At 58.9% G+C, this 57,671-nt stretch carries 47 protein-coding genes and 4 tRNA genes (1 of these 51 cut by a window edge); 41 read left to right on the top strand and 10 right to left on the bottom strand.

Features of this window, described 5'->3' with window-relative positions; genetic code table 11:
* Together RYB09_RS02370 and RYB09_RS02365 are read right to left on the bottom strand one after the other, a co-directional pair.
* Nucleotides 1-1,078: the 5' portion of a MacB family efflux pump subunit gene (locus RYB09_RS02370; protein WP_005779970.1), read on the bottom strand. 893 nt of this gene lie to the left of the window's left edge; only the first 1,078 of its 1,971 coding nucleotides appear in the window; its start codon is at nt 1,076-1,078; its stop codon lies off the left edge, out of view.
* Complete coding sequence (locus tag RYB09_RS02365; protein WP_058402425.1) at nt 1,079-2,251, bottom strand: efflux RND transporter periplasmic adaptor subunit; 1,173 nt, start codon at nt 2,249-2,251, stop codon at nt 1,079-1,081.
* Nucleotides 2,252-2,454: 203 nt separating this feature from the next.
* On the opposite strand from RYB09_RS02365, the gene RYB09_RS02360 reads away from it, so the two are divergent.
* The gene (locus tag RYB09_RS02360) at nt 2,455-4,794 is read left to right on the top strand and encodes an acylase (RefSeq protein WP_316887324.1); all 2,340 of its coding nucleotides are present in this window, start codon (nt 2,455-2,457) and stop codon (nt 4,792-4,794) included.
* Between the two features lie 55 nt (nt 4,795-4,849).
* On the opposite strand, the gene RYB09_RS02355 is transcribed toward RYB09_RS02360, so the two are convergent.
* Both RYB09_RS02355 and RYB09_RS02350 read right to left on the bottom strand, forming a co-directional pair.
* Entirely contained in the window at nt 4,850-5,185 is a 336-nt protein-coding gene (locus RYB09_RS02355) for a hypothetical protein (protein ID WP_058402427.1), read from the bottom strand.
* A 235-nt stretch (nt 5,186-5,420) separates the two neighbouring features.
* Nucleotides 5,421-6,617, bottom strand: coding sequence for an amino acid aminotransferase (locus RYB09_RS02350; RefSeq protein ID WP_230018196.1), 1,197 nt, complete (start codon nt 6,615-6,617; stop codon nt 5,421-5,423).
* Nucleotides 6,618-6,995: 378 nt separating this feature from the next.
* Here RYB09_RS02350 and uvrB point away from each other — a divergent pair, with 378 nt between their 5' ends.
* From uvrB to RYB09_RS02305, 9 genes are all read left to right on the top strand, one after another.
* Nucleotides 6,996-9,011 carry an excinuclease ABC subunit UvrB gene (uvrB, locus tag RYB09_RS02345; RefSeq protein ID WP_058402429.1) on the top strand — a complete coding sequence of 672 codons (2,016 nt, stop codon included), beginning with the start codon at nt 6,996-6,998 and terminating at the stop codon, nt 9,009-9,011.
* Between the two features lie 618 nt (nt 9,012-9,629).
* Nucleotides 9,630-11,111, top strand: a complete 1,482-nt coding sequence (gene gltX / locus RYB09_RS02340) for a glutamate--tRNA ligase (protein ID WP_005734390.1) — start codon at nt 9,630-9,632, stop codon at nt 11,109-11,111.
* A 148-nt stretch (nt 11,112-11,259) separates the two neighbouring features.
* Nucleotides 11,260-11,335: transfer RNA gene (locus tag RYB09_RS02335), tRNA-Ala, on the top strand.
* An 88-nt stretch (nt 11,336-11,423) separates the two neighbouring features.
* Nucleotides 11,424-11,499: transfer RNA gene (locus tag RYB09_RS02330), tRNA-Glu, on the top strand.
* Nucleotides 11,500-11,551: 52 nt separating this feature from the next.
* Nucleotides 11,552-11,627 (top strand) — tRNA-Ala (locus RYB09_RS02325).
* A gap of 46 nt (nt 11,628-11,673) precedes the next feature.
* Nucleotides 11,674-11,749 (top strand) — tRNA-Glu (locus RYB09_RS02320).
* Between the two features lie 418 nt (nt 11,750-12,167).
* On the top strand, nt 12,168-12,629 hold the full coding sequence (locus RYB09_RS02315; protein ID WP_054076471.1) for an acyl-CoA thioesterase: 462 nt from the start codon (nt 12,168-12,170) through the stop codon (nt 12,627-12,629).
* A 29-nt stretch (nt 12,630-12,658) separates the two neighbouring features.
* Nucleotides 12,659-13,624: a tRNA-dihydrouridine synthase family protein gene (locus RYB09_RS02310; protein WP_316887320.1), complete on the top strand. Its 966-nt coding sequence runs from the start codon at nt 12,659-12,661 to the stop codon at nt 13,622-13,624.
* A 130-nt stretch (nt 13,625-13,754) separates the two neighbouring features.
* A complete protein-coding gene (locus RYB09_RS02305; protein WP_058400450.1) occupies nt 13,755-14,198 on the top strand; it encodes an Hsp20 family protein in 444 nt (147 codons plus the stop codon).
* Between the two features lie 45 nt (nt 14,199-14,243).
* Here the strand turns inward: RYB09_RS02305 and RYB09_RS02300 are convergent, their stop codons facing one another.
* Together RYB09_RS02300 and RYB09_RS02295 are read right to left on the bottom strand one after the other, a co-directional pair.
* Nucleotides 14,244-16,436 carry a putative bifunctional diguanylate cyclase/phosphodiesterase gene (locus RYB09_RS02300; protein WP_058409245.1) on the bottom strand — a complete coding sequence of 731 codons (2,193 nt, stop codon included), beginning with the start codon at nt 16,434-16,436 and terminating at the stop codon, nt 14,244-14,246.
* A 70-nt stretch (nt 16,437-16,506) separates the two neighbouring features.
* The gene (locus RYB09_RS02295) at nt 16,507-17,376 is read right to left on the bottom strand and encodes a LysR family transcriptional regulator (RefSeq protein ID WP_002552953.1); all 870 of its coding nucleotides are present in this window, start codon (nt 17,374-17,376) and stop codon (nt 16,507-16,509) included.
* A gap of 145 nt (nt 17,377-17,521) precedes the next feature.
* Between RYB09_RS02295 and leuC the strand changes: the two genes are divergently transcribed.
* The 9 genes from leuC (at nt 17,522) to RYB09_RS02250 (ending at nt 27,464) form a co-directional block, all read left to right on the top strand.
* Nucleotides 17,522-18,946 (top strand): 3-isopropylmalate dehydratase large subunit, encoded by a 1,425-nt coding sequence (gene leuC / locus RYB09_RS02290; RefSeq protein ID WP_002552954.1) that lies wholly within the window; start codon nt 17,522-17,524, stop codon nt 18,944-18,946.
* A gap of 10 nt (nt 18,947-18,956) precedes the next feature.
* Nucleotides 18,957-19,598, top strand: a complete 642-nt coding sequence (gene leuD / locus RYB09_RS02285) for a 3-isopropylmalate dehydratase small subunit (protein WP_005732380.1) — start codon at nt 18,957-18,959, stop codon at nt 19,596-19,598.
* Between the two features lie 147 nt (nt 19,599-19,745).
* Complete coding sequence (leuB, locus tag RYB09_RS02280) at nt 19,746-20,828, top strand: 3-isopropylmalate dehydrogenase (RefSeq protein ID WP_004658980.1); 1,083 nt, start codon at nt 19,746-19,748, stop codon at nt 20,826-20,828.
* A 70-nt stretch (nt 20,829-20,898) separates the two neighbouring features.
* Nucleotides 20,899-22,011 carry an aspartate-semialdehyde dehydrogenase gene (gene asd / locus RYB09_RS02275; RefSeq protein ID WP_002552957.1) on the top strand — a complete coding sequence of 371 codons (1,113 nt, stop codon included), beginning with the start codon at nt 20,899-20,901 and terminating at the stop codon, nt 22,009-22,011.
* A 180-nt stretch (nt 22,012-22,191) separates the two neighbouring features.
* Nucleotides 22,192-23,196 (top strand): 2-dehydro-3-deoxygalactonokinase, encoded by a 1,005-nt coding sequence (locus RYB09_RS02270; RefSeq protein WP_316887316.1) that lies wholly within the window; start codon nt 22,192-22,194, stop codon nt 23,194-23,196.
* A 1-nt stretch (nt 23,197) separates the two neighbouring features.
* A complete protein-coding gene (locus RYB09_RS02265; protein WP_058409243.1) occupies nt 23,198-23,833 on the top strand; it encodes a 2-dehydro-3-deoxy-6-phosphogalactonate aldolase in 636 nt (211 codons plus the stop codon).
* Between the two features lie 23 nt (nt 23,834-23,856).
* Nucleotides 23,857-25,035, top strand: a complete 1,179-nt coding sequence (gene dgoD, locus RYB09_RS02260; protein WP_255872618.1) for a galactonate dehydratase — start codon at nt 23,857-23,859, stop codon at nt 25,033-25,035.
* Between the two features lie 232 nt (nt 25,036-25,267).
* Nucleotides 25,268-26,578, top strand: a complete 1,311-nt coding sequence (locus RYB09_RS02255; RefSeq protein WP_002552961.1) for an MFS transporter — start codon at nt 25,268-25,270, stop codon at nt 26,576-26,578.
* A gap of 76 nt (nt 26,579-26,654) precedes the next feature.
* On the top strand, nt 26,655-27,464 hold the full coding sequence (locus RYB09_RS02250) for an IclR family transcriptional regulator (protein ID WP_316887314.1): 810 nt from the start codon (nt 26,655-26,657) through the stop codon (nt 27,462-27,464).
* An 11-nt stretch (nt 27,465-27,475) separates the two neighbouring features.
* On the opposite strand, the gene RYB09_RS02245 is transcribed toward RYB09_RS02250, so the two are convergent.
* On the bottom strand, nt 27,476-28,528 hold the full coding sequence (locus RYB09_RS02245; RefSeq protein ID WP_031594913.1) for an NAD(P)-dependent alcohol dehydrogenase: 1,053 nt from the start codon (nt 28,526-28,528) through the stop codon (nt 27,476-27,478).
* 179 nt (nt 28,529-28,707) lie between these two features.
* Between RYB09_RS02245 and RYB09_RS02240 the strand changes: the two genes are divergently transcribed.
* Nucleotides 28,708-29,601 (top strand): AraC family transcriptional regulator, encoded by an 894-nt coding sequence (locus RYB09_RS02240; RefSeq protein WP_058400453.1) that lies wholly within the window; start codon nt 28,708-28,710, stop codon nt 29,599-29,601.
* Nucleotides 29,602-29,648: 47 nt separating this feature from the next.
* Here RYB09_RS02240 and RYB09_RS02235 read toward each other — a convergent pair whose 3' ends face one another.
* The gene (locus tag RYB09_RS02235; protein WP_316887311.1) at nt 29,649-31,304 is read right to left on the bottom strand and encodes an electron transfer flavoprotein-ubiquinone oxidoreductase; all 1,656 of its coding nucleotides are present in this window, start codon (nt 31,302-31,304) and stop codon (nt 29,649-29,651) included.
* Nucleotides 31,305-31,823: 519 nt separating this feature from the next.
* Here RYB09_RS02235 and RYB09_RS02230 point away from each other — a divergent pair.
* The 9 genes from RYB09_RS02230 (at nt 31,824) to RYB09_RS02190 (ending at nt 39,062) form a co-directional block, all read left to right on the top strand.
* Nucleotides 31,824-32,573, top strand: a complete 750-nt coding sequence (locus RYB09_RS02230; protein WP_005617248.1) for an electron transfer flavoprotein subunit beta/FixA family protein — start codon at nt 31,824-31,826, stop codon at nt 32,571-32,573.
* On the top strand, nt 32,574-33,503 hold the full coding sequence (locus RYB09_RS02225; RefSeq protein ID WP_316887310.1) for an electron transfer flavoprotein subunit alpha/FixB family protein: 930 nt from the start codon (nt 32,574-32,576) through the stop codon (nt 33,501-33,503).
* A gap of 119 nt (nt 33,504-33,622) precedes the next feature.
* A complete protein-coding gene (locus RYB09_RS02220; protein ID WP_031594912.1) occupies nt 33,623-34,450 on the top strand; it encodes a substrate-binding periplasmic protein in 828 nt (275 codons plus the stop codon).
* 10 nt (nt 34,451-34,460) lie between these two features.
* Nucleotides 34,461-34,814, top strand: a complete 354-nt coding sequence (locus tag RYB09_RS02215) for a DUF4398 domain-containing protein (RefSeq protein ID WP_004658957.1) — start codon at nt 34,461-34,463, stop codon at nt 34,812-34,814.
* Complete coding sequence (locus RYB09_RS02210) at nt 34,811-35,626, top strand: OmpA family protein (protein WP_011168312.1); 816 nt, start codon at nt 34,811-34,813, stop codon at nt 35,624-35,626. Before RYB09_RS02215 ends, RYB09_RS02210 begins: the two co-directional genes overlap by 4 nt.
* Before the next feature lie 217 nt (nt 35,627-35,843).
* On the top strand, nt 35,844-37,283 hold the full coding sequence (locus RYB09_RS02205) for a PLP-dependent aminotransferase family protein (RefSeq protein WP_058400459.1): 1,440 nt from the start codon (nt 35,844-35,846) through the stop codon (nt 37,281-37,283).
* A gap of 116 nt (nt 37,284-37,399) precedes the next feature.
* Nucleotides 37,400-38,041: a translation initiation factor 2 gene (locus RYB09_RS02200; RefSeq protein WP_316887309.1), complete on the top strand. Its 642-nt coding sequence runs from the start codon at nt 37,400-37,402 to the stop codon at nt 38,039-38,041.
* Nucleotides 38,042-38,135: 94 nt separating this feature from the next.
* A complete protein-coding gene (locus RYB09_RS02195) occupies nt 38,136-38,393 on the top strand; it encodes a YkgJ family cysteine cluster protein (protein WP_058400461.1) in 258 nt (85 codons plus the stop codon).
* Nucleotides 38,394-38,450: 57 nt separating this feature from the next.
* Nucleotides 38,451-39,062 (top strand): START domain-containing protein, encoded by a 612-nt coding sequence (locus RYB09_RS02190; protein ID WP_122258717.1) that lies wholly within the window; start codon nt 38,451-38,453, stop codon nt 39,060-39,062.
* Between the two features lie 67 nt (nt 39,063-39,129).
* Here RYB09_RS02190 and gltA read toward each other — a convergent pair whose 3' ends face one another.
* Entirely contained in the window at nt 39,130-40,419 is a 1,290-nt protein-coding gene (gene gltA / locus RYB09_RS02185) for a citrate synthase (RefSeq protein ID WP_002552974.1), read from the bottom strand.
* A gap of 362 nt (nt 40,420-40,781) precedes the next feature.
* Between gltA and sdhC the strand changes: the two genes are divergently transcribed.
* From sdhC to brnQ, 10 genes are all read left to right on the top strand, one after another.
* Nucleotides 40,782-41,156 carry a succinate dehydrogenase, cytochrome b556 subunit gene (sdhC, locus tag RYB09_RS02180; RefSeq protein ID WP_002552975.1) on the top strand — a complete coding sequence of 125 codons (375 nt, stop codon included), beginning with the start codon at nt 40,782-40,784 and terminating at the stop codon, nt 41,154-41,156.
* Complete coding sequence (gene sdhD, locus RYB09_RS02175) at nt 41,150-41,518, top strand: succinate dehydrogenase, hydrophobic membrane anchor protein (protein ID WP_003382006.1); 369 nt, start codon at nt 41,150-41,152, stop codon at nt 41,516-41,518. The genes sdhC and sdhD overlap by 7 nt, the downstream gene beginning before the upstream one ends.
* 3 nt (nt 41,519-41,521) lie before the next feature.
* Nucleotides 41,522-43,294 (top strand): succinate dehydrogenase flavoprotein subunit, encoded by a 1,773-nt coding sequence (gene sdhA / locus RYB09_RS02170; protein ID WP_002552976.1) that lies wholly within the window; start codon nt 41,522-41,524, stop codon nt 43,292-43,294.
* Between the two features lie 12 nt (nt 43,295-43,306).
* Nucleotides 43,307-44,011: a succinate dehydrogenase iron-sulfur subunit gene (locus tag RYB09_RS02165; protein WP_316887307.1), complete on the top strand. Its 705-nt coding sequence runs from the start codon at nt 43,307-43,309 to the stop codon at nt 44,009-44,011.
* Nucleotides 44,012-44,270: 259 nt separating this feature from the next.
* A complete protein-coding gene (locus tag RYB09_RS02160; protein WP_058400463.1) occupies nt 44,271-47,102 on the top strand; it encodes a 2-oxoglutarate dehydrogenase E1 component in 2,832 nt (943 codons plus the stop codon).
* Between the two features lie 41 nt (nt 47,103-47,143).
* Nucleotides 47,144-48,364, top strand: a complete 1,221-nt coding sequence (odhB, locus tag RYB09_RS02155) for a 2-oxoglutarate dehydrogenase complex dihydrolipoyllysine-residue succinyltransferase (protein WP_044323471.1) — start codon at nt 47,144-47,146, stop codon at nt 48,362-48,364.
* Nucleotides 48,365-48,534: 170 nt separating this feature from the next.
* Nucleotides 48,535-49,971 (top strand): dihydrolipoyl dehydrogenase, encoded by a 1,437-nt coding sequence (gene lpdA / locus RYB09_RS02150; protein WP_316887304.1) that lies wholly within the window; start codon nt 48,535-48,537, stop codon nt 49,969-49,971.
* A gap of 208 nt (nt 49,972-50,179) precedes the next feature.
* Nucleotides 50,180-51,346: an ADP-forming succinate--CoA ligase subunit beta gene (sucC, locus tag RYB09_RS02145; RefSeq protein ID WP_003316561.1), complete on the top strand. Its 1,167-nt coding sequence runs from the start codon at nt 50,180-50,182 to the stop codon at nt 51,344-51,346.
* Nucleotides 51,346-52,227, top strand: a complete 882-nt coding sequence (sucD, locus tag RYB09_RS02140; RefSeq protein ID WP_003316562.1) for a succinate--CoA ligase subunit alpha — start codon at nt 51,346-51,348, stop codon at nt 52,225-52,227. Before sucC ends, sucD begins: the two co-directional genes overlap by 1 nt.
* 375 nt (nt 52,228-52,602) lie before the next feature.
* On the top strand, nt 52,603-53,916 hold the full coding sequence (gene brnQ, locus RYB09_RS02135; RefSeq protein WP_058409237.1) for a branched-chain amino acid transport system II carrier protein: 1,314 nt from the start codon (nt 52,603-52,605) through the stop codon (nt 53,914-53,916).
* Nucleotides 53,917-54,024: 108 nt separating this feature from the next.
* On the opposite strand, the gene RYB09_RS02130 is transcribed toward brnQ, so the two are convergent.
* Nucleotides 54,025-54,285 (bottom strand): lipoprotein, encoded by a 261-nt coding sequence (locus RYB09_RS02130; protein WP_002552985.1) that lies wholly within the window; start codon nt 54,283-54,285, stop codon nt 54,025-54,027.
* Between the two features lie 313 nt (nt 54,286-54,598).
* Between RYB09_RS02130 and htpG the strand changes: the two genes are divergently transcribed.
* Nucleotides 54,599-56,506 (top strand): molecular chaperone HtpG, encoded by a 1,908-nt coding sequence (gene htpG / locus RYB09_RS02125; protein ID WP_058400466.1) that lies wholly within the window; start codon nt 54,599-54,601, stop codon nt 56,504-56,506.
* A gap of 90 nt (nt 56,507-56,596) precedes the next feature.
* Nucleotides 56,597-57,325, top strand: a complete 729-nt coding sequence (locus RYB09_RS02120; RefSeq protein ID WP_058400467.1) for a dienelactone hydrolase family protein — start codon at nt 56,597-56,599, stop codon at nt 57,323-57,325.
* Nucleotides 57,326-57,671 lie beyond the last annotated feature (346 nt).

The following is a 57,671-nucleotide window of genomic DNA, read 5'->3' as shown; positions in this document are numbered from 1 at the left end:
TGACCGGCATGATCATTTTTACCTCGGGCAGCTCGCCCAGCGCCGCGACCTCTTCAAGCGTGATGATGCCCTTGGGTGCACGCGGGTTGGGGGCCTTGCCGTTGAGGTAAATGATGTTGGAGCCGAACGAGGACATCTGTGCCATGACCTGGCGCTTGCTGCCTTCACCGACCGCCAGCATGACCACCACGGATGCAACGCCGATGACGATACCCAGCAGCGTCAGCGCGGTACGAAAGCGGTTGATCCACATCACCCGCCACGCGGCCTGAACCGCGTCGAGCAGTTCGCCTTTCCACGCCCCGCGACTGCCGCTGCCGTCGCTCAGACGCTTGCGCAGGTCGACGGCCTGTAGCGCAGCGGGGTTGGCTGAACGTGGCGCAGACAGATCGCATGCGGTATCGCTGACCACCAGGCCGTCGCTGATCTCGATGACCCGTTTGGCGCGGGCTGCGACTTCCCGGTCATGGGTGATCAGGATCACCACATGGCCCTGGCTGGCCAGTTCGTCCAGCAGCGCCATGACCTCGGCACCGCTGTGGCTGTCCAGCGCACCTGTGGGTTCGTCGGCGAGGATGATATGCCCGCCATTCATCAAGGCGCGGGCAATGGACACCCGTTGCTGCTGGCCACCAGACAGCTGGTGTGGCCGGTTGCCGGTGCGCGACCCCAGGCCCAGCCGGTCGAGCAGTGCGGCAGCTCGGGCGTGGCGCTCTGCGGCGGGTGTGCCAGCGTAGATGGCTGGCATTTCAACGTTTTCCTGTGCCGAGCCGGAAGGGATAAGGTGGTAGCCCTGAAACACAAAACCGAATGCCTCGCGGCGCAGCCAGGCGAGTTCGTCGCTGCCCAGCTCTGCAACGTTTTCCCCGGCGAACAGGTATTCACCCGAGGTCGGGCGATCCAGGCAGCCGAGGATGTTCATCAGTGTCGACTTGCCGGAACCGGAGGCGCCGACAATCGCTACGAATTCCCCGGCATGGATCGATAAATCGATACCACGCAGAACGTTGACCAGCGGGCTGTCGCCACCGCCGTAGGATTTGCGGATGGCGCGCAGGTCGATAAGCGGCGTTTGCATTCAGCCCCCGCTGCCGACAGAAGCCGGCACCAGCAGGCGATCACCTTCATTCAGGCCGTCGAGCACCTGCACGCGCAGGCGGTCGCTGATACCGGTGCGTACCTGACGGTTTTGCACCTCGCCATTGGCGGACAGCACCTGCGCGATCTGCACATCGGCCTGAGGGCCGTTCTGCAAGGCTGCGAGCGGGGCGGTCAGGGTGTTCTGCGCGCTGCCAGCGACAAAGAATATCTGTGCGGTCATTTCTGCCATCAGTGCCTGGTCGCTGTTATCCACGTCCAGCAGCACGGTGTACAGCACAACCCGACCGCCCCCGCTCTTGCGCGCGCTGCTCGGGCTGCCGCCACCCTGATTGGCTTGATCCAGCGGTCTGGGCGGCACCGGCAGGATTTGCCGTACAGTGCTGCTCCAGCGCCGGTTGCCGCCGCTGAGGGTGGTGAAATAGGCCGTCATGCCGGGTTTGACGTGGCCAATATCGGCTTCCGAGACTTCGGCCCATACCGTCATGGGCGACAAGCGGGCGATGCGCAGAATCAGCGGTGTCTGCTGTTGTGCGTTCAGGGTCTGACCTTCGCGCGCATCCAGTGCGACCACCGTACCGCTCATGGGCGCGTAGATGCGCGTGTAGCCCAGCGCCGCTTCGTCACTGCGCAGCGCCGCCTGAGCTTCGAGGATCTGCGCCTTGAACATGTCGACCCGTGCCTGTGTGGCACGAAATTCCGATTCCGCAGCCTGCACGTCTTCGGCACGCGTGGCACCGCCCGCCGCGAGGCGTTTCTGACGTTGTTGCTTCTGTTCGGCCAGCTCGTGCAGCGCCCGCTGTTCCTGAAGCTGGGCCTTGAGGTTTTCGATGGCGTAACGCGCGGCGTCCAGCCTGGCTTTTTGTGTCGACGGATCGATTTCGACCAGCAAGTCGCCTTCCTTGACCTGATCGCCGACCTGCGCGTGGATTTTCATGATCTGCCCGGTGGCCTGTGAGCCGACGTCCACATAGCTGCGTGGCTGCAAGGTACCCAGTGCGGTCACGCTGTTTTCGATGTTGCTGCGGGTCACCGTCACGGTCGCGGCATGACCTGTGCTGTCGGGCATGATCTGCCAGGCACACACGGCGATGACCGGGAACAGGCACAGCGCCACGAGAAGGGCGCGTCGAGGAGGGCGAGAGCGTTTCATGCAGGTTCCTGGGGTGGGAAAAATCAACCGATCGACGGACGCCGGCTGCAGAGCGGGCCTTTATATAGAGCTGCCCTTTAAACGAGGGATGAGGACGGGAATTTAGCGTCGGCTGCGGGTTGCATTGCGCGAGTAAATTTTGCGTCTGCGCTTCGTTTAAGGGGAGCGGCTAATTCGGGTCGTCTTGTCGAGTTGGAGTCAGCGTGATTATTTCCAGACCCCTGTGCGGTTTTGTGTTTGCAGGTCTTTCTTTCGCGGTGATATTGCCTGCCCAGGCCCTGGTTGCCGCTGATCATCAGGCTGCCCGCGCCGAAATCCGGCGTACCGGTTTTGGCGTGCCGCATATCGTCGCCGCCAATGAGCGCGGTCTGGGTTACGGCATCGGTTATGCGTATGCGCAGGACAACCTGTGCCTGCTGGCCAACGAAGTCGTCACCGTCAACGGCGAGCGCTCACGCTATTTCGGGCCGGACAAGGCGACCCTTGAGCAACGCAGCAACATGGCCAGCGACCTGCTGTTCAAGTGGCTCAATACGCCTGAGGCGCTGGCGGATTTCTGGAAGGCTCAGCCGCCCGAGATTCGCCAGTTGATGCAGGGCTATGTCGCCGGCTACAACCGCTCGCTGGATGAGCAGAAGGCCAAGGGCCTGCCGCAGCCTTGCGCAGCCGATTGGGTTCGGCCGATCAGCACCGATGATTTGCTGCGCCTGACTCGCCGCTTGCTGGTCGAGGGCGGCGTAGGGCAGTTCACCGAGGCCTTTGCCGGTGCCAAACCGCCTTCTGCGCAAAAGTCATTGCAGGTTGATAGCCAGCAGGTTCAGGCGCTGCAATTGGCCGCTGTGCGCAATCAGCGCTTTGCCCTGGAGCGTGGCAGCAATGCCGTGGCAATAGGGCACGAGCTGTCCGCCAATGGGCGCGGCATGCTGTTGGCCAACCCGCACTTTCCATGGGGCGGCGGCATGCGCTTCTATCAAATGCACCTGACCATTCCTGGCAAGCTCGACGTGATGGGCGCCGCATTGCCGGGCCTGCCGCTGATCAATATCGGTTTCAACCGGCATCTGGCCTGGAGCCATACCGTCGACACGTCGAAACACTTCACCTTGCATCGCTTGCAGCTCGACCCGAAAGACTCGACCCGTTACCTGCTGGATGGAAAATCCATCGCTATGGGCCAGCAGCAAGTCAGCGTCGAGATGAAGCAGCCGGACGGTAGCCTCAAGGCTGTGCCGCGCATTATTTATTCGTCGACGTTCGGCCCGATCGTGCAGTGGCCGGGCAAGCTGGACTGGGATGACAAGTTCGCCTTCAGCCTGCGTGACGCCAACCTGGAAAATGACCGGGTGCTGCAACAGTGGTATTCGATGGACAAGGCTGACAGCCTTGAGGCGTTTCAGGATTCGGTGCACAAGATTCAGGGCATCCCTTGGGTCAATACCCTGGCGGTTGATGCCAAGGGGCAGGCGCTGTACATGAACCTCTCGGTAGTACCGAACGTTGACGCCGCCAAGCTCGCCAAGTGCAGTGACCCGCGCATCGGCACCGAGCTGATCGTGCTCGACGGCTCGCGCAGTGAATGTAACTGGGATATATCCGTGGAGGCGGCTCAGGCCGGTATTTATCCGTCCTCACGCCAGCCGCAACTGTTGCGTAGCGACTTTGTGCAGCATTCCAATGACTCGGCATGGATGGTCAATCCGGCGGCGCCGCTGACGGGCTTTTCGCCGCTGATCAGCCAGGACGGCCAGCCACTCGGTCAGCGTGCGCGCTTTGCGCTGGATCGACTGGGCGGCCTGCAACAGGCTGGCAAGGTCAGCGCCGAGAACCTGCAAGCGATGGTCATGGACAACGAGGTGTATCAGGCCGGGCAAGTGCTGCCGGATCTGTTGAAGTTCTGTGCTTCGGAGCTGGGCGATGATGCTGCGCGTCTGGCGCCGTTGTGCGCCGCCTTGAAAGCCTGGGACGGACGCGCTGATCTGAACAGTGGCATCGGTTTCGTGTACTTCCAGCGGATCGTGACGTCCATGCAAGGCGTTGCCTCGCGCTGGCGCGTGGTGTTCGACCCGCAGAACCCGACCCACACGCCAAGTGGGCTGGCCATTGAAAACCCTCAGGTTGCCAGCGCACTGCGCGCCGCCATGCTTGCGGCGGTTGATGAGGTGGCCAAGGCCGGTCTTTCGCCCGAGAGTAAATGGGGCGACATTCAGGTCTCCAGCCTCAGCGGCAAACCCATTCCGATTCATGGTGGCCCGGCCGGGCTCGGCGTCTACAACGCCATGCAGACCATCGCTGGCAAGGACGGCAAGCGTGAAGTGGTCAGCGGCACCAGCTATCTGCAGGTGGTGACGTTTGATGAGCAGGGGCCCAAAGCGCAAGGCCTGCTGGCGTTCTCTGAATCGAGCAACCCGCAGTCGGCCCACTCAAGGGACCAGACCGAGGCGTTTTCGAAAAAACAGTGGAGTGAGTTGCCGTTCACCGAACAGCAAATCAAGGCTGATCCAGCGTATCAGGTGCAGGTGATCAGCGAGGAGGGCAGCCGCTGAACATGGCAGGAGAAGCGTTTGGGCCGGGCGGCCCAAATGCGCTTGCCTGTCGGGATTAGCCGCCGGGCGTATCGATATCGGCGTCAACACCCTGGGTAGGCTGATGATTGCGCAGATCCTCGGTTTTTTCCTCAGGCTCATGATCAGGCACGTAAGCGCTGTCGCCGGATGACTGGCTTTGGCTTTGGCTTTGGCCTTGAGACTGAGACTGAGACTGAGACTGGCTGGGAGCAGGGCTTTTGCCCTGATTCTGGCCTCCACCTTTTTCCGTCTCTGGTTCTACGTCCGCAACCTGTGGCTCGATGGCCGGGTCGTTGCGGTCTGCGCCCTGGTCAGCGGGCGTATGCTGGCCCGGTGGCTGTTCTTTCTGACGTTGCGGTTCGATGGACATGAGTACCTCGATATCTGTTTCAGAAAATGGTCTGACAGGGTTTCGAAAGGTAGCCATATGGATCGTTCGATTCAGTTGCCGAACGGTGCTGAAGGAGGGTGATGCAGGATTGGGTGTTGTGTGAGGCTACGGGAGGTGCGATGTTCGCGAAGGGGGCCGTACAGTTGCATGAGATGCATGGAACGGAATATAGCCTTCGCGAACAGGTTCGCTACAGAAAATATAGGCAGCGCGGTTAGAGCACTTTTTTGATTGCGTCGCACACGGCATCAATATTCTTCTGGTTCAGCGCCGCCACGCAGATACGCCCGGTATCCAGCGCGTAGATGCCGAATTCGCTGCGCAGGCGTTGTGCCTGTGCGGCGGTCAGGCCGGAATAGGAGAACATGCCGCACTGACGGCCGACAAAGCTGAAGTCCTGACCAGCCGGGTTATCCGCCAGGCGCTCGACCATGGCTTTGCGCATGCCTTGGATACGCACGCGCATCTCGCCGAGTTCTTCTTCCCACAGGGCGCGCAGTGCCGGGTCATTGAGGACCGCAGCGGAAATGATTGCGCCGTGGGTCGGCGGGTTGGAGTAGTTGGTGCGGATCACGCGCTTGACCTGCGACAGAACGCGGGCGGTTTCTTCTTTCGATTCGGTAATGATCGACAGCGCGCCGACACGTTCGCCATACAGCGACAGCGATTTGGAAAACGAGCTGGAGGCGAAGAAGGTCAGGCCCGACTCGGCGAACAGGCGCACAGCCAGTGCATCTTCCTGAATGCCTTGACCGAAGCCCTGATACGCCATGTCCAGAAACGGTACGTGGCCCTTGGCCTTGACCACTTCCAGCACTTTTTTCCAGTCGTCCAGGCTCAGGTCGACGCCGGTCGGGTTGTGGCAGCAGGCGTGCAGCACGACGACCGAGTTGTTCGGCAGGTTCTGCAGGTCTTCAAGCATGCCGGCGCGGTTCACGTCGTGGGTGGCAGCGTCGTAGTAGCGATAGTTCTGCACCGGGAAACCTGCGGTTTCGAACAGCGCGCGGTGGTTTTCCCAGCTTGGGTCGCTGATCGCTACCACTGCGTTGGGCAGCAGTTGCTTGAGGAAGTCGGCACCAATCTTCAAGGCACCTGTGCCGCCGACCGATTGAGTGGTCAGTACACGGCCTGAGGCGATCAGCGGTGAATCGGCCCCCAACAGCAGTTTTTGCACGGCCTGGTCATAAGCGGCAATGCCGTCGATCGGCAGGTAACCGCGCGGCGCGTGCTGGGCGACACGGATCTTTTCAGCTTCAGCCACGGCACGCAGCAGAGGAATGCGCCCGTCTTCATCACAGTAGACGCCTACGCCAAGGTTGACCTTGGTGGTGCGGGTGTCAGCGTTGAAGGCTTCGTTGATACCCAGGATCGGATCGCGGGGTGCCATTTCGACAGCGGAAAACAGGCTCATTGTGCGGCGGCTCTTGATGAAGAGTGGGTAGGGATGCACGCTGCGGCTGAATGCGCCAAAGCGGTGCACAAACAGCGCTTAGTATAGAGAGCATCCCCTTGTCGGGCGACAGGCCGGACGGCTTTTTTCGAGGTTTATATGCATATTTTCAGAACGTTCGTCCCGTTCGAACCTCAATGCTTTAAGTGTGTGACTTGAAAGGCCAGCATATGGCTCCATCTAGTAAGCATCATTTCAAGACATCGCACGCCTTTTCCCGGCGGGACCGGGCGTTGGCGATGATTTCGTCATGGCCTGTCAGTCCATTCAGGTGAGGCGAGCCCTTTGCGCGATCCCGTCGCGTACGAATCACGTCGCGTATGAACCAAGAGGTAGGATATGTCCGAGTTTCAGCTCGTTACCCGTTTTGAGCCAGCCGGCGATCAGCCCGAGGCCATTCGCCAACTGGTCGAAGGGATCGACGCAGGGCTCGCGCACCAGACCTTGCTGGGGGTGACCGGCTCGGGCAAGACGTTCAGCATCGCCAACGTGATCTCTCAGGTGAAGCGCCCGACGCTGGTCCTGGCGCCGAACAAGACCCTGGCCGCGCAGTTGTATGGCGAGTTCAAGGCGTTCTTCCCGAACAACGCCGTGGAATACTTCGTTTCCTATTACGACTACTACCAGCCTGAGGCCTATGTACCGTCGTCGGACACCTTCATCGAGAAGGATGCGTCGATCAACGACCACATCGAGCAGATGCGCCTGTCTGCAACCAAGGCGCTGCTGGAGCGCAAGGACGCGATCATCGTCACCACGGTGTCGTGCATCTACGGCCTGGGCAGCCCGGAAACCTATCTGCGCATGGTCATGCACATCGATCGCGGCGACAAACTTGATCAGCGCGCCCTGTTGCGGCGACTGGCCGACCTGCAGTACACCCGTAACGACATGGACTTTGCCCGTGCGACGTTCAGGGTGCGTGGCGATGTCATCGATATCTACCCGGCCGAATCCGATCTGGAAGCGATCCGCGTCGAGCTGTTCGATGATGAGGTCGAGAGCCTGTCGGCGTTCGATCCGCTGACCGGTGAGGTGATCCGCAAGCTGCCGCGCTTCACGTTCTACCCCAAGAGCCATTACGTTACCCCGCGCGAGACGCTGGTTGAGGCAATGGAAGGGATCAAGGTCGAGCTGCAGGAGCGTCTTGAATACCTGCGCACTCAGAACAAGCTCGTGGAAGCCCAGCGTCTGGAGCAACGGACCCGCTTTGATTTGGAGATGATGCTGGAGCTGGGCTACTGCAACGGTATCGAAAACTACTCGCGCTACCTGTCGGGCCGTCCTTCCGGTGCGCCGCCACCGACTCTGTTCGATTACCTGCCCCCCGATGCCTTGCTGGTGATCGACGAGTCCCACGTCAGCGTGCCGCAGGTCGGCGCGATGTATAAAGGTGACCGCTCACGCAAGGAAACCCTGGTCGAGTACGGGTTTCGTTTGCCATCGGCGCTGGATAACCGGCCCATGCGCTTTGACGAGTGGGAGGCGATCAGCCCGCAAACCATTTTTGTCTCGGCGACGCCGGGCAACTATGAAGCGGAACACGCCGGGCGCGTCGTGGAGCAGGTCGTGCGTCCGACCGGCCTGGTGGACCCGCAGATCGAAATCCGCCCGGCGCTGACCCAGGTCGACGACCTGTTGTCGGAAATCCACAAACGTACGGCGCTGGAAGAGCGGGTGCTGGTCACCACGCTGACCAAGCGCATGTCAGAGGATTTGACCGATTACCTCAGCGACCACGGGGTGCGAGTGCGTTACCTGCACTCGGACATCGATACGGTTGAACGTGTCGAGATCATCCGCGACCTGCGTCTGGGCACCTTCGATGTGCTGGTGGGGATCAACCTGCTGCGCGAGGGCCTGGACATGCCGGAAGTGTCGCTGGTGGCGATTCTCGATGCCGACAAGGAAGGTTTCCTGCGTTCTGACCGTTCGCTGATTCAGACCATCGGTCGGGCTGCGCGTAACCTCAATGGCCGGGCGATCCTGTACGCCGACCGCATTACCGGCTCCATGGAGCGCGCCATTGGCGAAACCGAACGGCGCCGCGATAAACAGCTCGCCTTCAACCTTGAGCACGGCATTACCCCAAAAGGCGTGTTCAAGGACGTTGCCGACATCATGGAAGGTGCCACGGTGCCAGGCTCGCGCAGCAAGAAGCGCAAAGGCATGGCCAAGGCCGCCGAAGAAAACGCTCGCTACGAAAACGAACTGCGCTCACCGAGCGAGATCAACAAGCGCATTCGTCAACTGGAAGAGAAAATGTACCAGTTGGCCCGCGACCTGGAATTCGAAGCTGCTGCGCAGATGCGCGACGAGATCGGCAAGTTGCGGGAGCGGTTGCTGGCGGTTTGAAGCATTGGGCACGTCACCTCTTATGCCGATGGGCCACGTCTGCATGCAGTTCGTGACGCTCTGCGCCACGAGTCTTTAGTGCCGCACAATGTCATGCTGCGCCTGCATGATGCCGCCATACGCGCTTTTCGATCACGGTGGCACTGACGACGCAGAGTGCGACCTTAGTGACGGCTGAGTCCTGGCGCTGATCCGGGGGTAGCCTGGCAGGACGCCAGGCTAGCCGCACCGGACCATGGATGGTCCGTTGCGGCGACCCCCGGATCAGTGCCAGGGCGAAGGAACCCGACGAAGTCGGGCCGGAAACAGGAGCGGGGACTTTGCCTACTTTGGTCCCTCAAAGTAGGGCGCCGTAAGGGCGCAAAGGTGACCTGAGCCGAACCCCGACCCAACTGACATCGCAGAACCGCTGTGTGACGCGGAGCGTCACGAACTGCATTCCCACGCGGAGCGTGCGGAACGAGAACTATGTGGCTTCAAGTCTTTTTTCAGCATCCATTGGGCCCTGTGAGCAGCGCTGAGTGCGGAGCACGAATGCAATCATATTGCCCACGCTGGAGCCGCATGCCCCCAGCCTGTTAACATTCCGCGCTTGATCGACCTATTTCGGAATTTTCCATGACCACCGTTCGTACCCGCATCGCGCCATCGCCCACGGGCGACCCTCACGTCGGCACGGCCTACATTGCGCTGTTCAACTACTGCTTTGCCAAACAGCATGGCGGCGAGTTCATTCTGCGCATTGAAGACACCGATCAACTGCGCTCGACCCGCGAGTCCGAACAGCAGATCTTCGACGCACTGCGCTGGCTGGGTATCGAGTGGAGCGAAGGGCCGGATGTCGGTGGTCCACACGGCCCGTATCGTCAAAGCGAGCGGGGCGATATCTACCAGAAATACGCGCAGCAACTGGTCGAGCTGGGTCACGCTTTCCCGTGCTTCTGCACCGCCGAAGAACTGGACGAAATGCGCGCCGAGCAACAGGCCAAGGGCGAAACCCCGCGCTATGACGGTCGCGCCTTGCTGCTCTCCAAGGAAGAAGTGCAGCGCCGCCTGGACGCTGGCGAGCCCCACGTGATTCGCATGAAAGTGCCGACCGAAGGCGTCTGCGTCGTGCCGGACATGCTGCGCGGCGAAGTCGAAATCCCGTGGGACCGCATGGACATGCAGGTCCTTATGAAGACCGACGGCCTGCCGACCTATTTCCTCGCCAACGTCGTCGATGACCACCTGATGGGCATCACCCACGTACTGCGCGGCGAAGAATGGCTGCCATCGGCACCCAAACTGATCCTGCTGTACGAGTACTTCGGCTGGGACAAGCCACAGCTGTGCTACATGCCGCTGCTGCGTAACCCCGACAAGAGCAAGCTGTCCAAGCGCAAGAACCCGACCTCGGTGACCTTCTACGAGCGCATGGGCTTCATGCCTGAAGCCATGCTCAACTACCTGGGCCGCATGGGCTGGTCGATGCCTGACGAGCGCGAGAAGTTCTCGTTGCAGGAAATGGTCGACAACTTCGACCTGTCGCGTGTTTCGCTGGGCGGGCCGATCTTCGATATCGAAAAACTGTCCTGGCTCAATGGTCAGTGGTTGCGTGATCTGCCGGTCGAGGAGTTTGCCAGCCGGTTGAAAACGTGGGCACTGAACCCCGACTACATGATGAAGATCGCACCGCACGTGCAGGGCAGGGTAGAGACCTTCAGTCAGGTCGCTCCGCTGGCCGGGTTCTTCTTCGCCGGTGGCGTTACGCCCGATGTGAAGCTGTTCGAGCACAAGAAGTTGTCCCCGGAGCAGGTCCGTCAGGTGATGCAGTTGATTCTGTGGAAGCTGGAGTCGCTGCGCCAGTGGGAGAAAGACCGGATCATGGGCTGCATCCAGGCCGTCGTCGAGCACCTCGAGCTTAAGCTGCGTGACGCCATGCCCTTGATGTTTGCGGCGATTACCGGCCAGGCCAATTCGGTCTCGGTGACCGATGCGATGGAAATCCTCGGTCCGGACCTGACCCGCTTCCGCCTGCGTCAGGCTCTGGATTTGCTGGGTGGCGTTTCGAAAAAAGAAAACAAGGAATGGGAAAAGCTGCTGGGCTCCATCGCCTGAGGCGTTCCCTGTTCCTGTCAGACGCCCCCGGTTTTCCGGGGGTTTAAAGGTAAGTGGTTGTATTACCGACAAAAAAGTTTGGAAAATGTAAAAAATAAATTTGACAGCCCTGTCACTCACGCTTAATATGCGCCCCGTCCACTGATGTGGGGCTTTAGCTCAGCTGGGAGAGCGCCTGCATGGCATGCAGGAGGTCAGCGGTTCGATCCCGCTAAGCTCCACCAAATTTAGCGTTTCAGAGCGCTGCTACACTGCTCTGGGACGATGTGAAACAAACGGATCCAGCGACCGTTTGTTTTGTAAGAAGGTTTTGTCCCCTTCGTCTAGTGGCCTAGGACACCGCCCTTTCACGGCGGTAACAGGGGTTCGAGTCCCCTAGGGGACGCCAGTTTCACCGAGTGATACTTCAACGTTGATCTCCGCCGCGAGGCGATAAATCCGGGGCTTTAGCTCAGCTGGGAGAGCGCCTGCATGGCATGCAGGAGGTCAGCGGTTCGATCCCGCTAAGCTCCACCAAATTTGCCAGGGTTCATCGTTCGATGAGTCTGACTGAAGGTTTTGCGTCCCCTTCGTCTAGTGGCCTAGGACACCGCCCTTTCACGGCGGTAACAGGGGTTCGAGTCCCCTAGGGGACGCCACGATTTCCCGCTCTGCGGGACCAAGGGTCATTCGATTATTGAATGGCCCTTTTGTTTTTTCAGGGTTTGAAAAATCCTTCCTTTCAGATTCTTGCTGTTTCCATACACAAATCCAACTGACCCTCGCGCCAATGCTTCGGTGGCCTGCATCAGATGACGCAAGGCGTCACGTCTGTACTGCATCATGCCTCGCCGAAGTTACTGCACATAAAAACGCTTTTTTCGCCACGATGGCACTCGCAGAACCCCAAGTGTGACGCGTAGCGCCACAAAGAGGACGCAGAGCGTCCAGAACTGCATGCCGACGCGGAGCATCGGCACGATAGTCAACATTACGGGCATTGCAGACCGTCGTGTGAACGAGGTTAATGAACCGCTACACTCTCCGCACACCAAATTCACTCAAGCAGGAGCACGCATGGTCTGGGATCGGGCAACGCCTTTCGTCATTGATCTGAACGTCGGCGCTGAAGACATCGACGGGCTGGGGCATGCCAATAATGCCGTGTACGTCTCCTGGCTGGAGCGCTGTGCCTGGCGGCATTCGCAGTATCTGGGCCTGGACCTGACCGAATACCGGCGTCTGGACCGGGCCATGGCGGTGGTCAGACACGAGATCGACTACCTGGCCAGTGCCTATGAGAACGATGAACTGCAACTGGCGACCTGGATCGTCGATTGGGATCGCCGCCTGAAAATGACCCGTTGCTTTCAGCTCAAGCGGCCCGCCGACAACCTGACGTTGCTGCGCGCGCAAACCACCTTTGTCTGTATCGAGCTGTCCAGCGGTCGGCCCAAGCGCATGCCTGCCGAGTTCATTGACGGCTACGGCGCAGCCATCCCTGACGGCACCGTTCCCAATCCGCACGCCGGGCAGTAAACTGCCGGACTTTTTTTCGAGTGTGACCCATGCAAATTGCTCTGGCGCCCATGGAGGGGTTGGTCGACGACATCCTGCGCGATGCCCTGACGAAAGTAGGTGGTATCGATTGGTGCGTGACCGAATTCATTCGGGTGTCCGAGCGTTTGATGCCTGCACACTACTTTTACAAATACGCTTCGGAATTCCACAAAGGCGCGAAGACCGACGCAGGCACGCCGTTGCGGCTCCAGCTGTTGGGCTCCGACCCAGTGTGTCTGGCCGAGAACGCCGCGTTCGCCTGTGAGTTGGGCGCACCGGTACTGGACCTCAACTTCGGCTGCCCGGCCAAGACCGTAAACCGCTCGCGTGGCGGCGCAATTCTGCTCAAAGAGCCGGAACTGCTGCATTCCATCGTCAGCCAGGTACGCCGTGCGGTACCCAAACATATTCCTGTAACAGCCAAGATGCGTCTGGGTTACGAAAACACCGATGGCGCGCTGGACTGTGCCCGGGCACTGGCTGACGGCGGGGCAGAGCAAATCGTCGTTCATGCGCGCACCAAGGTCGACGGTTACAAGCCGCCCGCGCACTGGGAGTGGATTGCGCGCATTCAGGAGGTGGTCAAGATCCCTGTGGTGGCCAACGGTGAAATCTGGACCGTTGACGATTGGCGTCGTTGCCGGGAAATCTGCGGCGCACGCGACATCATGATTGGTCGCGGCTTGGTGGCGCGCCCTGATCTGGCCCGGCAGATTGCTGCGGCACAGAAGGGGGAAGAGGTCGTGCCGATGACATGGGGCGAGTTGCAGCCGATGCTGCGCGCTTTCTGGCAGGCCTGTCTGATTAAAATGACGCTCATTCAGGCGCCGGGTCGTCTCAAGCAATGGTTGGTGCTGCTGACCAAGAGCTACCCTGAGGCGACCCTCATGTTCAATGCGCTACGCCGCGAAACCGACTGTGATCGAATCGGTGTGATGTTGGGCTGCCTGCCCGGCGGCTTACCCCAAACCTAACCCCGACGAACGGTCAAAAAAAACCTGAAAAAAGTCTCTTGAAAAGTGAATGGGTATCCCTATTTTGGTGATCAAGCGATGCCGGATACGGGTCGCGTAAACCACTCGCTGACAAACAGGAGAACTTATCATGGCGACTGCATTTTCACTGGCCCCACTCTTTCGTCATTCCGTGGGTTTCGACCGCTTCAACGACCTTTTCGAGTCGGCGGCACGAAATGAGACAGCCAGCGGTTACCCTCCATACAACGTGGAGCGGCATACCGATGATCATTACCGGATCGTGATTGCTGCAGCAGGCATGCAAGAGCAGGACCTTGAACTACAAGTCGAGAAGGGCGTATTGACCGTGATCGGCAACAAGCGCGAGCAGGAAGCCGACAACGTGACCTATCTGCATCAGGGTATTGCCCGGCGTGAATTCAAGCTGTCGTTCAGGCTGGCCGACAATATCGAGGTCAAGGGTGCCGACCTGTCTCACGGTCTGTTGAGCATCGACCTGGTGCGCAACGTGCCGGAAGAGGCAAAACCAAAGCGCATTCCGCTCAATACCCAGAAAGTACTGGGCAGTTAATCAGTTGTTCTATAGAAGAGGCGCCTTCGGGCGCCTTTTCTGTCTTCACTCCAGAGACGCACTTTCCTGTAACTGCCGCTTGAGCTGCAGCAGGTTCTCGAACTGCGGCCCAGGCAGCGGTTCGCTGAACAGGTAGCCTTGGTAGTTGTAACAGCCCACTCTTTCCAGGAACGCCAGTTGCTCCGGCGTTTCGACGCCTTCAGCGATGACGTTAAGGTTGAGGCTCTGGGCCATGGCCACGATGGCGCGAATGATTTCTGCATCGTTGGGGTCGCTGGTAGCGTCCTGAACGAAGGACTGGTCAATCTTCAGCGTATCCACCGGCAAGCGCTTGAGGTAAGTCAGTGAGGAGTAGCCGGTGCCGAAGTCGTCCATCGCAAAGCTCACGCCCAATTCTTTCAGGCTGCGCATTTTGAGGATGGTGTCATCAAGGTTCTGGATGACAATGCCTTCGGTGATTTCCAGCTTGAGCATGGAGGCAGGCAACTGGTGCAACTTGAGGCTGTGTTGCACACGCTCGATAAAATCGTTCTGGCGGAACTGACGCGGGCTGATATTGACGCCCATCAGGAATTTGTTTTTCGAGATCAGCCCCTGCTTTAAAAGCAGGCCGCCGGTTTTGCAGGCTTCGTCCAGAATGTGGCTGCCGACCTCCAGAATCATCCCGCTTTCTTCAAGTATCTGGACAAACTGATCAGGCGACAGCAACCCGTATTCGGGGTGGTCCCAGCGCAGCAGCGCCTCTGCGCCGGTAATGTACTGGTCCCGGCAATCGATCTGGGCCTGGAAGTGCAGCTGGAATTCGTTGCGGGTCAGCGCCAGTCGCAAGTCGTTTTCAAGACGCAGGCGCTGGCTGACGGCCTGCTGCATGGACACATGGAAAAACTGTGACGCATTGCGTCCGGAATCCTTGGCGCGATACAGCGCAATATCGGCCCGTTTGAGCAAATCGGCAGGGGCCAGGCCATCGTCCGGAATCAGAACGATGCCGATGCTCGGCGTGACCTGCAGGCGATGACCGTCGAGGAACATCGGCTCGGCCAGCAGCTCGCGAAGGTTATCGGCCAGCACGCGGACCTGCTGAGTGACTTCATCGCGGGTGCCGTCCAGCCCGCAGATCAGCACCACGAACTCGTCACCGCCCAGGCGGGCCACGGTGTCCTCTTGGCGTACGCTGGCCTCCAGGCGCGCGGCAATGATACTCAGCACGCTGTCGCCCACCGGGTGGCCGAGTGAGTCATTGATGTGCTTGAAATGGTCCAGGTCAAGAAACAGCAGGGCACCGCGCAGGTTCTGGTGCTGGAGCAGCGAGACTTGCTGGCTGAGGCGGTCCATCAGCAGCGCGCGGTTGGGCAGCCCGGTGAGCGGGTCGTGATAAGCCAGATGCTGAACCTGTGCCTGGGCGGTTTTCAGCTGGCCGATGTCTCGGGCGTTCATCAGCAGGCAGGCGGTATTGTTCAGGGTGATGAACTCGACCGAGATGTCCAGCACCAGAGGCGCGCCGTGCTTGTCCTGGCCATTCATTTCGCGATGATGCACGCGGCCTTTCTGGCGTAGCTCGTCAATCATGTATTCGCGCTGCACGGTGTCGGACCAGATACCGATTTCGTGGGCGGTGCGCCCCACGACTTCCTGGGCGCTGAAGCCGGTCAGGCGACAGAAGCCGTCATTGACCTCTACATAGCGGCCTGACTCGATTTCAGTGATGGTGATCGAGTCCGGGCTTGAGTGAAATGCCTTGGCAAACTTCTCCTCGCTGGCCTCCAGCGCCGACTGGACGCACTGTTGAGTGATGTCCAGCACGGTTCCGGACAGCTTCACGGCCTGGCCATGTTCATTGCGATAGATTCGTGCACGGCTTTCAAGCAGTCGCGATGTGCCGTTTTGCAATTGAAACCGGTAGGTCACCTGGAGGCAGTCCTGCTGGTTTTCCAGTGCTGCAGCATAAACTGCGCGCATGCGCCGGCGCTCTTCAGCGGGCAGGCTGCCGAAGAACTGCCGGCCATCCTCGTCGAAGGGCAGTGCCGCCATGCCGTGCAGCGCAGACGCACGGGCCGAGGCTTGCAGCCGGTTGCCGGTGATGTCCAGATCCCAGGTGCCCATCTGCGCCAGTTCCAGCGCCAGTTCCAGACGGTCCCGGGTTTGCTGGAGGACGCGCTCCGCGCCTGTCGGCGGCAGACTGGGGGCGGCTGCCTGTGCAGGGACTTTCAGCACGGAGTTATCCGGTGGGTTGGACATGTGATCACGAGCCTTTAATCGAAAGAACCGATAGAGCGATCAGTCTGCGGTTTGCAGCATGGTCTACCCACTATGTCTGCGCATCGAGCAGTTTCATGAATGCTCTTGCTGCATTCGATAGCGTGCGTTCGGTATGCAGGATGTAGCCTAGCTGGCGATTGAGCTGCACGCCCGGTAATGGAATGCGCGCCACTTGTTCGTCAAGCATGGTGCGTGGCAGAACGCTCCAGGCAAGGCCGATGGACACCATCATCTTGATGGTCTCCATATAATTGGTACTCATCGCGATGTTGGGCTTGAGGCCCTGGGCTTCGCACAAGCCGCTGACAATGTGATGGGTAAACGTGTTACCGCCCGGAAATACTGCCGGATAGCGCACGACATCCTCCAGTTTCATGGGGCCGCTGTTGGCCAGCGGATGTTCCGGTGCCGCGACGAAGTCCAGCGGGTCGTCCCACACGGGCACGGCGCGGATCAGCGTATGCGGTTCGGGTGCGAGTGTAATGACTGCCAGTTCGGCGCGCCCGTGAAGAATTTCCTCATAGGCAATTTCCGAGTCCAGGAACTGAATGTCCAGTGCGACCTTTGGATAGGTACGGGTAAATGCCCGTAATACCGGGGGCAGGCGATGCAGACCGATGTGATGACTGGTCGCCAGAGTCAGCCGTCCGGTGACTTCGCCGGTCAGGTTGGTCAGCGCGCGGCGAGTGTCATCCAGCACGTTGAGAATCTGATAGGCACGCGGCAGCAGGGCGCGCCCGGCCTCGGTGAGGCTGACTTCCCGACCCAGGCGGTCGAACAGGCGCACATTCAATTGTTGCTCCAGACCGGCAATGCGCTTGCTGATGGCCGGTTGAGTCAGGTAGAGGCGTTCGCCTGCCCCGGAAAAGCTACCGGTCTCGGCGATGGCAATAAAAGCATTAAGGTTGGCGAGATCCATGGTCGGATTCCATTTGGTTATCCAAAGTATGAAAATTATGAATTTGAGTTATTTAAGCATATTCCATAGGATGACCGCACAAGCCAAGGGGTCATCGTCACGATTGCCCAAGGCATAGAAACAAGCTGATGAGGAAGTACGTCCGATGGCCGGGAAAACGCTCTACGACAAGCTCTGGGATTCGCATTTGGTCAAGCAGCGCGACGACGGTTCGGCGCTGATCTACATTGACCGCCATATCATCCACGAAGTGACCTCGCCGCAAGCGTTCGAAGGCCTGCGGCTGGCAAAGCGCAAGCCATGGCGGATCGACTCGATCATCGCCACGCCTGACCATAACGTTCCGACCACCTCGGAACGCAAGGGGGGTATCGACGCCATTGAAGATCAGGTGTCGCGGCTGCAGGTGCAGACCCTCGATGACAACTGCGACGAGTACGGCATTACCGAATTCAAGATGAACGACCCGCGTCAGGGCATCGTTCACGTGATCGGCCCGGAGCAGGGCGCAACCCTGCCAGGCATGAGCGTGGTCTGCGGTGACTCGCACACCTCGACCCACGGCGCGTTTGGTGCGCTGGCGCACGGTATCGGCACTTCCGAGGTCGAGCACGTGCTCGCGACTCAGTGCCTGGTTGCCAAGAAAATGAAGAACATGCTGGTCTCGGTCGAAGGGCAACTGCCGTTCGGCGTGACAGCAAAAGACATCGTGCTGGCCGTGATCGGCAAGATCGGTACGGCGGGCGGTAACGGTTACGCCATCGAGTTCGCTGGCAGCGCGATTCGCGACCTGTCTATCGAAGGCCGCATGACCATCTGCAACATGTCCATCGAAGCCGGTGCCCGGGTCGGCATGGTTGCCACCGACGAAAAGACCGTCGAGTACGTCAAGGGTCGTCCGTTTGCTCCTAAAGGTGCGGAATGGGACCTGGCAGTCGAGGCCTGGAAGGATCTGGTTTCCGACGCTGACGCTGTATTCGACACCGTGGTCAGGCTGGACGCCGCGCAGATCAAGCCACAGGTCAGCTGGGGCACTTCGCCGGAAATGGTGCTTGCCGTCGATCAAAACGTGCCGGACCCTGCGCAAGAGCCGGATCTGGTCAAGCGTGGCTCCATCGAGCGCGCCTTGAAGTACATGGGCCTGAAAGCCAATCAGCCGATCACCGATATCCAGCTGGACCGGGTGTTCATCGGTTCCTGCACCAACTCGCGGATCGAAGACCTGCGCGCGGCTGCCGACGTCGCCAAGGGCCGCAAGGTGGCCGCGACCATCAAGCAGGCCATCGTGGTGCCGGGTTCGGGCCTGATCAAGGAACAGGCCGAGAAGGAAGGGCTGGACAAGGTGTTCATCGAAGCCGGTTTTGAATGGCGTGAGCCGGGCTGCTCGATGTGCCTGGCGATGAACCCGGACCGCCTGGGTTCCGGCGAGCACTGTGCATCCACGTCCAACCGCAACTTCGAAGGCCGTCAGGGGGCTGGCGGCCGCACGCATCTGGTAAGCCCTGCGATGGCTGCCGCGGCGGCGGTCAATGGCCGTTTCATTGACGTTCGCGACTTGATCCAGCTCTGAGGAATCCAGCATGAAAGCCTTTACCCAGCACAATGGCCTGGTCGCTCCTCTGGATCGTGCCAATGTCGACACCGACCAGATCATCCCCAAGCAGTTCCTCAAGTCGATCAAGCGCACGGGTTTTGGCCCGAACCTGTTCGATGAGTGGCGTTATCTGGATGTGGGGCAGCCGTATCAGGACAACTCCAAGCGTCCGCTGAACCATGACTTCGTGCTCAACCATGAGCGTTACCAGGGTGCAAGCGTACTGCTGGCTCGGGAAAACTTCGGTTGTGGCTCCAGTCGCGAGCATGCGCCGTGGGCACTGGAAGAGTATGGTTTCTGCGCGATTATTGCGCCGAGCTACGCGGACATTTTCTTCAACAACAGCTTCAAGAACGGCCTGTTGCCGATCATTCTGTCTGAAGCCGAGGTCGACGAGCTGTTCAAGCAGGTCGAGGCCAGCCCCGGCTACCAGTTGAGCATTGATCTGCAGGCGCAGACCGTGACCCGTCCCGACGGCAAGGTGCTGAGCTTTGAAATCGATGCGTTCCGCAAACATTGCCTGCTCAATGGCCTGGACGACATCGGCCTGACGCTGATGGACGCTGACGCCATTGCCAGTTTCGAAAGCAGGCACCGCGCCAGTCAGCCGTGGCTGTTCCGCGACTGATTGATTCATCGCAACCTGTCTGTTTGCCAGCAAGGGGCCCTGCGCCTTGCTGGCAAAAGTGTTTAAGACAGGTGATAAATTTTTCGCCGCTGCGAGCGTTATAAACAGGCGTTGTTCACGACGCCGATGCACAAAATCGAGGATGTTATGAGCAAGCAGATTCTGATTCTCCCAGGTGATGGTATTGGTCCGGAAATCATGACCGAAGCGGTCAAGGTGCTGGAACTGGCCAACGAAAAGTATCAGCTGGGCTTTGAATTGACCCACGACGTGATCGGCGGCGCAGCCATCGACAAACACGGCGTGCCGCTGGCAGACGAGACCCTGGATCGCGCCCGTGCGGCCGATGCCGTACTGCTGGGCGCAGTCGGCGGCCCGAAATGGGACACCATCGAGCGCGACATCCGTCCTGAACGCGGTCTGCTGAAAATTCGTTCGCAACTGGGCCTGTTTGGCAATCTGCGTCCGGCGATCCTTTACCCGCAACTGGCGGATGCGTCGAGCCTCAAGCCGGAAATCGTTGCCGGTCTGGACATCCTGATCGTCCGCGAACTGACCGGTGGCATCTACTTCGGCGCGCCACGCGGCACTCGCGTGCTGGATAATGGCGAGCGTCAGGCCTATGACACGCTGCCGTACAGCGAAAGCGAGATCCGCCGCATTGCCAAGGTCGGTTTCGACATGGCCATGGTGCGTGGCAAAAAGCTCTGCTCGGTAGACAAGGCCAACGTGCTGGCGTCCAGCCAGCTGTGGCGCGAAATCGTCGAGCAGGTGGCCAAGGATTACCCTGAAGTCGAACTCAGCCACATGTATGTCGATAACGCCGCCATGCAGCTGGTTCGTGCGCCCAAGCAGTTCGATGTAATCGTGACCGACAACCTGTTCGGCGACATTCTGTCCGATCAGGCGTCGATGCTCACCGGTTCCATCGGCATGCTGCCGTCGGCTTCGCTGGACACCGCCAACAAGGGCATGTACGAGCCTTGTCATGGTTCGGCGCCGGACATCGCCGGCAAAGGCATTGCCAACCCGCTGGCGACCATTCTGTCGGTATCGATGATGCTGCGTTACAGCTTCAACCTGACCGATGCTGCTGACGCCATCGAGAAGGCGGTCAGCGTGGTACTGGATCAGGGCATTCGCACCGGCGACATCTGGTCGGAAGGCAAAGTCAAAGTCGGTACGCAGGAAATGGGCGATGCAGTAGTCGCCGCGCTGCGGAATCTGTAATCTCTCTGGCCCGCCGCCTGCTGTGCATGCGCAGAGCGGTGGTCCCACTTTTATTCAAGGTGTAGTTGCGATGAAACGTGTAGGTCTGATCGGTTGGCGCGGCATGGTCGGTTCCGTGCTCATGCAGCGGATGCGGGAAGAGCAGGACTTCGATCTCATTGAGCCGGTGTTTTTCACTACTTCCAATGTCGGTGGCCAGGCGCCTTCGGTGGGCAAGGATGTTGCGCCACTGAAAGACGCCTACAGCATCGACGAGCTGAAAACCCTGGACGTAGTGCTGACCTGTCAGGGTGGCGACTACACCAATGAGGTGTTCCCCAAGCTGCGCGAAGCCGGCTGGCAGGGTTACTGGATCGATGCCGCCTCCAGTCTGCGCATGCAGGATGACGCCGTTATCGTGCTCGACCCTGTGAACCGCAAGGTCATCGATCAGCAGCTGGATGCGGGCACCAAAAACTATATCGGCGGCAACTGCACGGTCAGCCTGATGCTGATGGGCCTGGGCGGTCTGTTCGACGCCGGGCTGGTCGAGTGGATGAACGTCATGACCTATCAGGCGGCCTCCGGAGCCGGCGCGCAGAACATGCGTGAGCTGATCAGGCAGATGGGCGCCGTGCATGCCTCGGTGGCCGATGATCTGGCCAACCCGGCCAGCGCCATTCTGGATATCGACCGCAAGGTGGCTGAAGCCATGCGCAGCGAGTCGTTCCCGACCGAGAATTTCGGCGTGCCACTGGCGGGCAGTCTGATCCCGTGGATCGACAAGGCGCTGCCGAACGGCCAGAGCCGCGAAGAGTGGAAAGGCCAGGCCGAGACCAACAAGATTCTCGGTCGCTTCAAGAGCCCGATCCCGGTCGACGGCATTTGCGTACGCATCGGTGCCATGCGTTGCCACAGCCAGGCGCTGACCATCAAGCTGAACAAGGATGTGCCGATTGCGGACATCGAAGGCTTGATCAGCCAGCACAACCCTTGGGTCAAGCTGGTGCCGAACAACCGTGAAGCCAGCATGCACGAGCTGAGCCCGACTGCCGTAACCGGCACCATGAGTATTCCGGTGGGCCGTTTGCGTAAACTGAACATGGGTTCGCAGTACCTGGGTGCCTTTACCGTGGGTGACCAGCTGTTGTGGGGCGCGGCAGAGCCGCTGCGCCGCATGCTGAGAATCCTGCTGGAGCGTTGAGGCTTCGGTTTTACAGCAAACCCGCTTTCCGAAAGGAAGGCGGGTTTTTTAGTGCCTGATACTTTTGATTGACTGTCTTTTTTCCCTATATATGGGATTGAAATTTACATATTGAGATAAGTGTAACAACGGGTTTATAGTCGTCCTGCACTCACTTCCAAAAAAACAACAGGTGACGCAATGCAGGCGCAATTGATCGCGCTCGATTGGGGGACAACCTCACTTCGTGCTTATCGACTTGGCGAACATGGCCAGGTACTGGAACAGCGCGCATTGAGCGCGGGCATCATGCAGTTGCCGACCACGCCGCGGCTGATCGCGGGGCAGTTCTGCAGTGACGGTTTCGAACTGGCCTTTGACCAGGCGTGCGGCGACTGGCTCGATGCCCAACCGGACCTGCCGGTGATTGCCTGTGGCATGGTCGGCAGCGCACAGGGCTGGCGCGAGGCGGCTTACCGGGAAACGCCGGCCAGCGTCAATGAGCTGAGCGCAGCGCTGCAGACGGTGCGCAGCGTGCGCGGCGTGACGGTGCACATCATCCCCGGCGTCCTGCAACGCTCGACCCTGCCCAACGTCATGCGTGGCGAAGAAACCCAGGTGCTGGGTGTGCTGGCCGGCCTCGACGCCGGGCAGAGCAGCCAGCAGCTGCTGATCGGTCTGCCCGGCAGCCACTCCAAATGGGTGCAGGTAGAACGGGGTCGCATTGTTCACTTCGACACCTTCATGACCGGCGAGGTCTACGCCGCGCTCTGCGCGCACACTATTCTGGGACGCACCATGCAGCCTTCGGAGGCGTTCGACGAGCAGGCGTTTGACCGCGGCTTGTCGATTGCCCTGTCCGACGCGGGCTCTGCCGGGCCGCTATCGACGATTTTCAGCACACGAACGCTCGGCCTTACCGGGCATTTGGCTGCCAGTGCGCAACCTGACTATCTTTCCGGCCTGTTGATTGGCCATGAACTGGGCGCCATCGCCAGGCTGCATCTGCACAACCACGAACAATTGCCTGCGGTGGTCCTCATCGGCAGCGATTCGCTGTGCACGCGCTATGCACGCGGGCTGGCCGTTTGTGGCTTTCCCGGCGTGACATTGGCCGAGCAGGCGACCGAGCGCGGCCTCTGGCAGGTCGCCGTTCAAGCCGGCCTGATCGCGCGCCGCTCGTCCCAACACATTCAAGAGGTGTGACATGCTCAAGCAAGCATTGAAGGAAAACGGTCTGGTCGCAATTCTGCGCGGCCTGCGTCCCGAAGAAGCGCCTGCGATTGGCGATGTGTTGTACGAGGCCGGGTTTCGGGTCATCGAAGTGCCGCTCAACTCTCCACAGCCGTTCGACAGCATCCGTTTGTTGCGCCAGCAACTGCCAGCCGATTGCCTGATCGGTGCGGGAACGGTGCTGACCCCGGAGCAGGTGACTCAGGTCAAGGATGCCGGAGGCCAGGTGATTGTCATGCCGCACAGCGATGCGAAGGTGCTGCGTGCAGCCAAGGCTGCCGGGCTGTTCCTCTCACCAGGCGTGGCGACGCCGACCGAAGCCTTTGCCGCGCTGGCCGAAGGGGCTGATGTGCTGAAGCTGTTTCCTGCCGAGCAGATGTCGCCCGCGGTGGTCAAGGCGTGGCTGGCGGTATTGCCCAAGGGCACGATTCTGCTGCCGGTCGGGGGGATCTCGCCGGACAACATGAAGGTGTTCCTCGATGCCGGCGTGAAAGGCTTTGGCCTGGGCTCCGGGCTGTTCAAGCCAGGCATGAGCACCTCTGACGTTACCGGGCGCGCCCAGGCCTATGTGGCTGCCTGGAAGCAGCACAGCGCAGCGCTTGCAGACTGACCGGCGCCGGTAGTCGTTATCCAATAAGAGAATCAACAAGAGAAACCGCACCCATGAAAATCACCAAACTCACCACGTTCATCGTTCCGCCGCGCTGGTGCTTCCTCAAGGTCGAGACCGACGAGGGCGTTGTCGGCTGGGGCGAGCCAGTGGTCGAAGGCCGCGCGCACACCGTGGCCGCTGCTGTGGAAGAACTCTCCGATTACCTGATCGGCAAGGACCCGCGCAACATCGAAGACATCTGGACGGTGCTGTACCGCGGCGGCTTCTACCGGGGTGGGGCGATCCACATGAGCGCCCTGGCAGGCATCGATCAGGCGTTGTGGGACATCAAGGGCAAGGCCCTGGGCGTTTCCGTCAGCGACCTGCTCGGTGGTCAGGTGCGTGACAAGATTCGCGTCTATTCGTGGATCGGCGGTGACCGCCCTGCAGACACGGCGCGGGCTGCGAAAGAAGCGGTCGGACGTGGTTTTACTGCGGTGAAAATGAACGGCACCGAAGAGCTGCAATTTCTCGATACCTTCGACAAGGTCGACCTGGCGCTGGCCAACGTGGCTGCCGTGCGCGATGCCGTCGGGCCGAATGTCGGCATCGGTGTGGACTTCCATGGCCGGGTTCACAAGCCCATGGCCAAGGTGCTGATGAAGGAGCTGGACGCCTACAAGCTGATGTTCATCGAAGAGCCGGTGCTCAGCGAGAACTATGAAGCACTGAAGGAGCTGGCACCGCTGACCAGCACGCCGATTGCCCTGGGTGAGCGGCTGTTCTCACGCTGGGACTTCAAGCGCGTGTTGAGCGAAGGTTATGTCGACATTATCCAGCCTGATGCGTCCCACGCCGGTGGCATCACTGAAACCCGCAAGATCGCCAATATGGCCGAAGCGTATGACGTCGCGCTGGCGCTGCATTGTCCGCTCGGGCCTATCGCGCTGGCGGCATGCCTGCAACTGGACGCGGTTTGTTACAACGCCTTCATTCAGGAACAGAGCCTGGGCATTCACTACAACGAAAGCAACGATCTGCTCGATTACGTGAAGCACCCGGAAGTCTTCGACTACGACAAGGGCATGGTCAAGATTCCCAACGGGCCGGGCCTGGGCATCGAGATCAACGAAGAATATGTCATCGAACGCGCGGCCATCGGCCACCGCTGGCGCAACCCGATCTGGCGCCATGCCGATGGCAGTTTTGCCGAGTGGTAGAGCACAGTAAATCCCCGTAACCATCGTTCCCGCATACGGCACTTGTAATCATCGTTCCCATGCTCTGCATGGGAATGCCGTTCTGGACGCTCTGCGTACGATTTTGAGAGCGCGGTGCGGCGCAGGTATGTGACGCAGAGCGTCACGAAATGCATTACCACGCGGAGCGTGGGAACGAGAGCTCGCCAATCGAAACACAGACCTCAATAAATCCAACAAGAGGCTACATTCCATGCGCACTCGAACTCTTGAGGGTGCGGCATCCCTGGTGACGCCGTCCCGCAAACGTTTCTTCATCATGGTGCTGCTGTTCATTACGGTGGTGATCAACTACCTGGACCGCAGCAACCTGTCGATTGCCGCTCCTGCGCTGACCGCCGAGCTGGGCCTTGATACGGTTCACATCGGGCTGATCTTCTCCGCGTTCGGCTGGACCTATGCCGCCATGCAATTGCCTGGTGGCTGGCTGGTGGACCGTGTGCCGCCGCGTATCCTTTACACCGCGGCGCTGCTGCTGTGGTCCATCGCGACCATCATGCTTGGTTTTGCGGCCAGCTTTATTGCGCTGTTCGTACTGCGCATGGCGGTCGGTGCGCTGGAAGCACCTGCCTATCCGATCAACAGCCGTGTCGTGACCACCTGGTTTCCCGAGCGCGAGCGGGCTACCGCCATTGGCGTCTATACCTCGGGGCAGTTCGTCGGCCTGGCGTTTCTAACCCCGGTGCTGGCCTGGTTACAGGCGCACTATGGCTGGCACATGGTGTTTGTCGCTACAGGTGGTGTCGGTGTGCTGTGGGCGTTGATCTGGTATACGGTCTATCGCGAGCCGCGTGACTTCAAAGGTGTCAATCAGCAGGAAATCGACCTGATCAAAGAGGGCGGCGGTCTGGTAGACATCCAGAAGGATGTCGAAAAACAGAAGCAGGGTTTCAGCTGGCTGGACCTGGGCATTGTGTTGAGCAAGCGCAAGCTGTGGGGGATCTATCTGGGGCAGTTCTGCCTGAACTCCACGCTATGGTTCTTCCTGACCTGGTTCCCGACCTATCTGGTGAAATACCGCGGCATGGATTTCATCAAGTCCGGGCTGCTGGCGTCGTTGCCGTTTCTTGCGGCGTTTGTCGGCGTGCTGTGTTCGGGGTTCTTTTCCGACTGGCTGATCCGTCGCGGGCATAGCGTGGGCTTTGCGCGCAAGTTGCCAATCATTGCCGGGCTGCTGATCTCGACCTCGATCATCGGTGCCAACTTCGTTGACTCCACCCCGTTGGTCATCACCTTTCTGGCGCTGGCATTCTTCGGCAACGGTCTGGCGTCGATCACCTGGTCGCTGGTATCGACCCTGGCCCCGGCGCGCTTGCTGGGCCTGACTGGCGGCACGTTCAACTTCATCGGCAACCTCGCCGCCATCGCCACGCCGATCGTGATCGGCTTTCTGGCAACGGGTGACTCGTTTGCGCCGGCCATCACTTACATTTCGGTGCTGGCATTGCTGGGCGCGCTGTCTTACATCCTGCTGGTAGGCAAAGTAGAGCGTATCGAGCTCTGATGTCGACGTATCTGGATGCTGGCGGCGATAATGCCGTCAGCTTTTCGATCCGCCCCTTTTATGAAAATGGCCTGTCATGCACAACGATTCGATCATCCCTGAAAAAATTACCGGCAAAGAACCGGCGCCGACAGGGACCCAGACTCTGCTGCGCGGGCTTGGCGTGGTGCAGGCGGTGGCCGGTGGTGCGCGGGACCTGAAGGAAATCGCCCGGCTGATCGGCACCACACGCAGCACCACTCACCGTTTGGCCAGTTGCCTGGTCGAAGAGCGCTACCTTCGGGTGGTGCCTCAAGTGGGTTATCTGCTCGGACCGAAACTGATTGAGCTTGGGTTTCAGGCGCGCGAAGAAGTGCCACTGGCAATGCTCGCCCGGCCATATCTGGATCGGCTGTCGGAGCTGACGGGCGATACGGTGCATCTGGCGGTGCGGGAAGGGGACGACGTGCTTTATCTGCACAAGAACCCTGGTCGCAATGGCCCGGAAATGCGCTCGCGGGTCGGGCATCGCATGCCGCTGGTGCGAACCGGTATCGGCAAGGCGTTGCTGCTGGACAGCGGGTTGCCGGAGTGGCAGCGCTTGTATAACGCAAGCATGCCGAGCAGTGGCAGGAATCCGCTATGGCCTGCTCATGAGCAGCAAACCTGGGAGCAGTTGCAGGCGCGAAGGGAAGAATATGTGCAGGGAGGGTATGCGTTCGATCTGGAGGACAACGAACCGTCGATCCGTTGCGTTGCAGCGCCGGTACGTGATGCCAGCAAACAGATCGTTGCCGGCATCAGTGTCGCCAGTACCGTGCCCTACATGCCGCTGGAGAAGATGGCCGAGCTGGTCCCGCTGATCAAGCAGATAGCAGCGGAACTCTCGGCCGATCTCGGCGGCTGATTCGCGGTGAATCAGGCCTGTAGCGTGGCCATGTCGATCACGAAGCGGTATTTCACGTCACCGGCCAGCATGCGCTCGTAGGCTTCGTTGATGTTGCGGATATCGAGCATTTCGATATCGCAGGTGATGTCGTTCTCTGCGCAGAAATCCAGCACTTCCTGAGTTTCAGCGATACCACCGATCAGCGAACCGGCCAGCACGCGACGGCTCATCACCAAGTGGGCTGCATGGACTGGCGGCTCGACCGGCTCGATCAGACCGACCAGAATGTGCACGCCGTCAAAACGCAGCGTTTCCAGGTAGGGGTTCAGGTCATGCTGGACCGGAATGGTGTCGAGCAGGAAGTCGAAATGACCGGCAGCGGCTTTCATCTGTTCAGCGTCGGTGGACACGATCACATGATCTGCACCCTGACGACGTGCTTCCTGAGCCTTGGCTGCGGAGCGGGTGAACAGGGTCACTTCAGCGCCCATTGCCTTGGCGAACTTGATGCCCATGTGGCCCAGACCACCCATGCCCAGAATACCGACCTTGTCGCCAGCCTTCACACCGTAGTGCTTGAGCGGCGAATAAGTGGTGATGCCTGCGCAAAGGATTGGCGCAGCAGCGGCCGGGTCGAGTTTCTCTGGAATGCGCACAACGAAATGCTCGGCGACCACGATGCTGTTGGAGTAGCCACCCATGGTGTTGCTGCCGTCCACGCGGTCAGGCGTGGCGTAGGTCATGGTCGGGCCTTCCAGGCAATACTGCTCGAGATCCGATTTACAGGCCGAGCATTCGCGGCACGAATCGACCATGCAGCCAACACCGACCAGATCGCCGACCTTGTATTTGCTGGCGTTGGCGCCAGTGGCGGTCACGCGACCGACAATTTCATGGCCAGGCATCAGCGGGTAAACAGCGATGCCCCATTCGTTGCGCGCCTGGTGAATGTCGGAGTGGCAGACGCCGCAGTAGAGGATTTCGATGGCAACGTCGTCGGCACGCGGAGCGCGACGTTCGAAGGTCATCGGGGCGAGGGGGGCGGTAGCTGACTGTGCGGCATAACCTATTGCTGTGTACATGTTTGACCTCGCAAGGTGTTACGGAATAGAGGCGACCAATTGTCCTGATACGTGCCCTTCGTGGCTATGGTGAATCCTACGTGTTTCATGCCTATTCCTCCGGCCTGACGTTTCAGGGTCGGCTATGAAGCGCAAATCTGCGATGATACAGCTGTCTGTTTCTCTGTCAGGCTGCTCCCATGACGTTACCTGTTGTTATTGATGGCAATGCCACGCTTGTCTCCTTGATCCAGCCGCTGGCAGTGCGTCCCGGCTTTGTGGCGACGCATTTGCCCGAGGTTCGCGTGCTTTCGGCGTTTGGCTATGTCGCCAGCAGCCCGCAGATTTACGAGCCGAGCCTGATGATCGTCGTGCAAGGCAGCAAGGTCGCCTGCCTGGGGCCACGTACGTTTGAGTATGGCACCGGGCATTACCTGATTCAGGCGCTTTCTGTACCGTTCAAATGCGAAACCTTTGCCACTCCAGACAAGCCGTTGTATGGCGTATCGGTAGCCATCGACCGCGTGCTGCTTGGCGAGTTGGTGCAAGCGATGGGCCCGGCCAGCGGCCAGGAAAGCCAGATGCAGACCCCGGAGTCGATGACCTCGGTACGCATCGACTCTGCGATGCGTGACAGCGTCGAACGCCTGCTGCGTTGTCTGCACGATCCGCTGGAGTGTCAGGCGATGGGGCAATCAAGGATTCGTGAGGTGCTGTACAGCGCGCTGCGTGGACCGCAATCAGGGGTTTTGCGTGCGCTGGTCGAACAGCAGGGGCAATTCGCACGGATTGCTTCGGCGGTAACCTATCTGCATGAGCACTATGATCACGCGCTGAACGTCGACACGCTGGCCAGTTGCGCAAACATGAGTACCTCGACCTTTCACGAGCACTTCAAACGCAGCACCTTGTTGTCACCGGTGCAGTACCTCAAACGTCTGCGCCTGCTCAAGGCCCAGCAACTGCTGGTGGCCGACGGGCTGAATGTGTCGCAGGTCGCGCTCAGGGTCGGCTATCAGAGTGCGTCGCAATTCAGCCGTGAATACAAACGTTACTTTGAGCGCAGTCCGGGAGAAGAGGGCTGCAGGGTTTAACGGCAAGCTACAAGCGGCAAGATCAGCGCCTGTAACTTGCCGCTGCCTTACATATTCGGGTAAGTCGGCCCGCCAGCGCCTTCCGGTGCAACCCATGTGATGTTCTGCGAAGGGTCCTTGATGTCGCAGGTCTTGCAGTGCACGCAGTTCTGCGCGTTGATCTGAAAGCGCTTCTCGCCATCTTCTTTAGTGATGACTTCATACACGCCAGCCGGGCAATAGCGCTGTGCCGGTTCGTCGTACAGCGGCAGGTTCTTGCTGATCGGGATGCTCGGGTCGGTCAGCTTCAGGTGGCAGGGTTGTTCCTCTTCATGGTTGGTGCTGGAGAGGAATACCGAACTGAGCTTGTCGAAGCTGAGCTTGCCGTCGGGTTTCGGGTAATCGATTTTCTTTGAGTCCGCTGCCAGCTTGAGGCAGGCGTAGTCCGGCGTGGTGTCGTGCAGCGTGAACGGCAGCTTGCCACCGAAAATGTTCTGATCGATGAAGTTGAAGGCACCACCCTTGATAGCGCCGTATTTGTGGATCGCCACGCCAAAGTTGCGGCTGGCGAACAGCTCTGCATGCAGCCAGCTGGTCTTGAAGGCATCGACGTAGGAGGTCAGCACATCGCCGCCTTCCTTGCCGGCGAACAGGGCATCTGCCACCGAATCGGCTGCGAGCATGCCGGACTTCATTGCCGTGTGGCTGCCCTTGATCTTGGCGAAGTTCAGGGTGCCCAGGTCGCAACCGATCAACGCGCCGCCAGGGAATACCATCTTCGGCAGCGAGTTCAGGCCGCCCTTGGCAATGGCGCGTGCGCCGTAGCTGATGCGTTTGCCGCCTTCAAGGTACTGTTTGATGACCGGGTGGTGCTTGTAGCGCTGGAATTCGTCGAACGGCGACAGGTACGGGTTGCTGTAGGACAGGTCGACGATCAGGCCGACCACTACCTGATTGTTCTCCAGGTGGTACAGGAACGAGCCGCCCGGATTGGCGTCGTCCAGTGGCCATCCTGCGGTGTGCACCACCAGGCCCTGTTCATGCTTCGCCGGGTCGACTTCCCAGATTTCCTTCAGGCCGATGGCGTAATGCTGCACATCGGCTTCGTCGTCGAGGTTGAAGCGCTTGAGCAATTGCTTGCCGATGTGACCGCGGCAGCCTTCGGCGAACAGCGTGTACTTGGCGCGCAGTTCCATGCCAGGGGTGTACAGGCCTTCCTTGGGGTTGCCTTCGCGGTCGACACCCAGATCGCCGGTGACGATACCGCGTACCACGCCGTTTTCATCGAACAGTGCTTCCTGAGCGGCAAAGCCCGGGTAGATTTCCACACCGAGGTTTTCAGCCTGCTGGGCGAGCCAGCGGCACAGGTTGCCCAGGGATATGATGTAGTTGCCATGGTTGTGCATGGTCTTGGGGACGAAAAAGTCCGGAATTTTCTGCGCCTTTTCGGCGTCGCGCAGGACGTAGATGTCATCGCGCTTGACCGGTGTATTGAGCGGAGCGCCCAATTCCTGCCAGTCTGGAAACAGCTCGTTCAGTGCGCGCGGTTCAAACACGGCACCGGACAGGATGTGTGCGCCGACTTCGGAGCCTTTTTCCACCACGCAGACGCTGATTTCCTGCCCGGCTTCAGCGGCCTTCTGTTTAAGGCGGCAAGCGGCAGAAAGCCCGGAAGGGCCGGCTCCGACGATGACGACGTCGAATTCCATGTATTCGCGTTCCACAGGCTATCTCCTACGTTCAAGGCTCACGGTATTTTTATGGGCGCTGCTTTATGGGTCGCTGCAGGCCGACGCAGGAGGTGTTGAGCACCACCCGTCTTTTAATGGCAAGCATTATATCTACACCACTGCATGGGTCCAATACAAACGTTTGTTTGAATTGCCCGCAGCCCAGATAAATCAAAGACGCCAGACTCGGAACTGGCCGATTTGGCGTATTGACCGGAAAAGGCGTTGCGGTCAATATACGGGCGGTTTTGCGTTTGCCGTAGGCTGAAACGAGGCACCTGCGTTGCAGGAAGTCTCTCAAAAGGCATCAGGCGGACGCGGTGCAGGCAAAAGGTCAACGTCGCACGGCGCATTTTACACACCCTGCCGCTGCTTGACGGGTGACTCCCGGCTTTTATATGGCTTTTTAAAGTCGCCCGGACGGCCTGCACGCATTGCGATTGCTTGTTGAGGACACATATCGATCGCCTGGTGTCGCCAGGCGACTTCTTTTCACCGGAGAGTGAGGAATCCATGAAGGTTCTTGTAGCTGTCAAACGAGTGGTCGACTACAACGTCAAGGTTCGCGTCAAGGCGGACAACTCCGGCGTCGATCTTGCCAACGTCAAAATGTCCATGAACCCGTTCTGCGAAATCGCTGTTGAAGAAGCGGTGCGCTTGAAAGAGAAGGGCGTGGCAACGGAAATCGTGGTCGTCACCATTGGTCCGACCACTGCTCAGGAGCAACTGCGTACTGCGCTGGCGCTGGGTGCAGACCGTGCCGTGCTGGTCGAGTCTGCCGAAGAGCTGACCTCTCTGGCCGTGGCCAAGCTGCTCAAGGCAGTGGTCGACAAGGAGCAGCCACAACTGGTGATCCTTGGCAAACAGGCTATCGACAGTGACAACAACCAGACCGGCCAGATGCTGGCTGCGCTGAGCGGCTACCCGCAAGGTACGTTCGCCTCCAAGGTTGAAGTCTCCGGTGACAAGGTTGCCGTGACCCGTGAAATCGACGGTGGCCTGCAAACTGTTTCCCTGAGCCTGCCAGCCATCGTGACCACGGACCTGCGTCTGAACGAGCCACGCTACGCTTCGCTGCCCAACATCATGAAAGCCAAGAAAAAGCCGCTTGAAGTGCTGACCCCGGATGCACTGGGCGTTTCCACGGCATCGACCAACAAGACCCTCAAGGTTGAAGCACCGGCTGCACGCAGCGCGGGCATCAAGGTCAAATCGGTGGCTGAACTGGTCGAGAAACTGAAAAACGAAGCGAAGGTAATCTAAATGACGATCCTGGTTATCGCTGAGCACGACAATGCGACCGTAGCCCCGGCTACGCTCAATACCCTGGCTGCCGCGCAGAAGATCGACGGTGACATCCACTTGCTGGTTGCCGGTTCAGGCGTAAGCGCCGTTGCCGACGCCGCCGCCAAAATTGCCGGCGTGGCGAAAGTGCTGGTGGCCGACAACGCTGCCTACGCACACCAATTGCCTGAAAACGTTGCGCCACTGGTCGTAGAGCTGGCTGCGGGTCATAGTCACGTTCTGGCTGCTGCAACCTCCAACGGCAAGAACATCCTGCCACGCGTTGCTGCGCAGCTGGATGTCGATCAGATCTCCGAGATCGTTTCGGTGGTCTCGGCCGACACCTTCACCCGCCCGATCTACGCCGGTAATGCCATTGCCACCGTGCAGTCCACTGCCGCGATCAAGGTCATCACCGTGCGTGCCACCGGTTTCGATCCGGTCGCTGCCGAGGGTGGTTCGGCTTCTGTTGAAGCGGTTTCGGCTGCCCACGATGCGGGCAAGTCCAGCTTCGTCGGCGAAGAACTGGCCAAATCCGATCGTCCAGAACTGACAGCAGCCAAGATCGTCGTATCCGGCGGTCGCGGCATGCAGAACGGCGACAACTTCAAGCACCTGTACACGCTGGCCGACAAGCTCGGTGCTGCAGTGGGTGCTTCCCGTGCTGCGGTCGATGCCGGTTTTGTGCCCAACGACATGCAGGTCGGCCAGACCGGCAAGATCGTCGCGCCTCAGCTGTATATTGCTGTCGGTATTTCCGGTGCCATTCAGCATCTGGCCGGCATGAAAGACTCCAAGGTGATCGTTGCGATCAACAAGGATGAGGAAGCTCCGATCTTCCAGGTGGCCGATTACGGGCTAGTGGCTGATTTGTTCGAAGCCATTCCCGAGCTGGAGAAGCTGGTTTAAGCCACGCGCTTCCACTATAAAGAGAACCCGTTCCGTTCGGGGGTTGTGTGCCGGCAGATTGCTTGCGGTACACAGGCCCGGATCGAGCGGGTTTTTTATCGGGTATCAAAGGACTTTTCATGGTGCATCCCCGGCTGCTGTCTTCGCTTTTTCTCGGGCTGGTCATGCTGCCGACGCTTTCATTCGCGGCAGGCAAGTGCGAGCGTCTGATTGTGACCGGCAGTCCGGACGCGCCGCCTTATTTATGGCGTGATCCTCAGGACCCACGTCATCTGATGGGTGCCAATGCCGATCTGCTCACACAGGCAGCAGGTGAGCTGGGTATCAAGGTCGAGTTCCTGTACGGCGGCAAACGCAGTCAGGCACTTGAAGAGGTGCGCACCGGACGCATGGATCTGTTGGCGGACGCGCCGTTTAATGCAGCGCAACTTGAGTCGCTTGATTACATTCACCCGCCGATCGTGCAGAACGACATCATGGTCTGGACGCGCCACGATCACAGCGTACCGTTCAATACCCTGGATGAGCTGCACGACCATCCTGGCGCCATGTCGGAAAAGACCCGATTGACGCCTTCATTCGAGGCTGCGGCCAAGCAGCATTTGAGCCTGACACGCCTGCCAGGCCTGACCCCGGCTTTTCAGAAGCTGGCGCTGGGTGAGGTGGATTACGTGCTTGCCGGTCGTTACGCCGGGATGGTCATGGTGCAGACGCTGGGTCTCTCAGCAGACCTGGCTGCTCAACCATTGCCGGTCGATACACCCGGGTTTTATCTGGCGTTGTCGTTCAATTCGGCCTGCAACGAACCATGGTTGCGCGGACAACTGGCGAAAAAGATGACAGAATCGGCCGCCTCCGGCCTTGCGGGTGATGTCATCAGGCACAACCTGGAGTTGTGGAAAGCCCAACTGTTGCAACCTGCCAGCGCCAGCGCACCAGACAAGTAGGGATGTTTTTGTGAGTATTCGTTTTTCAATCGCCGTCATGGCCATCGCCACGCTGGCTGGCTGCGCCAGCGACCCGCTACCGACCGAGCAGTTCAAGCTGACCGAGCAGGCGCTGGAGCAGGCCAAAGCCGTTGGCGCGGGTGATGATCAGCCCGAGATGGAAGTCGCTCTGGCCCGCTTTGCCGAAGCTCGCGCCTCCATGGCGACCCACGCCTACAAGGACGCGCGCATGAAAGCCGAGCAGGCCGAGCTTGATGCCCGGCTGGCAGAGGCCCGAGTGCTCACCCTCAAGAGTCAGGAGCAGGTCAATCAGTTGAATACCCGCCTCAATCGGTTACGCAAGCAACTGGGAGAGGCACAATGAACCGTCTTCCGCGTGTACTGAGTGTGTGCCTGTTGCTGGGTTCGGCTGGCCTTTACGGGTGTGCCGGTCATCAGGACAGCGGGCAGGCCTTGCAACAGGCCAGTGCCGATTTCCAGAAGGTCAAGGAAGATACCGATGTGTTGCGCAGCGCGCCCAAGGATGTGATTCGCGCTGGCGAATCTCTGGCTCGCGCCGAGCGTCTGTCCAGTTACTTGGGGAGCGGTGCCGATGTCGCTCACTACGCCTACCTCAGCAGCCGCTACAGCGAGATCGCGCGTGAGCACAGCAATCTTATGCTGAGCCAGGAGCGCCTGGCGAAAATGGACATGGAGCGCCAGCGTCTGCAATTGGCGCTGCGTGAGGCCAAGCTGGCCAGTGCCCAGCAGCAGGGGCGCTGGCTGGAAGATCAGATCCTCAGTCTGGCCACCACCGAGACCGATCGCGGGCTGGTCATGACGTTGGGAGATGTGCTGTTCGACGCTGGCCACGCCGAGCTGAAAAGCTCGGCCAGTCGCACCATTCTCAAGGTTGTGCAGTTTTTGCAGATCAATCCGCGTCGAGTGGTCCGGATCGAGGGCTACACCGACAGCACAGGTGATCGTCAGGAGAATCTGAAGCTGTCGAAGGATCGTGCACAAGCAGTCGCAGACGTTCTGATGGACCTGGGTGTCGATGAAAAACGTATACATGTCGAGGGCTACGGTCAGCAGTTCCCGGTGAACGCCAACGCCTCCGAGCGCGGGCGCGCGCAAAATCGCCGTGTGGAAATTGTTTTTTCCGATGAAAAAGGTCAGTTAGGCGCAGCGCGCTGATAAAGACCTCTCAAAAAGCCCGACGCCGGAAACGGTCTCGGGCTTTTTTGGCTTTAAAGGCTTTGCATATGGCGTTTTCAGCCGCGTTTATTTTCGTGCAGCGGTCGTGACCGCTGGCTTGAACGTAAACTGTTCCCGTACACTTCTGGACTGTGCCGGTTATTCCGTATCTGTATTTTTAAAAACAATAAATCACCGGTCTTTTCGAGGCTGTGTCATGACCAATCTTTTGCTCTATCAGCGTATCGCCCAGCAGCTTGCCGAAGATATTCGTCGTGGGGTGTATCAACCCGGTGAGCGTGTGCCTTCGGTTCGCAAGATGAGTTCGCAGCTCAATGTCAGCCATGCGACGGTATTGCAGGCTTATGCGAACCTTGAAGATCAAGGGTTGATCCGGGCGCGCCCTCAGTCCGGCTACTATGTTCATCAAACCCCGGCACTTACGGCTTCGACCCCGGATATCGCGCGGGTCGAGCGGCCTGGTCTGGTCACGCGCAGCAGTATCATCCAGCAAGTGCTCGAGGAATCCCGACGCGAGGGCGTGTTTGCTCTGGGTGCCGCTGTGCCTCATGTGGACTACCTGCCGGTGCGCGCGCTGCATCAGCAATTAGCGAAAGTGACGCGTTTTCACAGCCCGCGGGCCTTCAGCTATATGTTCAGTCCGGGTTTCGAGCCGCTGCGCAGGCAGGTCGCCATCCGTATGCGCGACGCCGGCGTGGTGGTCGATCCGTCCGAGGTGGTGATCACCCACGGGTGCGTGGATGCACTGCAGATGACTCTACGCGTGCTGACCCGGCCGGGTGACCTGATCGCTGCCGAGTCGCCTGCTTATTACGGGTTGTTGCAACTTGCCGACCTATTGGGCTTGAAAGTCATCGAAATCCCCAGCGACCCGGCCACCGGCATCAGTCTGGAGGCCCTGCAACTGGCGGCCAATCAATGGTCAATCAAAGCATTGGTACTGACGTCACGCCTGAGCAACCCACTGGGCGGCACCATGCCGGAGGAGCGGCAGAAGAACCTCCTGCGTCTGGCCTCGGACTTCGATATTCAGGTGGTTGAAGACGACGTCTATGGCGAGTTGATGTTCGAAGTCGGGAGGACCAAGGCGCTCAAGGCGTTTGATCGGCTGGGGAGGGTGATTTACTGTTCCAGCTTTTCCAAGACCCTGTCGCCGGGTGTACGCATCGGCTGGATCATTGCTGGCAAATATCAGGCAGAAATTCAACGTTTGCAGACTTTCAGCACGCACTCTGCATGCAGTGTCACGCAAATGGCAGTCGCCGCGTACCTCGAAAACGGCGGCTACGATCGGCACTTGCGTTTCATTCGCCTGGAATACCGCAAGAATCTCAGCGCCTTCCAGCTGGCGGTGCAGCAGTTCTTCCCTGAGGGCACGCAGATGAGTCGCCCTGCGGGTGGGTTCATTCTGTGGGTCAGCCTGCCGGGCCGGGTCAATACTCAGGAGCTGCATGTTCGCGCGCTGGAGCAGGGTATCAGTATCGCGCCAGGGTTGATCTTCAGTAATACCGAGCAGTTCAATCACTGCATTCGCCTCAACTGCGGGATGCCTTGGAACAAAGAGGCTGAGCGGGCACTGATGACGCTGGGTATTCTGGCCAAGCAGTTGTGTCAGGAAGCGATACATGTGTACTGAGTTGTAAAGATTTTTTGTCAGTTGTTTTGAACTCTTGGCTTGTCAGGTTGGCCTCAAAAGGACAGCATGTGTTTCTTTTCCGGCTCTTTGCCACTGTCTTGCCTGACTTTTTGCCTATGAATGTTTTTCGCTGTCTGGGATTGCTTGTCGTCGTGCTTCTGAGTGGTTGTGATGCTCAGGACTCGTCTGTGCCCAAGCCCAAGACCGAGGCGGTTATTACTGCTCCGGTGTCGCCTGAAGTGCACTTGAAGACCGAGGCTCCTGTGGAGGCGGTGGCGACGGATGCAAAACAGATAAAGGCACCCGATACCATGCATCAGTTGATGCCGGGTGTTCCGGTGGTGCCGGTAGTGGTGGGCAAGGAAAAATCACAACCCTCAGCACCTCCGGTGGCCAAGGCGGCAGTCTCTGAAAAGTCGCCTTCGAAAGTAGTGGCGGCCAAGGCGCCTGTCAGCAAGCGCAAGAACACCAAAGACGCCAAAACGGCCAGTGCCAAGGATGTGCGCATCAAGTCGCCAAAGCTCGACCTGAGTTTGCCGCCCGAGCTTGTCAAGGAGCTGGACCCGCCCGCCAATGTGATTACCAGCAAGCGCAAGCCGATATTGCCGCAGATGTTCAGCGACAAGGGGGCTTCGGCCAATCCGGGTCCCTTTGAGCTTGAAGGTCGATTGCTGACCAACGAAATGCAATTGCAGATGCGCAACGAAAACCGTCGTGATGTCGAAGGTGCTGCACTGGATTTCAAATTCAAGCAGTAAGCCCTGCCTATCGTCCGATACAGCGTTTTCAAACAGACGTTTTGACGGTTAATATCCTTCCTCTTTTTCTATTTTTCAGTAAGGGTGTCTGGTCATGGACTGCCGTTCCGATTGTGGTGCGTGCTGCATAGCGCCTTCCATCACGTCTCCCATACCCGGCATGCCTGAGGGAAAACCTGCAGGTGAGCGATGCCTGCACTTGTCGGTCGAGTTTCTTTGCGCCTTGTTCGGCAAGCCCGAGCGACCTGCGGTATGCAGTCAGTTCAAGGCGGCTGAAGATGTTTGCGGAGTCGATCAGGCGGATGCCATTCGCCTTATTGGCTGGTGGGAAAAAGCTACTGCAGTGGCATGAAAGGGCTGTTTTTGAGCGCAAGTGCTTTGTCGGAACTTCAAAACAAGGAATAAAACAATGAGTCCGCTGTATCGCATGGCTGTTGCTTGTGGTTTTACTGTAATGCTTGCCGGAACGGCACAGGCTGACGACTGGAAAGTGGTCAAGAACGAGGATGGCATCAAGGTTTCGTTGAGTGACGTGCCTGGGTCCGACTACAAGGCCTACCAGGGCATTGCGCTGATCAATGCCAGCGTGAGCAAGCTGCGTGCGCTTCAAGAGGATGTTGCCGGGGCCTGCGCCTGGATTCATGAGTGCAAGTTGCAGAAGATACTCAAGCACGAAGGTAACAAGACCTGGACCTACAGCCAGTTCAATACGCCCTGGCCGGTGACGCCCCGTGACTCGGTGTTGTTGATCACCACTCAGGAGGGGGCTGACGGCAGTATTACCCGGAATCTTGAGGAGCAGCCCAAGTACGTTCCCGAGGAAAAGGGTTTCGTGCGTGTGACCGAGGTCAAGGGGTTCTGGAAGATGGTGCCCAAGGGGCCAAACCAGACCGAGGTGACTTATCAGGTTCACACCGAGCCCGGTGGTAGCGTGCCATCGATGCTGGCCAACAAGTTTGTTGTCGACGCGCCGTTCAACACGCTGAAAGCGCTCAGAGAGCGGGCCGCGCAAACGCAATAATCCTGCAGTATGCAGTACGCACAAAAAAGGGCTGCCAGTGGCAGCCCTTTGTTTTTGCGTGTAACGCTTACTTGCGGTCTTGCAGGGCGACGATGTCGCGTTGCACATTGCCGGTGTAGAGCTGGCGAGGGCGACCGATCTTGTAAGGGCTGGAGAGCATTTCTTTCCAGTGCGAAATCCAGCCGACGGTCCGCGCCAGAGCGAAGATTACGGTGAACATGCTGGTCGGAATGCCGATGGCCTTGAGGATAATACCCGAGTAGAAGTCGACGTTCGGGTACAGCGAGCGCTCGATGAAGTACGGGTCGGTCAGGGCGATCTCTTCGAGGCGCATGGCCAGTTCGAGTTGAGGATCGTTGGTGATGCCCAGCTCTTTCAGTACTTCGTCGCAGGTCTGCTTCATTACGGTGGCGCGCGGGTCACGGTTCTTGTAGACGCGGTGACCGAAGCCCATGAGCTTGAACGGATCGTTCTTGTCCTTGGCCTTGGCGATGAACTTGTCGATGTTCGACACGTCACCGATTTCATCCAGCATGGTCAGTACCGCTTCGTTGGCGCCGCCGTGGGCCGGGCCCCAGAGCGCGGCGATGCCGGCAGCGATACAGGCAAACGGGTTGGCGCCCGAAGAGCCTGCCATGCGGACGGTGGATGTCGAGGCGTTCTGCTCGTGATCGGCGTGAAGGATGAAGATCTTGTCCATCGCCTTGGCCAGCACCGGGCTGATCGGTTTGATCTCGCACGGGGTGTTGAACATCATGTGCAGGAAGTTTTCGGCGTAGCTGAGGTCGTTGCGCGGGTACATCATGGGCTGGCCCATGGAGTACTTGTAGACCATCGCTGCCAGGGTCGGCATCTTGGCCACCAGGCGTACAGCGGAAATCTCGCGGTGCTGCGGATTATTGATGTCCAGCGAGTCGTGGTAGAACGCTGACAGGGCACCGACTACGCCGCACATGACGGCCATCGGGTGGGCGTCGCGACGAAAGCCGTTGAAGAAGGTCTTGAGTTGCTCGTGAACCATCGTGTGGTTCTTGACCACGGCCACGAACTGGGCTTTCTGTTCGGCGGTCGGCAGTTCGCCGTTGAGCAGCAGGTAGCAGGTTTCGAGGTAATCGGACTGCTCGGCCAGTTGTTCGATCGGGTAGCCGCGGTGCAGCAGAATGCCATTGTCACCATCAATGTAGGTGATCTTCGAATCGCAAGAGGCCGTGGACATGAAGCCAGGGTCAAATGTGAAGCGGCCGGTGGCGGTCAGGCCGCGTACGTCGATCACGTCCGGACCCACTGTACCGGTCAGAATTGGCAGCTCGACGGGGGCTGCGCCCTCGATGATCAACTGCGCTTTTTTGTCAGCCATGTGGCCTCCTATTTATGCTTCAAATCATCAGACAGGCCCCCCACGCAGGGCCCGCATCACTATAGTGAGATAAATTCTAAAGTCAATTTGCCTAAAGTCGTGTTCCGCAAGGGCCCGTCGTGGATTTTTTCAGACCGTTTCCTGCCGTTTACGCCTTTTGTCCCGGCAACGCAATGCGCCATTGGCGGTAAGTCTGCGCGTTGTCATTAGTAACCTAACTGTCTATACTCGGCGTCCGACCGCCAAAGGCTTTTTGGCCTGTTTCAAGGGGGTCGTCACTTCCTGGGTGGTGGGTACCTGACCAGTGCACTTCCCAACAACTTGCCCTGATTGTTAGGGGCTCTTCAGTGTGAAAAAAAGCCGTGAATAGCCAACGACCTGTAAATCTAGACCTAAGGACCATCAAGCTCCCAGTCACCGCTTACACGTCCATCCTTCACCGCATCTCCGGTGTCATCCTCTTTGTCGGTATTGCAATCATGCTGTATGCAATGGACAAGTCGCTGGCGTCCGAAGAAGGGTTCGGTGAAGTCAAGGCGTGTCTGACCAGCCCGCTGGCCAAGCTGATCATCTGGGGGCTTCTGTCTGCCCTGCTGTATCACATGGTGGCCGGTATCCGTCACCTCATCATGGACTCCGGGGTAGGCGAGACGCTCGAAGGCGGCAAGCTGGGCTCCAAAATCGTTATCGCGGTTTCCGTGGTACTGATTCTTCTGGCGGGAGTATGGATATGGTAACCAACGTCACCAACCTTTCGCGTTCGGGCCTCTATGACTGGATGGCTCAGCGTGTTTCTGCGGTCGTGCTCGCGGCTTATTTCATATTCCTGATCGGATACATGGTCTTTCATCCGGGTCTGAGTTACGCCCAATGGCATGATCTGTTCGCACACAACGGAATGCGTATCTTCAGTCTGCTGGCCCTCGTTGCCCTTGGCGCTCACGCCTGGGTCGGCATGTGGACCATCGCGACCGACTACCTGACGCCGATGGCGCTGGGCAAGTCTGCCACTGCAGTACGTTTTCTGTTTCAGGCGGTATGCGGCGTTCTGATGTTCGCCTACTTCGTCTGGGGCGTGCAGATTCTTTGGGGTATCTGATTCATGGCTAACATAAATTCGCTTTCCTTCGACGCCATCATCATTGGTGGTGGCGGTGCCGGTATGCGCGCTGCTCTGCAGCTCGCTCAGGGCGGTCACAAGACTGCCGTGGTCACCAAGGTGTTCCCGACACGCTCGCACACCGTTTCTGCCCAGGGTGGCATCACCTGCGCAATTGCCTCTGCCGATCCGAACGATGACTGGCGCTGGCACATGTACGATACCGTCAAGGGTTCCGACTACATCGGTGACCAGGACGCTATCGAATACATGTGTTCCGTAGGCCCTGAAGCTGTTTTCGAACTCGAGCACATGGGTCTGCCGTTCTCCCGTACCGAACAGGGTCGCATCTACCAGCGTCCGTTTGGCGGTCAGTCCAAGGACTTCGGCAAGGGCGGTCAGGCTGCACGTACCTGTGCTGCTGCCGACCGTACCGGTCACGCACTGCTGCACACCCTGTATCAGGCCAACCTCAAGGCTGGCACCGTATTCCTCAACGAATACTACGGCGTGGATCTGGTCAAGAATCAGGACGGTGCCTTTGTCGGCATCATCGCCATCTGCATTGAAACCGGCGAAACTTCCTACATCCGTGCCAACGCTACCGTGCTGGCAACCGGCGGTGCAGGTCGTATCTACTCTTCGACCACCAACGCCCTGATCAATACCGGTGACGGTATCGGTATGGCACTGCGCGCCGGTGTCCCGGTTCAGGACATCGAAATGTGGCAGTTTCACCCGACCGGCATTGCCGGTGCAGGTGTACTGGTCACCGAAGGCTGCCGTGGTGAAGGCGGTTACCTGATCAACAAGCACGGCGAGCGTTTCATGGAGCGTTATGCTCCTAACGCCAAGGACCTTGCAGGTCGTGACGTGGTTGCGCGCTCCATGGTCAAGGAAATCATTGCCGGCAACGGCTGTGGTCCGGATGGCGACCATGTAATGCTCAAGCTCGATCACCTGGGCGAAGAAGTGTTGCACAGCCGTTTGCCAGGCATTATGGAGTTGTCCAAGACCTTCGCTCACGTCGACCCTGCAACAGCGCCGATTCCGGTAGTTCCTACCTGCCATTACATGATGGGCGGCGTTGCCACCAACATTCATGGTCAGGCGATCACTCAGGACGCCGCCGGTGTCGATCAGATCATTCCGGGTCTGTTCGCGGTAGGTGAAGTGGCTTGCGTATCGGTTCACGGCGCAAACCGTCTGGGCGGCAACTCGTTGCTCGATCTGGTTGTGTTCGGTCGCGCTGCGGGTATCCACCTGGAGAAAGCGCTGAGCGAAGGTATCGACTACGCCCGTGCTTCCGAGTCCGACATCGATGCTGCGCTGGCACGCGTTGCCGGCCTGAACGAGCGCACTACCGGCGAAGACGTCGCCACGCTGCGTAAAGAGCTGCAAAGCTGCATGCAGAACTACTTCGGTGTATTCCGCACCGGCGAATACATGCAGAAGGGTATTGCTCAGCTGGCTGACCTGCGCGTGCGTATCGCCAACGTCAAGATCAACGACAAGAGCCAGGCATTCAATACCGCCCGTATCGAAGCGCTTGAACTGCAAAACCTGCTGGAAGTTGCCGAAGCCACGGCGATCGCCGCAGAGCATCGTAAAGAGTCCCGCGGCGCTCACGCCCGTGAAGACTTTGAAGATCGCGATGACGAGAACTGGTTGTGCCACACCCTGTATTTCCCGGGTGACAAGCGCGTGACCAAGCGTGCCGTGAACTTCTCGCCGAAGACTGTTCCGACTTTTGAACCTAAGATTCGGACTTATTAAGGGGTGACCGATATGTTGCAAGTCAGTGTTTATCGTTACAACCCTGAGCAGGACGCCGCGCCGTTCATGCAGGAGTTTCAGGTCGATACCGGTGGCAAGGACCTGATGGTGCTGGACGTGCTCGCCCTGGTCAAAGAACAGGATCAAGGCTTCTCTTACCGTCGTTCGTGCCGCGAAGGCGTGTGCGGTTCCGATGGCATGAACATCAATGGCAAGAACGGTCTGGCCTGCATCACGCCGCTGTCTGCCGTTGTCGCCAAGAACAAGCTGATCGTACGTCCGCTGCCTGGTTTGCCGGTCATTCGTGACCTGGTCGTCGATATGAGCATCTTCTACAAGCAGTACGAGAAGGTGAAGCCGTTCCTGCAGAATGACACGCCGGCTCCGGCCATCGAACGTCTGCAAACTCCGGAAGAGCGCGAAAAGCTCGATGGTCTGTTCGAGTGCATTCTGTGCGCTTGCTGCTCGACTTCCTGCCCGTCCTTCTGGTGGAACCCCGACAAGTTCCTGGGTCCTGCTGCGCTGCTGCAAGCCTACCGTTTCCTGGCTGACAGCCGTGACACCCGCACCAGTGAGCGTCTGGCTTCGCTTGATGATCCGTTCAGCGTATTCCGCTGCCGCGGCATCATGAACTGCGTCAACGTGTGCCCGAAAGGCCTTAACCCAACCAAGGCTATCGGTCACGTGCGCAACATGTTGTTGCAAAACGGCGTCTGATTCATCGTTTTATCTGTTACACCGTTGCACTGAAGTGGCTGCGGCGCAGGCTTCAACCGGCGCCGTAGTTTTAACCTGAGCAGTAGCTCGCAAAGCTGCCGCTCTTATTTTGAAGAAATGAGACCAGCAGGGGCATCCGGGCTGGTACCCGGACTATCTGCGTGATCCCTGGTGACTTGATACAGTCGCTGCACACGACTATTTCAGGATTGCTCTGGTGTCTTCGCCGGTGGTGTCCCCTTACCGAGGGTGACCAAGCATGCAAGAAAGCGTGATGCAGCGCATGTGGAACAGTGCCCACCTATCCGGTGGTAACGCTGCCTATGTGGAAGAGCTCTATGAGCTTTACCTGCACGACCCTAACGCTGTGCCAGAAGAATGGCGCACCTACTTTCAGAAGTTGCCAGCAGACGGCAGCTCTGCCACTGATGTATCGCACTCGACTATTCGCGATCATTTCGTGTTGCTGGCCAAAAACCAGCGCCGCGCTCAACCGGTGTCCGCCGGCAGTGTGAGCAGCGAACACGAGAAGAAGCAGGTTGAAGTGCTGCGACTGATCCAGGCGTATCGGATGCGTGGCCACCAGGCTGCTCAGCTCGATCCGTTGGGCCTTTGGCAGCGCCCTGCGCCTGCGGATCTGTCGATCAATCATTACGGCTTGACCAATGCCGATCTTGATACGACCTTCCGTGCCGGCGACCTGTTCATCGGCAAAGAGGAAGCGAGCCTACGCGAAATTCATGAAGCGTTGCAGCAGACATATTGTCGCACCATCGGCTCCGAGTTCACCCACATCGTGGATTCCGAGCAGCGCAACTGGTTCATGCAGCGTCTTGAGAGTGTTCGCGGTCGTCCAGCGTTCTCGGCTGATATCCAGAGCCATCTGCTCGAGCGTGTCACCGCAGCCGAAGGTCTAGAGAAGTACCTGGGTACCAAATATCCGGGTACCAAGCGCTTCGGTCTTGAAGGTGGCGAAAGCCTGATCCCGATGCTCGACGAGCTGATTCAGCGTTCCGGGTCCTATGGCACCAAGGAAGTCGTGATCGGTATGGCCCACCGCGGCCGTCTGAACGTACTGGTCAACACCTTCGGCAAGAACCCGCGCGACCTGTTCGACGAGTTCGAAGGCAAGAAAAAAGTGGAGCTGGGTTCCGGTGACGTCAAATACCACCAGGGCTTCTCTTCCAACGTCATGACCGCAGGCGGTGAGGTTCACCTTGCCATGGCATTCAACCCGTCTCACCTGGAGATCGTTTCTCCGGTGGTCGAGGGGTCGGTGCGTGCGCGTCAGGATCGTCGCAACGATCCGAATGGCGACAAGGTTCTGCCGATTTCCCTCCACGGCGACGCGGCCTTTGCAGGTCAGGGCGTGGTCATGGAAACCTTCCAGATGTCGCAGACTCGCGGCTTCAAGACGGGCGGCACGATCCACATCGTCATCAACAACCAAGTGGGCTTCACCATCAGCAACCCGCTGGACTCGCGTTCGACCGAGTACGCCACCGACGTTGCCAAGATGATCCAGGCGCCGATCCTCCATGTAAATGGTGATGATCCGGAAGCCGTGATGTTCGTGACCCAGCTGGCGATCGATTACCGCATGCAGTTCAAGCGCGATATCGTGATCGATCTCGTCTGCTACCGTCGCCGCGGTCACAACGAAGCTGACGAGCCTAGCGGCACTCAGCCTCTGATGTATCAGCAGATCACCAAGCAGCGCACCACCCGTGAGCTGTATGCCGAGCATCTGATCAAGACCGGCATTCTCGATGAGGCACGTGTTCAGGCCAAGGTCGATGATTACCGCAGCGCGCTGGACAATGGTCTGCACGTAGTGAAAAGCCTGGTCAAGGAGCCGAACAAGGAATTGTTCGTCGACTGGCGCCCGTACCTGGGCCACGCCTGGACTGCGCGTCACGACACTCGCTTCGATCTCAAGACCCTGCAGGAACTGTCCGCCAAGCTGATGGAGCTGCCGGAAGGCTTCGTCGTGCAGCGTCAGGTTCAGAAGATTTACGAAGACCGTCAGAAGATGCAGGCCGGTGGCTTGCCGATCAACTGGGGTTACGCCGAAACCATGGCATACGCCACGCTGGCGTTCGAAGGTCACCCGATCCGTATGACAGGGCAGGACATCGGTCGCGGTACGTTCTCGCACCGCCACGCCGTACTGCACAACCAGAAAGACGCCGGGACCTATATCCCGCTGCAGAATCTGTACTCCGGTCAGCCGCGTTTCGACCTGTATGACTCGTTCCTGTCGGAAGAGGCCGTGCTGGCATTCGAATACGGTTACTCGACCACCCAGCCGGATGCACTGGTTATCTGGGAAGCGCAGTTCGGCGACTTCGCCAACGGTGCCCAGGTGGTTGTCGACCAGTTCATCACCAGCGGTGAACACAAGTGGGGTCGTCTGTGCGGTCTGACCATGCTGTTGCCTCACGGCTACGAAGGGCAGGGGCCAGAGCACTCGTCGGCACGTCTTGAGCGTTACCTGCAATTGTGTGCCGAGCACAACATTCAGGTGTGCGTACCAACGACTCCGGCGCAGATCTACCATTTGCTGCGTCGTCAGGTCATCCGCCCGCTGCGCAAGCCGCTGATCGTGCTGACTCCCAAGTCGTTGCTGCGTCACAAACTGGCTGTTTCGACCCTGGAAGATCTGGCCGAAGGCTCGTTCCAGACCGTCATTCCGGAAATCGATACCCTCGATCCGGCCAAGGTCACGCGTCTGGTGCTGTGCAGCGGCAAGGTTTACTACGACCTGCTGGAAAAACGCCGTGCCGAAGGGCGTGAAGACATCGCCATCGTTCGTCTCGAGCAGCTGTACCCGTTCCCTGAAGACGACCTGATGGAAACCATCGCGCCGTACACCAACCTGCAGCATGTGGTCTGGTGTCAGGAAGAACCGATGAACCAGGGTGCCTGGTACAGCAGTCAGCACCATCTGCGCCGCAGCATGGGCAACCACAAACGTGAACTCGTTCTCGAGTACGCCGGTCGTGACGCCTCTGCCGCTCCAGCCTGTGGTTACGCTTCGATGCACGCCGAGCAGCAGGAAAAACTGTTGCAAGATGCCTTCACTGTTTAACGCCTTCGAGCATTAGAAACCGAATTAAGGAATTACAGATAATGGCTATCGAGATCAAAGCCCCCTCTTTCCCGGAATCCGTTGCCGATGGCACCATTTCCAAGTGGTACAAAAAAGAGGGTGATGCGGTAAAACGGGACGAGATGCTGGTCGACATCGAGACTGACAAGGTTGTCCTGGAAGTATTGGCCGAAGCTGACGGCGTGATGGGCTCGATCACCAAGGAAGAGGGCGCTATCGTCCTCTCCAACGAAGTGCTTGGCACTTTGAATGATGGTGCCACGGCATCTGCTGCTCCAGCACCTGCTGCTGCGCCTGCCTCGGCACCTGCCGCTGCACCGGCTGCCGCTGGCGAAGAAGACCCGATTGCCGCGCCTGCTGCGCGTCAACTCGCTGAGGAAAACGGCATCAACCTGGCGAGCGTCAAGGGCACCGGTAAAGACGGCCGTATCACCAAGGAAGACGTGGTCGCTGCCGTTGAAGCGAAGAAATCCGCTCCAGCCGCTGCTCCTGCCGCCAAACCTGCTGCCGCTGCCGCACCGGTTGTCGCTGCTGGCGACCGTACCGAGAAGCGCGTGCCGATGACCCGTGTACGTGCAACCGTTGCCAAGCGTCTGGTCGAAGCCCAGTCGAACATGGCCATGCTGACCACGTTCAACGAAGTCGACATGACCGAAGTCATGGCACTGCGTTCGAAGTACAAGGACCTCTTCGAGAAGTCGCACAACGGCGTACGTCTGGGCTTCATGTCGTTCTTCGTCAAGGCTGCTACCGAGGCGCTGAAGCGCTTCCCGGCTGTCAACGCGTCGATCGACGGCTCCGACATCGTCTACCACGGCTACGCCGACGTCGGTGTTGCAGTGTCCAGCGACCGTGGTCTGGTTGTACCGGTTCTGCGTAACGCCGAGCACATGAGCCTGGCTGAAATTGAAGGCGGCATCGCCACCTTCGGCAAGAAGGCCCGTGATGGCAAACTGTCCATCGACGAGATGACCGGCGGCACCTTCACGATCACTAATGGTGGTACTTTCGGTTCGATGATGTCGACGCCGATCGTCAACCCGCCACAGGCTGCAATTCTGGGCATGCACAACATTCTTCAGCGCCCGATGGCAGTCAACGGTCAGGTAGTGATTCGTCCGATGATGTATCTGGCACTGTCGTACGATCACCGTTTGATTGACGGCAAGGAAGCGGTAACCTTCCTCGTGACCATCAAGAACCTGCTGGAAGATCCGGCTCGTCTGTTGCTGGATATCTGATGAGGCAGTCCTGGGTTGCACGCTTCGAGCTTCAAGTCAGAAGTGAAAAAGCGTGCAGCCGGGGCTGGTGTGTTTCACCTGATTAATAGGTCGCAAGTCGTTTTTGCCTGATCGCGGATCGACTTGCAGCTTGCAGCTAAAAGCTCGCAGCTAAAGAGGAACTCTTTGTTATGTCCCAGAAATTCGACGTGGTAGTGATTGGCGCAGGCCCTGGCGGTTATGTTGCCGCCATCAAGGCTGCGCAACTTGGTCTCAGGACTGCCTGCATCGAGAAGTACCAGGACAAGGAGGGCAAACTGGCCCTCGGTGGTACCTGCCTGAACGTGGGTTGCATTCCTTCCAAGGCGCTGCTCGACAGCTCCTGGAAGTTCTATGAAGCCAAGAACGGCTTCAGCGTGCACGGCATCTCGACATCTGAAGTGAGCATCGATGTGCCGGCCATGATCGGTCGCAAGTCGACTATCGTCAAAGGCCTGACCGGTGGCGTTGCCAGCCTGTTCAAAGCCAATGGCGTGACCACTCTGCAAGGCCACGGCAAACTGCTGGCTGGCAAGAAGGTCGAGCTGACGGCTGCCGACGGCACCGTTGAAATCATCGAAGCGGACCATGTGATTCTGGCTTCGGGCTCGCGTCCTATCGACATTCCGCCAGCTCCGGTTGATCAGAAAGTCATCGTCGACTCGACCGGTGCTCTGGAATTCCAACAGGTTCCACAGCGTCTGGGCGTCATCGGCGCTGGCGTGATCGGTCTGGAGCTGGGTTCTGTATGGGCTCGCCTTGGCGCCAAGGTCACTGTTCTGGAAGCACTGGACAAGTTCATTCCGGCGGCCGACGAAGCAGTTTCCAAGGAAGCGCTGAAAACCTTTACCAAGCAAGGTCTGGACATCAAGCTGGGCGCTCGCGTGACCGGCTCCAAGGTCGAAGGCGAAGAAGTGGTGGTCAGCTACACAGACGCCGCTGGCGAGCAGTCGATTACCTTTGATCGTCTGATTGTTGCCGTTGGCCGTCGTCCGGTTACCACTGACCTGCTGGCATCGGACAGCGGCGTTGATCTGGACGAGCGCGGTTTCATCTACGTTGATGACTACTGCACCACCAGCGTTCCTGGCGTATACGCCATCGGTGACGTGGTGCGTGGCCTGATGCTGGCACACAAGGCGTCGGAAGAAGGCATCATGGTTGTCGAGCGCATCAAGGGCCACAAGGCTCAGATGAACTACAACCTGATCCCGTCGGTTATCTATACCCACCCGGAAATCGCCTGGGTCGGCAAGACCGAGCAGACGCTCAAGGCCGAAGGCGTTGAAGTCAATGTCGGTACGTTCCCGTTCGCGGCCAGCGGCCGTGCCATGGCAGCCAACGACACCGGCGGCTTCGTCAAGATCATTGCCGATGCCAAGACTGACCGCGTACTGGGTGTTCACGTTATTGGTCCAAGCGCTGCCGAGCTGGTACAGCAGGGCGCAATCGCGATGGAATTCGGTAGCAGCGCAGAAGACATCGGCATGATGGTCTTCTCGCACCCGACCCTGTCCGAAGCGCTGCATGAAGCTGCACTGGCTGTGAATGGCGGCGCCATCCATATCCAGAATCGCAAGAAACGCTAAGACAACAAGAGAAACCACGGCGCAGTGCCCGTCGTTGGCCTTGCAAGCAGGGCTTACCGCGGAATCTGCGCCGGACTCGACCTCTCAGGCGGCTTCACGAGTGTCCCACGGCACTTGCGGAGTCCACCCGGAGTAGCGGTCACAGGTGGTGCGGCACGCCGACGTGCAGCACCGAATGCGCAGTACCTAAACGAAGACGGTAATAAGCATGAATCTTCACGAGTATCAGGGTAAGCAGCTGTTCGCTGAGTACGGCCTGCCAGTATCCAAGGGTTACGCGGTAGACACCCCGGAAGCAGCAGCAGAAGCCTGCGACAAGATCGGCGGAACCGAGTGGGTCGTCAAAGCCCAGGTTCACGCAGGTGGTCGCGGTAAAGCGGGCGGCGTAAAGCTGGTTCGCAGCAAGGAAGACGCTGCAGCGTTCGCCCAACAGTGGTTGGGCAAGCGCCTGGTGACTTACCAGACTGACGCCAATGGTCAGCCAGTGACCAAGATCCTGGTCGAATCGTGCACCGACATCGCCAAAGAGCTGTATCTGGGCGCTGTGGTCGATCGTTCCAGCCGTCGTATCGTGTTCATGGCTTCCACCGAAGGTGGCGTGGACATCGAGAAGATCGCTCACGACACTCCTGAAAAGATTCTCAAGGCCACGATTGACCCACTGGTCGGCGCTCAGCCGTTCCAGGGTCGCGATCTGGCATTCCAGCTGGGTCTGGAAGGCAAGCAGGTCACTCAGTTCGCCAAGATCTTCACCGGTCTGGCCAAGCTGTTCCAGGACCACGACCTGGCCCTGCTGGAAGTGAACCCGCTGGTGATCAAGGCTGACGGCGATCTGCACTGCCTGGACGCGAAGATCAACATCGATGCCAACGCCATGTACCGTCAGCCAAAGCTGAAGGGCTTCCACGATCCTTCGCAGGACGATCCTCGCGAAGCTCACGCTGCCAAGTTCGAACTGAACTACGTAGCGCTGGAAGGCAACATCGGTTGCATGGTCAACGGTGCTGGCCTGGCCATGGGTACCATGGACATCGTCAACCTGCATGGCGGCAAGCCTGCAAACTTCCTTGACGTTGGCGGCGGTGCCACCAAGGAGCGCGTTACCGAAGCGTTCAAGATCATCCTGTCCGACGCTAACGTCGCTGCAGTACTGGTCAACATCTTCGGCGGCATCGTTCGTTGCGACATGATTGCCGAAGGCATCATCGGTGCAGTGAAAGAAGTCGGCGTGAAAATCCCGGTTGTTGTTCGCCTTGAAGGTAACAACGCTGAACTGGGCGCTAAAGTACTGGCAGAAAGCGGTTTGAACATCATCGCTGCGACCAGCCTGACCGACGCTGCTCAACAAGTTGTCAAAGCCGCGGAGGGCAAGTAATGAGCGTCCTGATCAATAAAGACACCAAGGTTATCTGCCAGGGTTTCACTGGTTCGCAAGGTACCTTCCACTCCGAGCAAGCCATTGCCTACGGCACCAAAATGGTTGGCGGCGTGACTCCGGGCAAGGGCGGCACCACGCACCTGAACCTGCCAGTGTTCAACACTGTGAAAGAAGCCGTAGACACCACTGGCGCTACTGCCAGCGTCATCTACGTTCCGGCTCCTTTCTGCAAGGATTCCATCCTTGAAGCAGCGTTCGGCGGCATCAAGCTGATCGTCTGCATCACCGAAGGCATCCCGACCATCGACATGCTGGAAGCCAAGGTCAAGTGCGACGAGCTGGGTGTGGTCCTGATCGGCCCTAACTGCCCAGGCGTCATCACTCCGGGCGAGTGCAAGATCGGCATCATGCCAGGTCACATTCACTTGCCAGGCAAAGTAGGCATCGTGTCGCGTTCCGGCACCCTGACCTACGAAGCTGTGAAGCAGACCACTGACGCCGGTTTCGGTCAGTCCACCTGTGTAGGTATCGGTGGTGACCCGATCCCTGGTTCGAACTTCATCGATATCCTGAAACTGTTCCAGGAAGACCCGAAGACCGAGGCGATCGTCATGATCGGCGAGATCGGCGGTTCGGCTGAAGAAGAAGCCGCTGCCTACATCAAGGCGCACGTGACCAAGCCGGTTGTTTCCTACATCGCTGGTGTGACTGCTCCTCCGGGCAAGCGCATGGGCCATGCCGGTGCAATCATCTCTGGTGGTAAAGGTACTGCAGACGAGAAATTCGCTGCACTGCAGGACGCTGGTGTAAAAACCGTGCGCTCCCTGGCAGACATCGGCAAGGCCCTGGCCGAGCTGACTGGCTGGCCAACCAAGTAAGCTTCACTGTTTGCTGATCAGGTAAGCTCGCTTGCCTGATTCGAGCAATCGACAAAAGCCACCTTCGGGTGGCTTTTGTTTGGGCGTCTGAAAAGGTTCGAGGCTTACCGGGCCTGGTTCACCAGGACCTCTCATTGCCGGTATTTCCAACTGTCTGGCGGCGTTTTCATCCGCCAACAAACGGTGCGTCGTCGGCTGGCGCGCCCTGAGACAGTGCATTTTCGGTCGAAGTTGGCTACCCTGTCCGCCGTTTTTGCGTTGCCCTCACGAGGGGCGTTTCGCAAGGTACTGCCACGTCTTACGCCGACGGGCTGCGTCTGCCCCATTCATGGGTGACGTCCCATCCCTTATTTCGATTCCGTGTGGTCCCTCGTAATGAAAGTGTTGAAAGGCCAGGACATCCTGGCACTCGGTTTTATGACATTTGCCCTGTTTGTCGGGGCTGGCAATATCATCTTCCCACCTATTGTCGGCCTGCAGGCCGGGCCACATGTCTGGATGGCGGCGCTGGGCTTTCTGGTCACGGCGGTCGGGCTGCCGGTCGTTACGGTGATTGCTCTGGCCAGGGTAGGGGGAGCAATGGATGCCCTGAGCAGCCCGATCGGCAAGATTGCCGGCGGGGCGCTCGCCGCAGTCTGCTATCTGGCGGTCGGCCCGTTGTTTGCGACCCCGCGTACCGCGACGGTCTCGTTTGAAGTCGGCCTGGCACCTCTGACCGGTGACACTCCAGTCGCGTTGTTCCTCTACAGCCTGGTGTATTTTCTGGTGGTGTTCTGGGTTTCGCTGTACCCGGGGCGCTTGCTCGACACGGTCGGGCGCTTTCTGGCACCGCTCAAGATTATCGCCCTGGCAGTGTTGGGGATCGCGGCATTCGCATTACCCGCAGGCGGAATAGGCGAGGCTGAGCCCGCCTATGCCGCTGCGCCGTTTTCCCAGGGTTTCATCAATGGTTATCTGACCATGGACACCCTTGGGGCGCTGGTCTTCGGGATTGTCATCGTCAATGCCATCCGCTCTCGTGGTGTCGAGTCACCGCGTCTGATCACGCGCTACGCGATCATTGCCGGGCTCATTGCCGGTGTCGGGCTGGCGCTGGTGTATGTCAGCCTGTTTCGCCTGGGTTCCGGCAGCCATGCGGTCGCGGCAGGCGCAAGCAACGGCGCGGCGGTTCTGCATGCCTACGTGCAGCACACCTTCGGTTCATTGGGCAGCGGTTTTCTCGCCGTGCTGATTTCATTGGCGTGTCTGGTGACAGCGGTAGGCCTGACCTGTGCCTGTGCTGAGTACTTTGCCAAGGTGCTGCCGCTGTCCTACCGGACGTTGGTGATCATCCTGGCGGTGTTCTCGCTGCTGGTATCCAACCTGGGGCTGACCAAGCTGATCCAGTTTTCGATTCCGGTGCTCACCGCCATCTATCCACCGTGCATCGTGCTGGTGGCGCTGAGCTTCTGCAAAGGCCTCTGGCAGAGCCAGGGACGGGTTGTTGCACCGGTGATGCTGGTATCACTCATCTTTGGCCTGATCGATGCGCTGAAGGGTGCCGGTTTTACTGACTATCTACCGGGTGTTCTGACCAGTCTGCCGCTGAGTGATCAAGGCCTGGCGTGGCTGGTGCCCTCGGTAGTCACGCTGGCGGGCGCTGTGGCCGTTGACAGGCTCATGGGCAAGCGCAGCGAGGCGCTGGCTTGAAGTCGGTACACGATGCAATGTCGAACTGACGTCAGGTGTCAGGTAAGACAAGTTAAATGAAAAAGCCCGCTTTGAGCGGGCTTTTTTAGTTCTGTAAGCGTTTCAGCCTTACTTGGTGGCTGGCGCTGCTTCTGGCGCTTTGTTGGCGTTCTCATTGGTACGCTGCTGAGCGGCTTCAGCGTTCTTCTGAGCGGCTTCCTGGCTTTCCTTGGCCGCGTCATTCACTTTTTCCTGAGCCTTTTCCATCGACTCCTGGGACTGCTGAGCTGCCTTGTTGGCATCTTGCTGAGTGTTTTCGGACTTTTTGTCACAGGCGGCAAGGCCCAGGGTGGCAGAAAGCATCAAGGCATAGGCTAAAGATTTACGCATGGGGTGTTTCTCCTTATTGAGTGTTCACGAGGCTAAGAGCCTGCGCTCGTGAGTTAAGTTCCACCCGTGGTGACAATATTGAAAGCCGTTGTTTCGCGGTCGTTACAGGCCGATGGCGCTGTACCGATTGCGGACAGTTCTGGCCAGCACCCACCAACGCAATGCGTGTGTTATCCGGCGCATGAAACGCGTTCCGCGCATCATTGGCTCTTGAAATCCCCGACCCAGCCCCCACCTTGATGACTACCCGCTGTCACACAGGCTGCTGCCTGACCGTGACGGCTTATACCATCCAGATCGGAGTTTGATGATTATGAGTGTGGAAACTCAAAAGGAAACCCTGGGCTTCCAGACCGAGGTAAAGCAACTGCTGCACCTCATGATCCATTCGCTGTATTCCAACAAGGAAATTTTCCTTCGCGAATTGATCTCGAACGCGTCTGACGCGGTCGACAAATTGCGTTTTGAAGCGTTGTCCAAGCCGGAGCTGCTGGAAGGCGGCGCCGAGCTGAAGATTCGCGTGAGCTTCGACAAGGACGCGAAGACCGTTACCCTTGAAGACAACGGCATCGGTATGAGCCGTGAAGATGTGATCACCCATCTGGGGACCATCGCCAAGTCCGGCACCGCTGACTTCATGAAAAACCTGTCGGGCGACCAGAAGAAGGACTCGCACCTGATCGGTCAGTTCGGCGTGGGTTTCTACTCGGCATTCATCGTTGCCGATAAGGTCGAAGTGTTCAGCCGTCGTGCCGGTTCGCCGTCCAGTGAAGGTGTGCACTGGTCCTCCAAAGGTGAGGGCGAGTTTGAAGTTGCAAACGTCGACAAGGCCGAGCGCGGTACGCGTATCGTTCTGCACCTGAAAAGCGGTGAAGAGGAATTCGCTGACGGCTACCGTCTGCGTAACATCATCAAGAAGTACTCCGACCACATCGCTTTGCCCATCGAACTGCCCAAAGAGCAGGCTCCGGCAGCCGAGGGCGAGGAAGCACCGGCACCGGAGTGGGAAACCGTCAACCGCGCCAGCGCCCTCTGGACCCGTTCTCGCACCGAGGTGAAGGATGAGGAATATCAGGAGTTCTACAAACACGTCGCGCACGACTACGAGAACCCGCTGAGCTGGAGCCATAACAAGGTCGAAGGCAAGCTGGAGTACACGTCGCTGCTGTACGTGCCTGCGCGTGCTCCGTTTGATTTGTATCAGCGTGAAGCACCGCGCGGCCTGAAGCTCTATGTGCAGCGCGTCTTCGTCATGGATCAGGCCGAGTCGTTCCTGCCGCTGTACATGCGCTTCATCAAGGGTGTGGTCGACTCCAATGACCTGTCGCTGAACGTCTCCCGCGAAATCCTGCAGAAAGACCCGATCATCGACTCGATGAAGTCGGCGCTGACCAAGCGCGTGCTGGACATGCTCGAGAAACTGGCGAAGAACGAGCCCGAGCAGTACAAGGGCTTCTGGAAAAACTTCGGTCAGGTGCTCAAGGAAGGTCCGGCGGAAGACTTCGCCAACAAGGAAAAGATCGCCGGCTTGCTGCGCTTTGCATCGACCTCCGACGACAGCGGCGAGCAAAGTGTTTCTCTGGCCGATTACCTGGCGCGTGCCAAGGAAGGTCAGGACAAGATTTACTACCTCACTGGCGAATCCTACGCGCAGGTCAAGAACAGCCCGCACCTTGAAGTCTTCCGCAAGAAAGGCATCGAAGTGCTGCTGCTGACCGACCGTATCGACGAGTGGCTGATGAGCTACCTGAGCGATTTCGACGGCAAGGGCTTTGTGGATGTGGCGCGTGGCGACCTTGATCTGGGCAGTCTTGACTCCGAAGAGGACAAGAAGGCTCAGGAAGAGATCGCCAAGGACAAAGAGGGCCTGATCGAGCGCCTGAAAGCGGCGCTCGGTGAGTCTGTAAGCGAAGTGCGTGTTTCCCATCGTCTGACCGATTCACCTGCGATTCTGGCCATTGGCGAGCAGGACATGGGGCTGCAGATGCGTCAGATTCTGGAAGCCAGCGGTCAGAAGGTTCCGGACTCCAAGCCAATCTTCGAATTCAACCCGGCCCACCCGCTGATCGGCAAGCTTGATGCAGAGCAGAGCGAAGAACGCTTCGGCGATCTGTCGCACATCCTGTTCGATCAGGCGGCGCTGGCCGCCGGTGACAGCCTCAAGGATCCAGCCGCGTATGTGCGTCGTCTGAACAAGCTGTTGGTAGAACTGTCGGTTTGATAGCCGGTTGACAAGAAACCCGCCTCGGCGGGTTTTTTGTTTCAGTTCCCGCGACACGTTTTTCATCTCCCTAACGATCAGGAGTCAGTAATGAGCAGCAATATCGAAATTCGTTCTGTGGTCTATCAGATCGATGGCCAGACTTATGAAAGCCGTCTTGCCTACGACCCGAAAGCTAGCGCTGCACAGCCAGGCCTGTTGATGGCGCCTAACTGGATGGGTGTTAGCCAGGGTGCTGAAGACATCGCCAAAGCGGTCGCTGCGAAGGGTTATGTAGTGCTGCTGGCTGATCTTTACGGTCAGCAGATTCGCCCGAGTAACAATGACGAGGCGGGCGCTGCGATGACGCCGCTCAAGAATGATCGCGGTCTTCTGCGCAAGCGTATGCAGGCTGGCCTCGACCAGTTGTTGAGCCAGGCGGATGTGTCTCTGGACTCAAGCAAGATCGCAACATTCGGTTTCTGCTTCGGTGGCTGCTGCTCGCTGGAGCTCGCACGTACCGGAGCCGAGCTGAAGGCTGCCATTTCGTTCCACGGTACCCTGGACACGCCCAACCCGGCTGATGCGAAGAACATCAAGGGCTCGGTACTGGTTCTCCACGGTGCGTCGGACCCGCTGGTGCCAAAAGAGCAATTGCCTGCTTTCGAAGAGGAAATGAACGCCGCAGGTGTGGACTGGCAACTGCACAGTTACGGCGGGGCATTCCATTCCTTCACCGATCCGCACGCCAACGTGCCGGGCATGATGATGTACGACGCCAAAGTGTCGAGCCGTGCGTTCAAGTCGATGCATGATTTGCTGAAAGAAGTGTTCGGCTGAATGGATACCTATCGCGCCTAGGGCGTGCCGGAGAACACTATCGTGCCCACGCAGAGCGTGAGGAACGAGCGGTGTTCTGAAGATCCATCGTTCCTGCAGATGTACCGAAGAACACTATCGTGCCCATGCTCCGCGTGGGCATGCCGGTCTGGACGCTCTGCGTCCTCTTGCGACGCAGAGCGTCGTGAACTGCATTCCCACGCTGGAGCGTGAGGAACGAGCGGTGTTCTGAAGATCCATCGTTCCTGCAGGTACACCGCAGAGCATCATCGTGCCCATGCTCCGCGTGGGCATGCCGGTCTGGACGCTCTGCGTCCTCTTGCGACGCAGAGCGTCGTGAACTGCA

This window comes from Pseudomonas syringae group sp. J254-4 (assembly GCF_032586855.1).
Taxonomy (GTDB): Bacteria; Pseudomonadota; Gammaproteobacteria; order Pseudomonadales; family Pseudomonadaceae; genus Aquipseudomonas; species Aquipseudomonas amygdali.
This window is presented reverse-complemented; position numbering and strand designations above follow the sequence as displayed.

Bases quoted from the DNA above. Each gene is read 5' to 3' on its own strand.
- sucD (WP_003316562.1), top strand. From the start codon at position 51,346: ATGAGCGTCCTGATCAATAAAGACACCAAGGTTATCTGCCAGGGTTTC.
- RYB09_RS02220 (WP_031594912.1), top strand. From the start codon at position 33,623: ATGGTGCATCCCCGGCTGCTGTCTTCGCTTTTTCTCGGGCTGGTCATG.
- sdhA (WP_002552976.1), top strand. From the start codon at position 41,522: ATGGCTAACATAAATTCGCTTTCCTTCGACGCCATCATCATTGGTGGT.
- RYB09_RS02270 (WP_316887316.1), top strand. From the start codon at position 22,192: ATGCAGGCGCAATTGATCGCGCTCGATTGGGGGACAACCTCACTTCGT.
- sucC (WP_003316561.1), top strand. From the start codon at position 50,180: ATGAATCTTCACGAGTATCAGGGTAAGCAGCTGTTCGCTGAGTACGGC.
- asd (WP_002552957.1), top strand. From the start codon at position 20,899: ATGAAACGTGTAGGTCTGATCGGTTGGCGCGGCATGGTCGGTTCCGTG.
- RYB09_RS02165 (WP_316887307.1), top strand. From the start codon at position 43,307: ATGTTGCAAGTCAGTGTTTATCGTTACAACCCTGAGCAGGACGCCGCG.
- sdhD (WP_003382006.1), top strand. From the start codon at position 41,150: ATGGTAACCAACGTCACCAACCTTTCGCGTTCGGGCCTCTATGACTGG.
- RYB09_RS02225 (WP_316887310.1), top strand. From the start codon at position 32,574: ATGACGATCCTGGTTATCGCTGAGCACGACAATGCGACCGTAGCCCCG.
- RYB09_RS02200 (WP_316887309.1), top strand. From the start codon at position 37,400: ATGAATGTTTTTCGCTGTCTGGGATTGCTTGTCGTCGTGCTTCTGAGT.
- RYB09_RS02190 (WP_122258717.1), top strand. From the start codon at position 38,451: ATGAGTCCGCTGTATCGCATGGCTGTTGCTTGTGGTTTTACTGTAATG.
- RYB09_RS02250 (WP_316887314.1), top strand. From the start codon at position 26,655: ATGCACAACGATTCGATCATCCCTGAAAAAATTACCGGCAAAGAACCG.
- uvrB (WP_058402429.1), top strand. From the start codon at position 6,996: ATGTCCGAGTTTCAGCTCGTTACCCGTTTTGAGCCAGCCGGCGATCAG.
- leuD (WP_005732380.1), top strand. From the start codon at position 18,957: ATGAAAGCCTTTACCCAGCACAATGGCCTGGTCGCTCCTCTGGATCGT.
- RYB09_RS02130 (WP_002552985.1), bottom strand. From the start codon at position 54,285: ATGCGTAAATCTTTAGCCTATGCCTTGATGCTTTCTGCCACCCTGGGC.
- gltA (WP_002552974.1), bottom strand. From the start codon at position 40,419: ATGGCTGACAAAAAAGCGCAGTTGATCATCGAGGGCGCAGCCCCCGTC.
- RYB09_RS02295 (WP_002552953.1), bottom strand. From the start codon at position 17,376: ATGGATCTCGCCAACCTTAATGCTTTTATTGCCATCGCCGAGACCGGT.
- RYB09_RS02120 (WP_058400467.1), top strand. From the start codon at position 56,597: ATGAGCAGCAATATCGAAATTCGTTCTGTGGTCTATCAGATCGATGGC.
- lpdA (WP_316887304.1), top strand. From the start codon at position 48,535: ATGTCCCAGAAATTCGACGTGGTAGTGATTGGCGCAGGCCCTGGCGGT.
- RYB09_RS02350 (WP_230018196.1), bottom strand. From the start codon at position 6,617: ATGAGCCTGTTTTCCGCTGTCGAAATGGCACCCCGCGATCCGATCCTG.
- RYB09_RS02310 (WP_316887320.1), top strand. From the start codon at position 12,659: ATGCAAATTGCTCTGGCGCCCATGGAGGGGTTGGTCGACGACATCCTG.
- RYB09_RS02300 (WP_058409245.1), bottom strand. From the start codon at position 16,436: ATGTCCAACCCACCGGATAACTCCGTGCTGAAAGTCCCTGCACAGGCA.
- RYB09_RS02195 (WP_058400461.1), top strand. From the start codon at position 38,136: ATGGACTGCCGTTCCGATTGTGGTGCGTGCTGCATAGCGCCTTCCATC.
- leuC (WP_002552954.1), top strand. From the start codon at position 17,522: ATGGCCGGGAAAACGCTCTACGACAAGCTCTGGGATTCGCATTTGGTC.
- RYB09_RS02210 (WP_011168312.1), top strand. From the start codon at position 34,811: ATGAACCGTCTTCCGCGTGTACTGAGTGTGTGCCTGTTGCTGGGTTCG.
- odhB (WP_044323471.1), top strand. From the start codon at position 47,144: ATGGCTATCGAGATCAAAGCCCCCTCTTTCCCGGAATCCGTTGCCGAT.
- RYB09_RS02160 (WP_058400463.1), top strand. From the start codon at position 44,271: ATGCAAGAAAGCGTGATGCAGCGCATGTGGAACAGTGCCCACCTATCC.
- RYB09_RS02305 (WP_058400450.1), top strand. From the start codon at position 13,755: ATGGCGACTGCATTTTCACTGGCCCCACTCTTTCGTCATTCCGTGGGT.
- RYB09_RS02365 (WP_058402425.1), bottom strand. From the start codon at position 2,251: ATGAAACGCTCTCGCCCTCCTCGACGCGCCCTTCTCGTGGCGCTGTGC.
- RYB09_RS02265 (WP_058409243.1), top strand. From the start codon at position 23,198: ATGCTCAAGCAAGCATTGAAGGAAAACGGTCTGGTCGCAATTCTGCGC.
- RYB09_RS02355 (WP_058402427.1), bottom strand. From the start codon at position 5,185: ATGTCCATCGAACCGCAACGTCAGAAAGAACAGCCACCGGGCCAGCAT.
- RYB09_RS02230 (WP_005617248.1), top strand. From the start codon at position 31,824: ATGAAGGTTCTTGTAGCTGTCAAACGAGTGGTCGACTACAACGTCAAG.
- htpG (WP_058400466.1), top strand. From the start codon at position 54,599: ATGAGTGTGGAAACTCAAAAGGAAACCCTGGGCTTCCAGACCGAGGTA.
- RYB09_RS02315 (WP_054076471.1), top strand. From the start codon at position 12,168: ATGGTCTGGGATCGGGCAACGCCTTTCGTCATTGATCTGAACGTCGGC.
- leuB (WP_004658980.1), top strand. From the start codon at position 19,746: ATGAGCAAGCAGATTCTGATTCTCCCAGGTGATGGTATTGGTCCGGAA.
- RYB09_RS02240 (WP_058400453.1), top strand. From the start codon at position 28,708: ATGACGTTACCTGTTGTTATTGATGGCAATGCCACGCTTGTCTCCTTG.
- RYB09_RS02245 (WP_031594913.1), bottom strand. From the start codon at position 28,528: ATGTACACAGCAATAGGTTATGCCGCACAGTCAGCTACCGCCCCCCTC.
- gltX (WP_005734390.1), top strand. From the start codon at position 9,630: ATGACCACCGTTCGTACCCGCATCGCGCCATCGCCCACGGGCGACCCT.
- RYB09_RS02205 (WP_058400459.1), top strand. From the start codon at position 35,844: ATGACCAATCTTTTGCTCTATCAGCGTATCGCCCAGCAGCTTGCCGAA.
- RYB09_RS02255 (WP_002552961.1), top strand. From the start codon at position 25,268: ATGCGCACTCGAACTCTTGAGGGTGCGGCATCCCTGGTGACGCCGTCC.
- brnQ (WP_058409237.1), top strand. From the start codon at position 52,603: ATGAAAGTGTTGAAAGGCCAGGACATCCTGGCACTCGGTTTTATGACA.